Here is a 56,640-nt window from a genome sequence, read left to right as displayed (position 1 = left end):
AGGACTGGCCAGCAACGCCGGGCCGGAGTCGCTGGCGCTGCTGTCGCAGGGGGATGGCCCCCCGGCGCTGTTGATGGCCGCTGAGAAACCGCTGCTGCAGGATCCGCCCCGTGAGGTGCGGCTGCTGCGCTGGAGCTGGGAGCCTGGCCAGGATCCGCGCCGCGACACGCCCCAGGCCCAGCCCCAGGGATCGCTGCTGCTGCCGGAGGAAGCGGGCTGGGGGCTCACCGAGCTGCTGGCGCTCGATTCCGGGCGGGTGCTGGCCCTGCTGCGCCGCTTTGAGCCTCCGCTGCGCTGGCACATCCGCCTGGCCGTCTATCCCCTGGCGAGCTCCGCCGACGACCCGCCGGCGGAGCCAGTGGCGGCGTGGGACCTGATCGCCGCCGGCCTCACTCCCGACAACTGGGAGGGCCTGACGCCCGGCCCGCCACTGGCCGACGGCCGTCCCAGCCTGCTGCTGGTGAGCGACGACAACCTCAACCCCCTGCAGGCCAGCCGGGTGGCCCAGCTGGTGGCGCTGCAGGGGGAAGGTTGCCGGCCGGCGCCCTGAACCCGGCCACCACCACCACCGGTTTTCCGCCCCTCCTGCCGGCAGCACCGGCGGCGGTCCAGTCCCACAATGAAAATCGTGTTGGGTGATCTCGCCATGGCCTCGATCGAGCGGTTGCGCAACGGGGCGTTGCGCAATGGGCCACCGTCGGCGCTGGTGGCGCCGATCCTGGGGCTGGCGGCCGTGGGCGCGATGGTGGTGGTGCCCCTGGTGGCCCTGGCGGCGATCCCGGTGCTGCTGGCGGTGTTGATGGCCGCCGGTGGGGTGCTGGCCTTTGGGCTCAGCGTGTGGGCACTGATCGAGGGGCTGGCGGCGTTCGAGCGCTGGCTGGAGAACGACCCCCGCTTCCAGCGCTGAGCGGTGCTGAGGTGGTGAAGGGCCTCTGGGTGCTGGGCGACCAGCTCTCGGCCAGCCAGGCGGCACTCGCTGCACAGCCGCCCGGCTCGGCCCGGGTGCTGCTGCTGGAGAGCGCTTCGGTGCTGCGCCGGCGGCGCTGCCACCGCCAGAAGCTGGTGCTCGTGTGGAGCGCCATGCGCCACTTCGCCGCCGAGCTTGCGGCGGCCGGCTGGACGGTGGACCACCGGCAGGCGGAGAGCTTTCGCGCCGGGCTGGCGGCCTGGACCGCCGAGCACGGCATCACGGAACTGCGCCTGATGGAGCCGGCGGAGCGGCCCTTCCGCGCGGCGATCGTGGCGGCGGTGGAGGCGATGGGCGCCGGGGCCCCGCGGTTGGTGTGGCACCCCTCCAATGCCTTTCTCTGGAGCCGGGACGACTTCGCCGCTTGGGCGCGCCCCTACAAACAGCTGCGTATGGAGCTGTTCTACCGGGAGGGCCGCCGGCGCTTCGGGGTGCTGATGGACCCCGATGGCCAGCCCCTGGGCGGGAAGTGGAACTACGACCAGGCCAACCGCAAGCCACCGCCCAAGGGGCTCAAGGGGCCTGAGCCGCTGTGGTTCGAGCCCGACGCCATCACCGCGGACGTGATCGCCAAGGTGGAGGACTTGGCGGCGCAGCTGGAGGCTGGTGGCGGCCCGCGGCTGCCCGGCGATGGCCGCCGCTTCCGCTGGGGCGTGACCCGCGCTCAGGCCCTGGCGGTGCTGGAGCATTTCATCGCCACCCGCCTGGATGGCTTCGGGCCCTATCAGGACGCCATGGTGGGCGGCGAGCCCACCCTCTGGCATGCGCTGCTCTCGCCCTACCTGAACCTGGGGCTGCTGCACCCGCTGGAGGTGATCCGGCGGCTCGAGGCGGCGGGGCGGGAGCGCGGCAGTCCGCTGGCGGGGCTGGAGGGGGTGATCCGCCAGATCCTCGGCTGGCGGGAGTACACCCACGGCCTCTACTGGTGGTTCGGGCCCGACTACCCGGCCCGCAACCACTTCGGCGCCGCTCAGCCGCTGCCGGACTGGCTGGAGCGGCTGGGGGGCAGCGGCATGGCCTGCATGGACACAGTGCTGGGGGAGCTGGAGGCCAGCGGCTATTCCCACCACATCCAGCGGCTGATGGTGCTGGCCAACTACGGCCTGATCGCCGGCCTGGATCCCCAGGCCTTCACCGCCTGGTTTTCGCGCCTGTTCATCGATGGCTACGACTGGGTGATGCAGACCAACGTGATCGGCATGGGCCTCTTCGCCGATGGTGGCCTGCTGGCCAGCAAGCCCTACGCCGCCAGCGGCAACTACATCAACCGCATGAGCAGCTACTGCAAGGGCTGCCGCTACAACGTGAAACAGCGCAGCGGCCCTGACGCCTGCCCCTTCAACGCCCTCTACTGGGACTTCCTGGCCCGGCACCGTGAGCAGCTGGGGCGCAATCCGCGCATGGCCCTGGTGATGAAGCAACTGGAGAAAATTCCGCCTGAGGAGCTGGCGGCCATCCGGTCCACGGCCGCTGCACACCGCGCGTCACACCACGATCTCTAGGGCGAGGGGCGGTCAGTCGCACCGCCGTTGCGGTTCAGGCCACTGCCTGAATCTGGGATGCATCGTCCTGGCCATCCCCACCCGGCCATTCCTCATCCCGAGGCGCTCGATACAACCCCACATCCACGCCGATGTGCTGGTCGGGGCGGCCGGTGATCAGCAGGGCGGTGCGCTGGCGCGTGGCGATCTGCCACATCCACTTGCTGAACAGGGCGATGCGGTTCTCGGTGTCGGGAATGAAGGCCAGGTGGGCCAGGGCCCAGAAGATCCAGCCCGGCAACCCCGTCACATGCCAGCCACGCAGATCGGCCACGGCATACCAGGGGCCGATCACCGCCATGCTGCCCAGATCCAGCCAGCGGAAGGGCGTGCTCGTGTTGCCCTGCAGGCGGGCGAGGATGTCGCGCGCCACCCAGCCGCCCATCTGCACCGCGGGGCCGGCCATGCCAGGCAGGGGCCGCGCATCGGGCGTATGGGCGTAGGCGCAGAGATCGCCCACGGCGCGGATTTCCGGATGGCCGGGAATCGAGAAATCCGGCTCCACCACCAGCCGGCCGCCGCGGTCCACCGGACAGCCGCTGCGCTCGGCCAGCAGCCGGCCGAGGCGGGAGGCGCGCACCCCCGCGGTCCAGCAGATCGTGGCGGCCTCCAGCTCCTGCTCGCCGGTTGCTCCGCCCAGCCGCACCCGGCCTGGGGCGATCGCCTCCACCTTCGCCCCCAGGCGCAGCTCCACGCCGGCGGCCTCCAGGTAGCGCGCGGCGGCGGCCCCCAGCGGTTCGGCCATGGTGGGCAGCACCCGATCCACCACATCCACCAGGATCACCGAGCAGTCGTGCTGGCTCAGCTGCTTGAACTCGTGCTGCACCGCCCGGTGCATCAGCTCGATCAGCGACCCCGCCAGCTCGCAGCCGGCCGGCCCGGCACCCACCACCACCACGGTCTGCAGGAAGCGGCGGCGCTGGGGATCGGGGGTCTGCTCGGCCTCCTCCAGGGCCATCAGCAGCCGCCGGCGGATCTCATCGGCGTGCTCGAGGATCTTCATCGGCGGCGCCAACGGCCGCCACTCCTCCCGCCCGAAGTAGGTGCTGCCTGAACCGCTGGCCAGGATCAGCTGGTCATAGCCGTAGCGCTGGTTGTTGAACACCACCTCCCGGGCCTCGGGGTCGATGTCCGTCACCTCTCCCAGCAATATCTGCACGTTGGGGGCATGGCCCACCATCTGGCGCAGGGGGGAGGCCACGTCGGCCTCCGACACCAGCCCCGAGGCCACCTGATACAGCAGCGGCTGGAACAGGTTGAAGTTGCGCTTGTCGATCAGGGTCACCCGCACCGACTGGCGGGCAAAGGCATGGCAGGCCTTGAGGCCTGCGAAACCACCACCCACGATCACCACATGGGGCCACTGCCGCATCGCTTCGGCGGGCGGTTCGAGCTCCAGGAAGAACCGTTCCATGGGCCTTCACCGGCCTGGGGTCTCCCAGACCCTATGGAGGACCAGCGGAGGCTGCCTGTCGCTGTTGGCACCGGCTCACCTGACAGACCTGGGCCCCCCAGGCCTCAGCCCAGGGGCCGGCCCTTCCAGGTCCACCCCCGGCCGGTGAGCGTGCGCCACACCGAGGTGGGGCCGATGCCCGCCACCACCAGGCCGCCGGCTCCCATCAGCCACCAGTGACGCAGGGGCAGGGCGAACTGCCATCGCATCCACAGCCGCAGGGCCAGTTGCAGGCCGATGCACAGCACCGTCAGCGCCAGGGCCGCCAGCAGCAGCATCCGCTCAGCGGGCAGCGCCAGCGCCGCGATCGCCGCTGCCGGAGCCAGCAGCCAGGGGCCGCTGAACATCAGCGGCACCACGGCGGCGGCGCCCAGGGCAGCGGGCACATTGCCGCCCAGGCCCAGCAGCCAGTTCTTGGTCCAGCCCTCCCACAGGGCGGGGAAGTTGGCGTACATGCGCAGCTCGGCCGCATCCAGGCCCAGCAGGTAGCGCAGGCGGTGGCCCGTGTCCTTGATCCGCCGCGCCAGGGCCAGATCCTCCACCACCTCCCCCGCCAGGGCGCGGTGGCCGCCGATGGCCTCGTAGGCCGAACGCCTGAACAGCATGAACGGCCCGGCCGCGAAGGCCACCGCACTGGCCGGATCGTTGGCCGCCTCGATTGGAAAGCCCAGCCCCAGAAGGCTCACCATGATCGGCTGCACCATCCACTCGGCCAGGCAGCCGCAGCTCAGCCTTGGCGCCAGGCTGAGCAGATCGGCCTGCTCGGCCACCGCCTGGCCGAGGGCGCGGCGCAGGGCCGTGGGCTGCAGGCGCACATCGGCATCCACGAACAGCACCCAGTCACTGTCCACCTCCTCCATCACCCGCGTGCAGGGCCAGGTCTTGCCCACCCAGCGCTCCCCCGCCGGCCGCGGGCCGGCATCCAGCACCGCGAAGCGCTCCGCCGAAGCGTCCGCCTCGTTCAGCGCTTGTGCCGACGCCTGGCGCCCGATCGTCACCGTGTCGTCACTGGAGCCGTCGTCCACCAGCAGCACCCGCCAGTGGGAGCAGGGCGCCGCGCTCGCCAGCAGGCTGCTGAGGCAGGGGCCGATGTTGGCGGCCTCGTTGTAGGCGGGCACCACGACCGTGAGTGAGCCCTCCGGTGGCTGGGCCTGCTCATCCGGCTCGGGCAGCGCCGCCAGCCTTGGCGCCCGCGCAAACACCCAGGCCAGGCCCCCCAGCAGGATCGACAGCCCCAGGGCCGCCGCGGCGCTCAGCAGCAGCAGGGACCAGACCAGGACCGTACCGGTCAGGGCTGTGCCGGCCATCACGCGGGCTCCAGGCGGTAGAGATCGCGGCGGCGCTGGGAGCCGGTGGGGATCGCCTGGCGGGCCAGGGCCACCTGCTCAAGATCCAGCTCGGCATGCAGCACCTGCTCGCCGATGCCGGCTTCGGCGATCACCGTGCCCCAGGGGTCCACCACCAGCGAATGGCCGTAGCTCGGATAGCCCTCGCCACCGAGCGGGCGGGCGCTGGAGCAGGCCAGCAGGAAGCACTGGCTATCCACCGCACGGGCACGCATCAGCAGGTGCCAGTGGCGCGGGCCGGTGGTGGTGTTGAAGGCCGCGGGACAGGCCAGCAGCGCGCAGCCGTGGCGTTGTCGCATCAGCAGGGCCAGCTCCGGGAAGCGGATGTCGTAGCAGATCAGCAGGCCCAGGCTCGGCGGTTCGGCGAGACCCGTGGCCAGCGGGTCGCCCTCCCCCGGCAGCACCGTGAGCCGCTGGCCGGGGCTGAGGCTGTCGGATTCGCGGAAGCGGATGCCGCCTGGTACGTCCACATCGAAGAGGTGCAGCTTGCGGTGCTTCGCCAGCAGCCGCCCCTGCGCGTCGATCACGGTGCCGGTGTTGTAGAGCCGTCCATCGGCGCCGCGCTCGGGGATCGAACCGGCGATCACCGCCACGCCGTGGCGCCGCGCCAGCCGCGCCACCATCGAAAGCGATGCTGAGGGCCCATCGAGCAGGGAGCTGCCGGGTTCGGGAATGGGCTCGGCGAAGTCCGTGAACCGCTCTGCCGCGTAGGGGGCGTTCCAGATCTCCGGCAGCATCAGCAGCCGCGGCGCCGGGAGGCCCGGGCGGGGCTGCAGGGCCCGCTCCAGCCAGGCTTCGGCGTGGCGGCGGTTGGCGGCGGCGTCCTCGCCGGCCTGCAGCTGCACCAGGGCCACGGGCAGGCGCCCGCCCTCTCGGCCCACTGAGCTGGCAGCGCCGGATGCCGCGGCGGCCTCTGGCTCCGCCGCGCCGGTCAGCCGGTTGGCGATGGCGGCGATGGCCTCCTCCACCGTGGCGCACACCAACACGCCCGCATCGAGGTAGGAGAACAGCTCGATCCAGGGCTGCGCGGTCGCCAGCAGCAGCAGCGGCCGACCGGCCTTGAGCGCGTGGGCCGCCTCCGACGCGGTGCCGGCACCGCCCGCGCCGCACACCACCACCACGTCGCTGCTGAGCACGTTGATCACGTTGCGGGCCTGGCCCATGCCGGTGAACAGGGCCACGTCGAGCTCCGCCGCGGTCTCCTCCCGTCGGCCGCCGGCGCCGTCATCCGGCAGCAGGCCCACCACCAGGTGGCCGTCCACGGCCATGGCGCCGCGGCTGGCCGCCGCCATCACCCCGCAGGGCCGCCCGCCGCTGAGCAGGCCCCAGCCCTGCCGGGCGATGGCCCGGCCCAGCTCCTCCGCCAGCGACAGATCCCTGGGGCTGGCCCCCTCGCCGGCCCCCATCACCCCGATCAGCGGTCGCCGTCGTTTGCCCATAGCCCGCTTCAACCCTGCTGCTCCATAGCCTGGCCGCCATGGAGGCCGGAACGTCCCCGCACCAGCCGGTGCAACCCATCCCTTGCCGCTGCCCCTGCTGCCGTCCCAGGCGCGGCGGCAGCGATGCGCTCTCCCGGCGGCAGCTGCTTGGCCGGCTCGCCGGCGTCGCCCTGGCCGGTGGCGCCGGCCTGCTGCTGCCCCGGCGGGCGGGGGCCGAGGATCCGGCGCCCCCTGTTGAGCAGGCCAGAGCCCTGGTGCTCAGCTGCATCGACTTCCGCTTCGTGGAGCAGGAGCACGCCTTCCTGGCCCGGCAGCAGCTCAGCGGCGCCGTCGACTGGGTGGCCCTGGCGGGGGCTTCCCTGGCCCTCACAGGCTTCCCCCACCGCGCCGACGCCCGCGCCTTCTGGGATCAGCTGCAGCTCTCGCGCTCTCTCCATCACATCCCTGAGGTGATCCTGGTGGATCACCAGGACTGCGGCGCCTACGCCGCCATCCACCCGGAACCCTTCTTCGACCTGCAGGCCGAGCAGGAGTTCCATGCCCGCACCCTGCGGCGCGCACGGGACCAGATCCTGGCCCGGGAGCCGCAGCTCTCGGTGCAGCTCTACTTCGCCCGCCTGGATGGGGACGTCGTGCCGATACCGGCCTGACGCCAGGCTCCGCCCTGCCAGCACAGCTGGCTGGCATAGGGCCCCAGGCCATCAAGGCAGGCGCTGCCGCAGTGACAGCCCAGGCTGATCGCCTGCTCCGGGCTCCAGCCGGCAGCCAGGCCTGCAGTCACGCCTGCCGCGAAGCTGTCGCCGGCGCCGTAGCTGTCCACCACCGGTTGCTGCCGCGGCGGCGCGGCGAACGGACCCAGCGGCTCCGCCTGGCCTCCCGCGGCCCCGGCGGTGGCGATGCGCAGGGTCGGTGGGGGCTGCAGGGCGCCGGCAGGCACCTGCTCGGCCGGATCCAGCGCGCTGCCGATCAGGGCATCGACTGCCACCCCCGCCTCCTGCAGCACCTGCAGCCGCAGCCGTGGTGTGGCCGTAAGCACGCGGGCGGCCCGGGCCAGGTGCAGGGCCCCGGCATCGGCGGCGCTGGCGAAGAGGCCATCGCAGTGGGCCAGCTCGTGCCAGGGCAGGGGATCGTCGGCCTGCGGCCCCAGCCGCTCTCCGATCACCACGATGCTGCGCTCACCGGAGCGATCGCAGAGGCTGATGCCACGGCGGGTGGGGGCATCACGCCAGGCCACCTGCAGGTCGAGGCCCAGTTCGCTCAGGGTCAGGGCCGCCGCCTCGCCCAGCGCGTCACGGCCCAGGGCCGTGAAGAAACGCACCGGCGCACCGGTGAGCCGTGCCAGCTGCACCGCCGCCACGGCACCGGCGCCGCCCGGCAGCTCCAGGCACTGGCAGGCCGTCTGCACCAGGCCGGCCTGCGGCAACCGCTCCACCATCACAAAGCTCACCACCTCCACGTGCCCCACCACGGCCAGGCGCAGGGGAGGCAGGCTCGGCAGCTGCTCCAGGGGAATGGGCTTCAGGGGAATCGGGGCGGCCATGGCTGGGCGGTGCTGGGGGCTGGGCGGTCGGGGCCGTGGAGGCGGGGCGCTTTTGTGAGGCCTTGCACACCGCTGCAGCGATTGGTGTCCGACGGCACGCCAACACCGCAAACCCGTTGTGATTCTTCAAGAACTACACACCAGTCGTCATGGCCCTGTCACGACGCATCGAGGTGGCCTCGGTGGCGCACAACCGCGCCGGCGCCACTCTGTTCTCCGATCCCCTCAGCAGTGATGAAACCCTGATCGCCGAGATCAGCACCGACACCAGCTGCACCCTCTTCTGCCACCGCCGCCAGACCGATCAGCTGCGCGTGCTGCGCGGCTCGCTGGAGCTGGTGGTGCTCGAGAACCGTCAGCTGCGGCGCATCACCCTGCGCGAAGATGAACCCACCTGGGTGCGCATCCCCCCCGGTGTGCCCCACGGCGCCATCAACCGCAGCAGCAGCGCCGCGGTGCTGGTGAACGCCGTGATTCGCCACGGCCCCAGCGACCCGCGCGATTATCAGCCGCGCCCGCTGCCCGGCGGACTCCTGCGCCAGTGGGAGGCTTTGCTGGCCTGAGCGCCGGTTGCGCTAGGCATGGGACACCGCGCCCCTGCCTTCTGTGCCCATGCCCGCTGAGCCGATGGACCCCACCCCCCAGTTTCCCAGCCGCCAGCAGCTGCTCTCGGCCTCCAGCACCTGGGTGGCGGTGCTGCTCAACGTGGTGCCCGGGCTCGGCACGGGCTACATCTATCAACGTCGCTGGCGGGCCTACTGGATCACCTCCGCCGCGGCGGCGGGCTGGTTCGCCCTCGGGGCGGCGCAGGCCGCCGACATCGACCCGGAGCTGATGGCCGATGTGGTGGCCCGCAACCAGCTGGTGGGGCTGGCGGGCTTCCTCGTGCTGGCCCTGGTCACCGCCATCGAGGCCGGGGTGGCCGTGCGCCGCAGCCGCGCCTGAACCCTTGCGCCTGCTGCACACCTCCGACTGGCACCTCGGCCGCCAGTTCCACGGCCTCTCGTTGCTCGATGAGCAGGCCCGGGCCATGGACCGGCTGGTGGAGCTGGCCGGCGAGGCGGCGGTGGATCTGGTGGTGATCGCCGGCGATCTCTACGACCGTGCCATCCCCCCGGCCGACGCGGTGCGCCTGTTCACAGACACCCTGGCGCGCTTGCGCGCCGGGGGCGCGGCGGTGGTGGCGATCGCCGGCAACCACGATTCCCACGTGCGCGTGTCGGTGTACGACGAGCTGCTGGCCGCCCAGGGGGTGACCATCCGCGGCCGTTGGCAGCGGGCCGCCGAGCCGGTGCTGGTGACCCCCCGTGGCGGCGGAGCGCCGGTGGCGGTGTACCCCCTGCCCTATCTCGAGCCCCTGCTGGAGGGGCCTGCCCTGCAGCTGCTCGCCGCCGCCACGGCTGCTGGGCAGCTGGAGCCCCAGCGCCCCGCCCGAGTCGACCACCAGCTGGCGATGGAGCTGGCCCTGCTGCCGGTCCGCGCCGATCTGGCCCGTCGCCCAGGGGTGCGCTCGGTGCTGGTGGCCCACGCCTTCGTGGCCGGTGGCCGCAGCAGCGAATCGGAACGCGACCTCTCCGTGGGCAACGCGGAGGCCGTGGCGGTGCCCACCTTCGCCGGCTTCAACTACGTGGCCCTGGGCCATCTGCACGGCGCCCAGCAGCTCGATGGCCCGCGGCTCGCCTACAGCGGCACACCCCTCCCCTACTCCTTCTCCGAGCAGGATCAGGTGAAGAGCGTGCGGGTGGTGGAGCTCGATCCCCAGGGCAGTCCCACGCTGGAGGTGGTGCCGCTGGGGGTGGGCCGCCCCCTGCGCACCCTCACGGGGCCGCTGGAGCAGCTGCTCAGCGATCCCCGGCTGGAGGAGGCCCGCGGCGCCTGGGTGCGGGCCCTGCTCAGCGACGAACAGCTGCCCCGCCAGGCCATGGCGCGCCTGCGGCAGCGCTTCCCCCACGCCGTGGAGCTGCGCCACCAGCCACCCGAGCAGCCCCGGGCCGGCGCCAGCGAACGCAGGCAGCGCATCCTTCAGGCCGCCGATCCGCTGCAGCGCACCCTGGCCTTCTTCGCCGACCAGCAGGGCCGGCCTGCGGACGGCGAGGAGGAGCGTTTGCTGCGTCAGGCCCTGGCCCAGGCGGCCGCCCGCCGCCCGTGAGACCCCACCGCCTGGAGCTGGAGGCCTTCGGGCCCTATGCCGCGCCGGTGCTGATCGACTTCGATCCCCTCGCCCGCGAGGGCCTGTTCCTGATCCATGGCACCACCGGCGCCGGCAAGACCTACCTGCTGGATGCCCTCTGCTTTGCGCTCTACGGCGTGGTGTCGGGCGAGCGCAGTGTGCGCGGCCTGCGCTCCCAGCACGCCCCGCCCACAGCGGTGCCGCGGGTGCTGCTGGAGTTCTCCACCCCCGCTGGCCGCTGGCGGGTGGAACGCCAGCCGGCCTGCGAGGTGGCCAAGGTGCGCGGCAGCGGCACCACCACCCGCGCCGCCCGCGCCGCGCTGTTCCGCCTCGGGAGCGATGGTGAGGAGGCGGTGGCCGGTGGGGTGGCGGAGGTGCTGCGCGAGGTGGTGGATCTGGTGGGGCTCGACGCCGACCAGTTTCGCCAGGTGATCCTGCTGCCCCAGGGGCGCTTCGCGGAGGTGCTGCGCGCCCGGCCGGAGGATCGCGAGGCCCTCCTTCAGACCCTGTTCGACACCGGGCTGTACGAGCGGGCCGCGGCCTGGCTGGAGGAGCAGGCGCGCGCAGCCGTGGGCGAGGTGCTCAATGGCCTCCGCCAGCTGGAGGCCTGGCGGCAGGAGGCCTGGCGCCTGGCTGAACCCTGGGTTCCAGCCGCTGAGCCCGAGGCTGGGGCCATCGATGAGCCCACCGCAGTGCCGGCCGATCAGGGCAAGATTGAGACCCTGCTCGCCGCCGTGGATCTCCAGCGCCAGCAGGCCGAGGGCCTGCGGCAGCGGCTAGATGCCGCCTGGGAGCAGGCGCGACGCCAGCAGCTGGAGCTGCTGGCCGCTGCCGAACGCTGGGATCGCCGCGCCGAGGCCCGGCGGCGTCTGCAGGATCTCGATCTGCAGGCGGACGCCATTGCCGCCAGCCGGCGGCAATTCGACCGCGCCCAGCAGGCCGAGGCGCTGCGGGCCAGCCTGCTGGGCTGGCGGCAGGCCCGCAGCCAGCAGCAGCAGCTGGAGCAGCGCGGCTCCGATCTGCTCCAGCGCGCGCGCCGCTGCCGGGATCAGGGGGCGGGCCTGCCCGATGTGCTGGTGGCCCTCGAACTCCTGCAACTGCCCCCCCCCAGCGCCCTCACCGCCGCCCTCACCGCCCTGGCCGCCCATCGCGGCGCCCTTGACGTGCTGCTGGCCCTGCAGGCGGATGTGCATCAGGCCAGCCAGTCCCTGGCTGCGGCTGAGGCGGAATTGGCCGACCGCAGCGACCGCGTGCTGCGCGGCCAGCAGCATGTGGCCGATTGCCGCAGCCAACTGCCGCAGCTGGAGCAGCAACTGCTTCAGGCCCGCAGCGCCCGCGACGGCCTGGAGGGCCTGGAGCAGCGCCAGGTCCGGGCGCAGACGCTGGTGGAGGCCTTTGCGGCCCTGCAGGCGGCCGTGCGCCACGAGCAACAGGCCCAGGAGCACCACCAGAACGCCGAACGGGAGCTGCTCAGCTGCCGGCAGCGGGAGCTGCAGCTCCGCGAACAGCAGATCGCCGGTATGGCCGCCCAGCTGGCGGGTGGCTTGCAGGCCGGGGATCCCTGCCCCGTGTGCGGCTCCCTCGACCATCCCCGACCGGCCACTGGCGGTGCCGCCCCGGTGGCGACAGCGACGATCGATGCCGCCCGCGCCCGCGTTGCGCAGGCGGAGCAGCAGCAGGCCCGGGAGCAGGCGGCATTCGCCCGGGTTCAGGGGCAGCGCGCCGCCCTTGAGGCCCAGGTGGCTGACGCCGATGCCCTGGCTGCCACCAGCGCCCTGGCCGCCGCCAGGGCGGCCTCCGAGCAGGCGCGCCTGCTGGCACGGGCGCTGCCCGCCCGCGAGGCGGCCCTGGAGGCGGCGCAGCGGCAGCTGGCCAGCTTTGAAACCCGCCTCCAGGAGGTGTGCCAGGAGCAGGCAGCGGCCGGCGAACGGGTGCGCGCGGAGCAGCAGCGCCGCGCCAGCCTCGAGGCGCGGCTGGCCGCCCGGCTGCCGGATGGCCTCGATCCGCCCGCCGCCCTGGCGACCGTGGATGCCCTGCAGCCCCTGCTGGAGGGGCTCGCTGGCCAGCTCGAACCCCTCACCGCCGCCCGCAGCCGCAGCGCTGAGGCGCTGCGGCGCCTCACGGGCGACCTTGCCGCAACCGGGTTCGAGAGCAGCGAGGCCCTGGAGGCCGCCCTGGTGGACCCCGCCCAGCGCCAGCGCTGGGAGCAGACGCTTCAGGGTCACGATCAGGAGCGGCAGCGCTGGCAGGGGGTGCTGGCCGCCGCGGAGCTGCAGGACCTGCCCATCGAGCGCCCCGACACGGCCGCCGCCGCCGCCGCCCTGGAGCAGGCCGACGCCCAGCGCACTGCCGCCGTGGAGCGCCGCGCCCAGGCCGCTGCCGCCGCTGCGGCCCTGGCCGATCTGGCCCAGCGCCACCGGGCCGGCGCTGAGGCGCTGGCGGCCGCCCAGGCCCGCGCCGACCGCCTGGCGGCCGTGGCCGACCGCTGCCGGGGCCGCAGCGCCCCCCACATCTCCCTGCAGCGCTGGGTGCTCTCGGCCTACCTGGAGGAGATCTGCACCCATGCCAACCAGCGCCTCGAGCAGATGACCAGCGGCCGCTACCAGCTGCTGCTCAGCGACGACAGCGGCCAGCGCAAGGGCAGCAAGGCGGGCCTGGGGCTGCGGGTGCTCGATGCCTTCACCGGCGAGGAGCGGGAGGTGGCCAGCCTCTCGGGCGGTGAGACCTTCCAGGCCTCCCTGGCCCTGGCCCTGGGGGTGGCCGACACGGTGCAGGCCCACAGCGGCGGGGTGGGGCTCGATGCCCTGTTCATCGATGAGGGTTTCGGCAGCCTCGATCCCGACAACCTGCAGCTGGCGATGGACGAGCTCGACCGCCTGCGGGAGGGGGGACGGATGATCGGCCTGATCAGCCATGTCTCGGCCCTGCGCGAGCGCATCCGCAGCGGCATCGAGGTGGTGGCCGGTGAGCGCGGCTCGCGCCTGCGGGTGGGCCCCACCGGGGACGGCGCCTAGGGTCCGCCCAGCAGCCCCGCTCGGCTCCGTGCTCCCCTTCCCCCGCAGGCTCTCGGCTCCCCTGGCCCGGCGCCTGTCGGCCCTGTTCCCCGCCCTGCTGGCAGCCCTGCTGGTGGCGGCGGTGCTGCTGCCCGCCCTGGCCCCCCGGCCCGGCCACGCCGCCGCCGGTACCCCCCGCGAGCCCCTGCCCGAGAGCAGCGAGGAGCTCGCCAGCCGCTCCCCCTGGACCCGTCCCGCGTCGTACCCCCTCGACAAGCGCCCCGACCCCGGTCTCTATCGCCCCAGCGCCGAGTGGATCGGCCGGCTGATCCTGCCCTCAGCCGAGGAGGCCGCTGCCGATGGCGACTGGGTGTGGATCGAGCTGGAGCAGGCGCCGGCCGAGCGCCAGGAGCTGCTCGGGGAGCGCCTGCGCCTGCGCTGGGCGGATCAGCCCGAGTTGCAGCGGCTGGTGCGCCTGGTGACCACCGACATCAGCCTGGGTGAGCCGGCCCGCCAGGCCGCCGCCGCCGCCAATGTGGTGCCCACCCGCCTCGACGGCCGCCGGAAGGTGGGGCCGCTGCAGTCGCTGGCCGGCGCCCGGCCGCGGGACGACGTGATCGTGCGTCTCGACGGCGTCAGCGTGGGGGACGGCGAGCTGCGCATCGCCCGCCCGCCGGTGCAGACCAGCGGCCGCTGGACAGCGCTGGTGACTGTTCTGGGCCATGCCTCTCCCCCAGGCGCTCCCCCAGATGCCGCTCCAGAGGCCGCCTCAGATCTCACGGCGGGTTCCGGTGCCGATCCCGACCTGGTGCGTGTGCGCCACTTCAATGCCGCCAGCGGCGCATTCGACGGCCCTGAAGAGCGCGTCCGCATCCCCCTGCTGCCGCCCGATCGCTTCGGCCGCCGTCTGTTCGATCCCCGCGGCCTGGCGGCTTCGGCGCTCAATCCGGGCGGCTGGCTGATCCATGGCGCTCCGGCGGCCGATGGGGTGTTCACGGTGCAGTCCATCGAGCCCCGCGCCCTGCTGAGCCTCACGCCCCAGCGCCGGATCAGCGGCACGGCGGCGGGCCTGGAGCACATCAGCCGCCGCAACTGGGGTCCAGGACAGCTGCAGCGCGGCAGCCTGCACACCACGCTGCTGGTTCCCGACCGCCGCAGGCTCGATGAGCGCGGGGCCGCCGACTGGGCGGTGGGTGACCGGGCCCTGCTGATCCACCTGTTCGGCGGCATCGGTGGTGCCGATGGTGAAGCCAGCCCGGTCCCCTGGACCGTGCCCGGTCATTTCTCCTTCGGCGAGGCCGAGGTGGTGCGCGATCCGATCAGTGCTGAGCCGCGCCTTGATCTGCGCTACTTCCAGATCTACACGAACAACCCCAACGGCATTGTCTCTGGCTCCCTGCACGCCAGTGCCTACGCCGGCAGCCTCCAACGCGGCTGGATCGGCACCCGACCGATCTCCGATGTGCTGGTGCGGGTGGATGGCCCGGCCCTCGATGCCATTGCCCTGCAGGCGGAGATCCTGGCCGCCCGCTACCGCAGCGGCGATGGGGACGGCCTGGCGCTGGGGACCCCGTCGACGTCCTGCGTGCAGGACTCCATGCAGGCGCTCTGGATCGCGCTTCAGCAGCTGCGGCAGGACAGCGACCTGGACGACCTGCCCGCGGCCGGGAGGGAACGCCGGCTGCAGCTGGCCGATGCGCTGGATCGGCTGCTCACCCCCTTCGGCCGGGTGCGCGGCGACTGGCGTGGGAATGCCGAGGTGACCTTCAGCGCCGGCACCGGCCGGCTCAGTGCCGGCGACCCCGGCGAGGGCGCTCGCAGCCCCTTCGAGGCCAGTCAGCGCCTTGTTGATGTGCTGCTCAGCTGGCGCTCGATGCTGCCCCGCCGTGCCCACGACGCCATGGCCCGCGAGTTTCTGACGGCCGGCCTGCCCCTGTGGGTGCTGCGCAGCAACCAGATCCCCGGTGCCGATCCCCGCCTGGAGCCCCTGGCCCCCACCACGGTGCTGGGCCAGCTGCCGGTGCTGGGCACCCTGCTGCAACGCCTGCTGGACAGCCTGTTCCCGCCCCTGCTGCCCAGCGCCCAGGGCTTCAGCCTGCTGGTGCTGGGGGTCTACAGCGCCTTGGCGCTCGGCCATGGCTTGCGCAGCGGCTTTCTTTCCGGTCCCGCAACCTGGCCTCCCCTGCAGCAACTGCTGCCCAGGGCCGCCGGCCTGCTGCTGCTGCCGGCCCTGGTGGAGGAGCTGATCTTCCGCGTCGCCCTGCTGCCCCATCCCCTCGAGGGCGTGCACGGCGGCGCTCTGCTGGCCTGGATCGCCCTCAGCGTGGGCCTGTTCGTGCTTTATCACCCCCTGGCGGCGCGGCTCTGGTATCAGCAGGCACGGCCGCTGTTCCACGATCCCCGCTTTCTGGTGCAGTGCACCCTGCTGGGGCTGGCCTGCGCATTGGTTTTTGTGGTCACCGGTTCCCTCTGGCCTCCGGTGCTGATCCACTGGCTGGCGGTGCTGGTGTGGCTGGAGCCGCTGCAGGGGCGCCTGCACCTGCAGCCAGTGCCGGTCGCCGCGCCCCAGTCCGGCGGCGCCAGCGCGGTGTGAGGCCATGGCCGACGGGCTGCGCGTGGCCGTCTACGGCACCCTCAAGCGGGGGGAATGCAACCACCACTGGCTGGCGGGGGCGCCGTTCCTGGGACGTACCCGGGTGCCAGGGCTCGAGCTCTACAACCTGGGCGACTACCCGATGGCCGTGCCCAGCCCGGATCCCCGGGCCCGCATTCACGCCGAGCTCTACCGGGTGGATGCGGCGGGCCTGGCCCGGCTGGATGTGCTCGAGGACTACCCCCACCTCTACGACCGCCGCCGACTGCGGAGCGCCGATGGCCGGCTCGCCTGGATCTACCTGGGGCGGGCCGATCAGGTGCGTGGCTGCCGGCGGGTGCCCTTCAACGACTGGGGGGCCACACCGGTGTTCAGCTACGGCTCCAATCTCGACCCCAGCCAGCTGCGGCAGCGCTGCGCCGGCTGGGACGGCTCCGGCCTGGTGGCCCGCCTGGAGCACTGGCGCTGGGGGATCAACAAGCGTGCCCTGCACGATCCCCTCGAGGGCTATGCCGGCATCTGTCCCCACCCCGGTGCCAGCTGCTGGGGGCTGGTGCACCACCTCAGTCACCGCGACCGGGCCGTGCTTGACCTGATCGAGGGTGTGGCGATCGGCCAGTACCGGCACCACAGCGTTGAGGTGGTGTGCGGCGTGGAGCGGCTGCCTGTGCTCACCTATGTGCCCCAGCCGGGGGTGGTGGCCGCCGGCCTGCGGCCCAGCCCCGGCTATGCCGGCCGCATCCTGCGGGGAGCCGAACACCACGGCCTGCCGGAAGGCTGGCGGTTCTGGCTGCGCCGCCAGCTGCGCCAGCGGCGGGAGCAGGCTGGAAGCGGGGGCGGCATCCTGGGCCGAAGTGGCGACGATCCCCATGGAGCCGGCGATTCTGGACGTTGACCTGCTCGCCTTCGAGCAGGGAACCGACCGCCAGCGGCAGGCGGTGGTGGACGGGGTGATGCGCAGCCTGGCCACTGGCTTTGTGGTCACCAGAAGCGATCTTCCGGCCGATCTGCTCGATGAGGCCTACGGCCTGCTGGAGCGCTTCTTCGTCCAGCCGGCGCTGCTCAAGGCGACCTTCTCGGCCCCTGGATCCTGCGGTCAGACCGGCTACACGGGCGTGCTGGTGGAGACCGCCGCCGGCGAGCAGCGGGCCGACTGGAAGGAGATGCTCAACTGGGCGCAGCCGCTGCCGCCCCAGCACCCCCTGCGCCGCCGCTTCCCCCTCCTCTATCCGGAGCAGGTGCTGCCGGAGCCCCTGGTGCCGGGCATCACGGCGGTGCTGGGTCGCTTCCATCGCGCCATCGCCGAGCTGCAGCGCCGCTTCCTGCGGGTGATCGCCACTGGCCTGGGGGCCCATCCCCAGTTCTTCGATGCCGTGGTGGCGGAGGGCCCCACCCTCACCCGGGCCGTGCGCTATCCGCCCATGGATCAGGCGCCCGAGCCCGGCCATGTCTGGGCTGCGGCCCACGGCGACATCAACCTGATCACCGCGTTGCCGCGGGCCACTGCCCCCGGCCTGCAGGTGCGCGTGGGCGAGCGCTGGGTGGAGGCGGTGGCCCCCGAGGGCCAGGTGATCCTCAACAGCGGCCTGATGCTGGAGTGGCTGAGCAACGGCCGCATCCCCACCGGTTGGCACCGGGTGGTGGCCCCACCGGGGTGGAGCGCTGAGCGCCTGAGTGTGGTGCAGTTCTGTCACCCGCGGCCCTCCACGGTGCTGGCTCCGCTGGTCAGCTGCATCGATGCCGGCCACCCCCAGCACCACGCTGCCGTGATGGCTGCCGATGCCCTGGAGGCCGTGCTCTATGACATCAATCTGCTCACGTCATCGCGCAGTTGAGTAGATCCACTCAACTGCCGGTTTCGGTGTGATTCGGCACTGACGTGCAGGTGGCTCGCTGTCTGGAGTGGAACTGCTCAAGTTTCATCACCGGCTTTCATCACCGGCAGCGACAGCATGACGATTTCCCCGCCCCGGCCAGCCCAGTCCGCCGACCTGGCCCCGGAGTCTCTGCCGGGCGACCCGATGCCCGTTGCGGATGCCTTTCTGGCCGTGGCCCTGGCGGCCGTGTCCTGGGACGGCACTCTGACCGCCCCCGGCACCAGGGCCCTGCGCCACGCCATCGATTACCGCACGCCCTACCGCGAGCTGGGCGACGCACAAGTGGCGCTGCTGATCAACAGCCTGCTTGAGCGTCTGCGCCTGCGTGGCGCCCAGCATCTGATGCTGGAGTCAGCTCAGTCTCTCAGTCCTGATCTGCGCCGCTCCGCCTATGCCGTCGCCGCCGAGATCATGCGCTCCGATGGCGTGCTCCAGCCCGATGAGTGCAACATCCTCAGCACCCTGGCCGCCACGCTTCAGCTTGACGATGACGCCACCGCCCCCGTGCTGGAGGTGATGGAGGTGCTGCACGCGCCGGTGCAGTAAACCGCCTGCCTCGGCCCCGGAACGGCGATAGGGTCAACCCAGCGCAGGTTCAGCGGCTTGAGCGACCCCCTGCCCCAACCATCCCTGCCCCAGCGGCTCGATCGCAGCCTGGCCCGGCTGGGCGTCAAGGCGATGGTGCCGATCTTGATCCTGGCGATCGCCTGGGGTCAGGAGTTGCTGGATCAGCTGGTGTTCGGCGGCCGTTGGAACCTGCCGATGCTTCCCAGAGGCTCGTTTCTGGGGGTGCTCACGGCTCCCTTCAGCCACAGCGGCTTCGGCCATCTGCTGGCCAACTCGATGCTGTTCCTGCCGCTCTCCTGGCTGGTGCTGCTGCGCGGCCGGTGCGACTACCTGGCCGTGTGGATCGGGGTCTACGTCTGCGCCATCCCGGTGTGGTTGTTCTGGCCTGTCGGCAGCCACGGGCTCTCCGGGGTGGTCTACGGACTGCTGGGCTACCTGCTCTTGATCGGCTGGCTGGAGAAGCGGCCCTTCTCCCTGCTGCTGTCGCTGGTCTGTCTGGTCAGCTACGGCGCGGTGCTGCCCAGCCTCATCCCGCTGTTTTCGCCGGCGGGGGTGAGCTGGATCGGCCACCTCAGCGGCTTTCTCGGCGGCGTGTTGGCGGCCTTTGCGGTGTATCGCGAGTGAGCGGCCCCTCGCCCACGTTGATCCTGGGGGGCTTTCTGATCACCCCTGAGGCCTACGCCCCGATGGCTGCCGCCATCGCTGCCCACAGCCACCAGCCGGTGCAGGTGGTGCCCGCGAGCCGTGGCGACTGGCTGCTCACCAGTTGGAGCCTCGGCTGGCGGCGCCTGCTGGATCGCAGCCAGGCGCTGCTGGAGGGCCTGGCTGCAGGCTCCCCCAGCGGCAAGGTGAATCTCGTGGGCCACAGCTCCGGTGGGGTGATGCTGCGCCTGCTGCTCGGCGATGAGCCCTTCGCGGGCCGCGTCTATGGCCTCCGTCATCGGGTGGACACCCTGCTCAGCCTGGGGAGCCCCCACAGCGCCATCCGCGGCACGGCCCTGCGCCGCCTGGTGGATCAGCGCTACCCGGGGGCCTTCTTCGCCGGCAGTGTGCGCTACTTGTCGGTGGCCGGCGCCATCGCGCCGGAGCAGCTACGCCCCCGCGCCCGCCGGCTCATGGCCCGCTCCTTCGGCGCCATCAACAACGACCCCGGCAGTCGGGGCGACGGCCTCGTGCCCATCAGCTCCGCATTGCTCGCCGGCTCCGAGCAGCGGCTGCTGGAGGGCGTGGGTCACGGCGGCTGGTTCGCCGAGCGCTGGTATGGCAGCGCCACTGTGCTGCCGCAGTGGGTGCCGTGGCTGGCGGCCTGATGCTCACTGCGCTGCCACACTCCTGCCAGGCGGAGCCGACGACGAGGGCGGCACAACCTGTTTTGTCCAGCTGTTGCGGCTGCCCAATCCACCCCTGAACAGGCGCCCTGCCCCCAGGCTTTGCCGACCGGTGGCTTTTCGCGGACCTTGGACCCACGGCAGAATCGCCAGGACTTGATCGATCGGGCCCACTCCCTCCCCCTTTGTCATGCCCCGCCTGTTCGCCCTGTCCGCCCCTGCCCAGGCCAGGCCTCCAACGTGCAGATGGGGTCGCAGGCGGAACTGCTCTCTCCCGCATCGGCTCCGGGCTCTTGCACAGCCTCGCTCCTGGCGTCACCCAGCCGTTGGCCCTGCACCACCACGGCCCCACCCTGATCTTTCGTTGGGGCGGAAGCACCAAGCTGGTGGTGACCCGCGAGGGTGGCGGTCCTGGCGGCGGTGATGAGCTCACGATCCTCGACAGATTCATCGGCCCCTGATCCCCCAGCCAATTGTTCACTGTGTTTGCTCTCACCTGGCCCCCGGAGGCCTACCTCTGGTTCAAGACCCTGCACATCGTGGGGGTGGTGGTGTGGTTCGCGGGGCTCTTTTATCTGGTGCGGCTGTTCATCTACCACCGCGAGGCGGCCGAGCTGGAGCCCCCCCTGCGCCAGGCTTTCGAAGACCAGTACGCCCTGATGGAGCGCCGGCTGGCCAACATCATCACCACCCCTGGGATGGTGGTGGCGGTGGTCTGCGCCGCCGGCCTGCTGAGCGTGAACCCCGCCTGGCTGAAACAGGGCTGGATGCACGCCAAGCTCGCCCTGGTGGCGGCCCTGCTGCTCTATCACTGGTTCTGCTACCGCCTGATGGGGCAGCTGCAGCGGGGCGCCTGCAGCTGGAGCGGCCGGCAGCTGCGCGCCCTCAACGAATTGCCCACCCTGCTGCTGGTGCTGGTGGTGATGCTGGTGGTGTTCAAGAACCAGTTCCCCACCGGGGCCGCCACCTGGGTGATCGTGGCTCTGGTGGTGTTCATGGCGGCCTCGATTCAGTTCTATGCGCGCTGGCGGCGGCTGCGGGCCGAGCGGCTCACGGCGGAGGCGGCCGGTGGTTGAGGCCGCGTCCCTGCACCAGTGGGTCAGCCCGCAGCACCGGCGCCATCCCCTGGCGCCGGTGCTGGCGTCGATCACCCCGCAATGCTGCCCCGGCCGGGTGAATCTCCACTGCCACACCACCTGCAGTGACGGCAGCCTGCAGCCCGCCCAGCTGGCGGCCCAGGCCATGGCCCTGGGTCTCGAGCATCTGGCGGTCACCGACCACCACGCCCTCGGTGCCCACGGCGCGGTGGCCGACTGCTTCGCGGCGGCGGCCGCCCGGGGCCAGGCCGTGCCCGTGCTCTGGCGGGGCGTGGAGATCAGCTGCCTGCTGGAGGGCTGCCTGGTGCATGTGCTGGCCCTGGGCTTCGAGGCCGAGCACGATCCCCTGCATCCCTACCTGCAGGGCTGCAGCGTGGTGGGACCGGCGCTGCGTGCCGAGGCGGTGCTGGAGGCGATCCGGGCCGCCAATGGTCTGGCTGTGCTTGCCCACCCGGCCCGCTACCGGCTGCCCTTCCAGCGCTTGATCGCCGCGGCGGCCGAGCTCGGCTTCGATGGTGCTGAGGCCTGGTACGACTACGGCATGCAACCCAGCTGGCAGCCCACGCCGGTGGTGTGCGAGGCGATCGCCCGGGACCTGGAGCGGCGGGGACTGCTGAGCAGTTGCGGTACGGATACCCATGGGCTGGAGCTGCACGGCCGCTAGGGTTTGCTGACATGTTCCCCCGCCACACCGATGGGTCTGTTCGATCGTCTGCTCTCCTTTGGTTCCGGCAGCGGCAGCGCCCAGTCCGGAACCCCCGCATCCAAGCCCAAGCCCAAAAAAGCCGCCGAGGCGGTGTACCTCGACCCCGACGAGTCCTCCAGCATGGGCAACGTCAATTTCATGCGTCGCTCCAACACCATCCGACGCACCTTCCCCGGCAGTGCCAGCAGCCCCGGCCAGAAGGAGATGGTGGCTGAGGTGGACTCGATGCAGGCCCGGATCGAGAAGGCCTCCGAGGGCCTGGGCGACGCCCAGAGCGCTGCCAAGGCAAGAGGCCTCAATGACGGCGTCCCCAAGCCCGTGAAGAAGACCTTCGCCCAGCAGATGTCCCAGGCCGAGCTGATGCAGCGCCAGAAGGGCACCGCCGTGAACCCGGTGAACCAGCCCGCCGCCGCCAAGCCAGCGCCAGCCACCCCGGCTGCCCAGCCCCAGAGCCAGCCCTCCTCCCTGGACAGCGCCAAGCCCGGCACCATCGATCCCTTCCGCCAGATGGTGAAGGACGTAACCAGCTGAGGCCTGACCTGCAGAGGGCCGCGGTCAGCGGCTTTCGATCAGACCCTCGCTGTGTAGCACCAGCTGGCGCAACCACTCCAGCTGTCCTGACTGCGCACCCGTCCACAGCACCCGGTGGTGGGCCTCCAGGAGTCGTTCGGCCATGTCCCGCAGGGCCCAGGGGTTGCTGCGCTCCAGAAAGGCCCGCACCGCACCATCCCCCAGCCAGCGCTCGCAGACAGCGCCATAGCCCCAGTCGGGCACCCGTCCGGTGCTGGCGTCGTAGGCAAAGAGGTAGTCGAGGCTGGCGGCCATTTCGAAGCCACCCTTGTAGCCGTGGCGCTGCATGGCCTCGATCCAGCGGGGATTGAGCAGGCGTGAGCGCAGCACCTTGTCGAACTCCTTTTCCACCCGGTGCAGCCGCGGGCGGGCATGGCGGGAGTGGTCGCCGAACCACAGCGCCGGTGCCTTTCCCTGGAGGGTTTCGGCAGCGGCGCTGAGGCCGCCCTGGAACTGGTAGTAGTCGTCGGAGTCGAGCAGGTCGTGCTCGCGGTTGTCCTGGTTGTGCAGCACCACCTGCACCGCCGCCAGGCGCTGCTCCAGGCCGCTGCGGTCGGCGCTGGCCTCGATCGCTCCGGCTCCGGCAGCACTCCCGCCAGCTCCACCGGCCTGGCCCTGCGGCCGGCTTTCGCCATAGCGCCAACTGCTCCAGTTCAGAAACGCCTCCCCCAGGTCGGCGCGCCGCTCCCACTGGCCGCTGTCGATCAGTCCCTGCAGGCCGGCGCCGTAGGCGCCTGGAGCTGAGCCGTACACACGGGCGCAGTGGCCCTCCCGCCGGGCCGCCGCCGCCAGGGGGTTGTCGGGCTCCGCCTCATCCAGGGCCGCCACCAGCGCCGTGGCCCGGTCCATCCAGCCCACCAGCTGGGGGAAGGCGTCGCGGAACAGGCCGGAGATGCGCAGGGTCACATCCACCCGCGGCCGCCCCAGCAGGCTGAGGGGAATCACCTCCAGGTCCACCAGGCGCCGGGTGGGGCCATCCCACACCGGCCGCACCCCCAACAGCGCCAGGGCCTGGCCGATGTCCTCGCCGCCGTTGCGCATCGTGCTCGTGCCCCACACCGAGAGGGCCAGGGTGCGCAGGTGTTCCCCCTGCTCCTGCAGGTGCAGCTCCAGCAGCAGCTCGGCGCTGCGCCGGCCCAGGTCCCAGGCCGCCTCGCTGGGCAGGCCGCGCAGATCCACCGAATAGAAATTGCGCCCGGTGGGCAGCAGATCGGGTCGCCCGCGGGTGGGCGCCCCTGAGGGCCCGGCGGCGATGCGGCGCCCCGCCAGCCCGGCCAGGAAGGCCTCCTTCTCCGCCTCGGCGCAGGCCAGCAGGCGGGGCACCAGCACCCGCCGGGCATGGTCCAGCACCGGCCCGGTGCAAGGACCCGCTTCAGCCACCGACGCGGGCTGCTCCAGCAGCGCCCGGCAGTGGACCAGGGCCTGCTCCTCCAGCAGCGCCACGCCATCGCCCACCTTGCGCGCCGGCGCCAGCTGCCGCCGGTCGCTTTCGGCCAGCGGCGCCTCCTCCGGGTCGGCCCAGGGGTCCAGTGTCAGGCCCCGGTCACGGGCGAGAGCCTGGGTGAGGCCGGCCAGACCGGCCTGGGGCGCTCGCGCCAGGCAGAGCAGCAGTTCGGCCAGCTGCTGGGGCTCCGGCAGGTGGCCGTAGGTGTGCAGCCCCAGCCGGATCTGGGCCTCCTTGAGCTCGCAGAGGTAGCCGTCGGCGGCATCGAGGCGGGCCTCCAGGCGGGCGGCTCCATCCGCTGCCGTCAAGCCATCGACGTCGCCGGTGGCCTCTGCGCCGCTGGCGGTGAGTGGCAGCTCCAGCTCGGCCAGCCGCCGGTCCAGGGTGCGGCGCAGCACGGCGGCCCGCTCGCCGCCGCCCAGCTGGGTGGCTTCCCAGTATTCATCCAGCAGGGATTCGAGCTGCTGGAGCTCCCCGTGCAGGCCGGCGCGGCCCAGGGGCGGGGTGAGGTGATCGAGGATCACCGCCTGGCTGCGGCGTTTGGCCTGGGAGCCCTCTCCGGGGTCGTTGACGATGAACGGGTAGAGGTGGGGCAGCGGGCCCAGGGCCCACTCCGGATAGCAGTGGTCGGAGAGGCCGAGCCCCTTCCCCGGCAGCCACTCCAGGTTGCCGTGCTTGCCCACATGCACCACCACCTGGGCCCCGAACTGCTGCCGCAGCCAGAGGTAGACGGCCAGATAGGCATGGGTGGGGGGCAGATCCGGCGCGTGGTAACTGAGGCTGGGATCGCGGTCGTAGCCCCGGGCTGGCTGAATCAGCAGCGCCACGTTGCCGAAGCGCAGACCGGGGATCGGGAAGCCGGGTTCACTCCGCCCGCCGAGGTTCCAGCTCTCGAGGCCGGCATCGGCCTCCGGCGCACCCCACACCGCCTCCAGCCGCTGCCGGCCCGCCAGCGGCAGCTGCAGGTACCAGCGCTGGTAGTCCTCCAGGGACAGATGGTCGAGTGCCGGCCGGTGGGTGCTCTCCGGATCGTTGCTGCGGCCCGCCAGCAGGGCCTGAATCAGGGCCTCACCGTCCCCCGGCAGGTCCACGCCAGCCCCCCCGGCCCCGTGGTCCAGGCCATAGCCCGCCTCCCGCAGCCAGCGCAGCATGGCGGCGGCCGAGGCCGGGGTGTCGAGGCCCACGCCGTTGGCCAGTCGGCTGTTGCGGGTGGGGTAGTTGGCCAGCACCAGGCCGATCCGGCGCTGCTCGGCCGGCGTGCGGGCCAGGGCGATCCAGTTGGCTGTGAGCGCGCTGATCCAGGCCAGGCGCTCCAGGTCTGGCTCCAGCCGCTGCAGCCCCGACGCCAGCCTGGCGCTGGCCCCCCGGCACTCCTTGAAGGCTCCGATGCGGGTGGTGATCCGCCCGTCCAGTTCCGGCAGGGCCACCTGCAGGGTGAGGTCGGTGGGCGACAGGCCGATGCTGCTGGTCTGCCAGCGCTGGCGCGGCTGGCTGCTGCAGAGCAGCTGCAGCACCGGCACGGCCAGCCGCTCCCACAGCGGCGCCCCCAGGCCTGCCTCCTCGAACTGCACCGAGGCGAAGGCGGTGCTGCACACCACCGCCTCCACCCGCTCGCGCTCCAGCAGGTCGGCCACCCCGTGCTGCACGGCACCATCGCGCAGGCCGCTCACCCACAGCGTCCGCGGACACAGGCCTCGGGCGCGCAGGGCCTCCAGGGTGGCCTCCAGCCAGCCCACGTTTCCCGCCTGCAACAGGGCCCGGTAGGCCACCACACCCACTCGCGGGCCGCTCTCCTGGCGCCAGTCATGGGGGCAGGGATCGGCCAGGGGCAGGGGCTGCGGCGGTTGCGGAGTCTCCCCCCGCAGCAGGGCGGCCAGGCACTGCAGCAGCAGCCGTCCGTTCTCCGGTCCGCCCACCCGCAGGCAGCGGGCCAGGGCGATCGCCAGCTCCGGCTCGCCATTGCCCAGCGCGGCCAGGCTCTCCTCCTCCTCGGCGGTGCCGGCCAGCACCAGCAGCTGGCGGTCCGTCCTCTCGGCCGCCCAGAGCCGCAGCCGCTCCAGTCCGTAACTCCAGTGGCCCCGGCCCCCCAGCAGCCGCACCACCACCAGCTGGGCAGCCGCCACGGTGCTGCTGAGGTAGTGGTCGATCACGGCCGGGTGGGCCAGGGCCGCCAGGTTGAGCCCACGCAGCTCTCCCCCGAGCAGCGCCGGTTCGGCCTCCAGCAGCGCTTCCAGCGTCAGCAGGTCGGTGTCGGCGCTGGTGAGCAGCAGCACCGGTGCGGGCGGCTGCTCGACGAAGGCGCAGCTGTCTGCCGCCGCTGTGTCGCCCGGGATCGCCGCCAGCCTGTGCATGGCCCCATCCTGCTGGGTGCGGTGAGAAGATCGAGTCCCTTGCCATCCTGGTCGCAGCGCTCACCCATGCACCAGTTCCTGCCCCAAGCCTGGTTCCGTGGCCGCTGTGTGCCGTTCGCTGAAGCCACCCTGTCGGTGGCCACCCACGCCCTGCACTACGGCACCGGCGCCTTCGGGGGCATGCGTGCCCTGCCCAATCCCGCCGACCCTGGCGAGATCCTGCTGTTCCGGGCCGAGCGTCACGCCCGCCGCCTGAGCCAGAGCGCCAGGCTGCTGCTCACGGAGCTGAGCGAGGCCACGATCCACCAGGCCATCGCTGCGGTTCTGCGGGCCAACCGGCCCACCTGCCCGGTGTACCTGCGGCCTTTTGTTTACACCTCCGATCTGGGGATCGCGCCTCGGCTGCACAACATCGAAACTGACTTCCTGATCTATGGGATCGAGCTGGGCGACTATCTCTCCCCCGACGGTGTGAGCTGCCGGATCAGCTCCTGGGTCCGCCAGGAAGACCGCTCCCTGCCCCTGCGCGGCAAGATCAGCGGCGCCTACATCACCAGTTCCCTGGCCAAGACCGAAGCGGTGAAGAGCGGCTTCGACGAGGCGATCCTGATGAACAGTCGCGGCAAGGTGAGCGAGGCCAGCGGCATGAATCTGTTCATCGTGCGCGACGGGGTGCTGATCACACCGGGGGTGGATCAGGACATCCTTGAGGGCATCACCAGAGCCAGTGTGATCGAGCTGGCCCGGGCCATGGGCATCACGGTGCTGGAGCGAGCGGTGGACAAGAGTGAACTGTTCATCGCCGATGAGGTGTTCCTCAGCGGCACCGCCGCCAAGGTCACGCCGGTGCGCCGGGTGGAGGCCACCGACCTGGGTGGCGACCGGCCGGTGATGGCCCGCCTGCGGGAGCGCCTGACGGCGATCACAGAAGGGCGCGATCCGGACTATGACCATTGGGTCACCCGCGTGCGTCTCGACGGCTGATGGCCAGCAGCACGGCTTCCGCTCCCCCTGGATCCCCAGCCGCCGGCCATGGGGGGTTTCTGGAGCGTTTGCATGCTCCCCAGCGGCCGGTGATCGTGTTCGACGGTGCCACCGGCACCTCCCTGCAGCAGATGGATCTCACGGCCGCCGATTTCGGCGGACCGGCCCTGGAGGGCTGCAATGAGGTGCTGGTGTTCAGCAAACCCGAGGCCGTGCTGGAGGTGCACCGCCAGTTCCTGGAGGCCGGCGCCGATGTGATCGAAACCGACACCTTCGGCGCCACCTCCCTGGTGCTGGCCGAATACGACATCGCCGATCAGGCCTTTGCCCTCAACCGTCGGGCGGCCGAGCTGGCGCGGGAGATGGCCGCTGCCTTCTCCACACCCGAGAAACCGCGCTTCGTGGCCGGCTCCATGGGCCCCACCACCAAGCTGCCCACGCTCGGCCATGTCGACTTCGACACGATGAAGGCCTCCTTTGCCGAGCAGGCGGAGGGGTTGCTGGCCGGCGATGTGGATCTGTTCATCGTGGAAACCTGCCAGGACGTGCTGCAGATCAAGGCCGCCCTGCATGGCATCGAGGCGGCCTTCGCCAAAACCGGTCTGCGTCGACCGCTGATGGTGAGCGTGACCATGGAGACCACCGGCACGATGCTGGTGGGGTCCGACATCGCCGCGGTGGTGGCGATCCTCGAGCCCTTTCCGATCGATGTGCTGGGCCTCAACTGCGCCACCGGTCCGGAGCAGATGAAGGAGCACATCCGCTACCTGAGTGAGCACAGCCCCTTTGTGGTGAGCTGTATCCCCAACGCCGGGCTGCCGGAGAACGTGGGCGGGGTGGCCCACTACCGGCTCACCCCGATCGAGATGAAGATGCAGCTGATGCACTTCGTGGAGGATCTCGGGGTGCAGGTGATCGGAGGCTGCTGCGGCACCACTCCCGCCCACATCCGCGCCCTGGCCGAGCTGGCTGCCGACCTCAGACCGGCGGAGCGCCCGGTGCGAGGCGGCAGCTGTGATCCCGATGGCAGGGAGCTGAGCGCTGGCGAACCGCGCCCTGCGCTGCACTACGAGCCTGCCGCCGCCTCGCTCTATGGCACCACGCCCTACCACCAGGACAACTCCTTTCTGATCATCGGCGAGCGCCTCAACGCCAGCGGCTCCAGGAAGGTGAGGGAGCTGCTGGCCGAGGAGGACTGGGACGGCCTCGTGGCGGTGGCCCGCGGCCAGGTGAAGGAAAACGCCCATGTGCTTGATGTCAATGTCGACTACGTGGGCCGCGACGGCGAGCGCGACATGCACGAGCTGGTGAGCCGGCTGGTGACGAATGTGAATCTGCCGCTGATGCTCGATTCCACCGAGTGGCAGAAGATGGAGGCCGGCCTGAAGGTGGCCGGTGGCAAGTGCATCCTCAACTCCACCAACTATGAAGATGGCCCTGAGCGCTTCTTCAAGGTGCTGGAGCTGGCCCGCGCCTATGGCGCCGCTGTGGTGATCGGCACCATCGATGAGGAGGGCATGGCGCGCACGGCCGAGAAGAAGTTCGCCATTGCCCAACGGGCCTACCGCGACGCTTTGGAGTTCGGCATCCCGGCCCGGGAACTCTTCTACGACCCCCTGGCCCTGCCGATCTCCACCGGAATCGAGGAAGACCGCAGGAATGCCCAGGCCACGGTGGAGGCGATCCGCCGGATCCGTGAACGCCTGCCGGGTGTGCATGTGGTTCTGGGGGTCAGCAATGTCAGCTTTGGACTGTCGCCGGCGGCGCGCATCGTGCTGAATTCGGTGTTTCTGCATGCCTGCTGCGAGGCAGGCATGGATGCGGCGATCGTGAGCCCCGCCAAGATCCTGCCCCTGGCCAAGATCAGCGAGCAGCAGCTGCAGGTGTGCCGTGATCTGATTAACGATCGGAGGCGCTTCGAGAGTGATGCGCCCGGTGCCATCTGCAGCTACGACCCCCTCACCGAGCTCACCACGCTGTTCGAGGGGGTGAGTGCCAGGGAGGCGCGGGCCTCCGGTCCGTCCCTGGCCGATCTGCCGGTGGAGAAACGGCTCACGCAGCACATCATCGATGGCGAGCGTATCGGTCTCGAGCCGGCCCTCGATGAGGCGATGCACAGCTATCCGCCACTGCAGATCATCAATTCCTTCTTGCTTGATGGCATGAAGGTTGTGGGTGAACTATTTGGCTCCGGGCAGATGCAGCTGCCCTTCGTACTGCAGAGCGCTGAAACCATGAAGAGCGCTGTGGCCTATCTTGAACCCCACATGGAGAAGGTGGAGGGGAAAAGCAGCAGCAAGGGCAAGTTCCTGATCGCCACGGTGAAGGGCGATGTTCATGATATTGGCAAGAATCTAGTTGACATCATCCTCACCAATAATGGCTATGAGGTCATCAATCTCGGCATCAAACAGAGCTGCGAGGCGATCATCGAGGCCCAACAGCAGCATCAGGCCGATTGCGTCGCCATGAGCGGGCTTCTGGTGAAGTCCACCGCCTTCATGAAGGACAACCTGGAGGCGTTCAACCAGGCCGGCATCGCTGTGCCGGTGATCCTCGGTGGTGCCGCCCTCACGCCCCGCTTTGTGCACGGCGACTGCCGTGCGGCCTACCGCGGCCAGGTGATCTATGGCCGCGACGCCTTTGCCGACCTGCGCTTCATGGACGCCCTGATGGAAGCCAAGGCCGCCGAGGCCTGGGATGACCGAAACGGTTTCCTGCAGGGGCCCCCAGAAGGGCTGGGCCTCGCTGACGCCGTGGACAGCAGCTCCCCGGCCACGGACGCGGCCCCCGCAGAGGACGCCGATGCCGGCCCGCTCCCCGCTGCTGCCGACATTGGCACTGGCGATGGCGCCGCCGTTGCCGCCAGCCCCAACGACCAGCGCTCCGAGAGCGTGGCCGAGGAGGCGGCCCTCACGCCCCCGTTCTGGGGCAGCAGGGTGCTCGACGAGAGTGAGATCCCGCTGGCGGAGGTGTTCGCCTACCTCGATCGCAACGCCCTGTTCGCCGGCCAGTGGCAGCTGCGCAAGAGCCAGCAGCAGTCGCGCCACGACTACGAGGCGATGCTGGCGAGCAAGGCCGAACCGGTGCTGCAGCAGTGGATCGAGCGTTGCGGCTCCGAGCAGCTGCTCAGGCCCCGGGTGGCCTATGGCTACTTCCCCTGCGGCCGTCGCGGCAACGCGGTGGTGGTGTTCGACCCCGCCGGCCTGCCCGATGGATCCGACCCCTGCGGCGCCGGCCGGGAGCTGGGGCGCTTCAATCTGCCGCGCCAGCGCGCCGGTAACCGCTACTGCATCGCCGATTTCTCCCGCGATCTCAGCGTCGGGTCCGCTGGTGAACCACAGGCCGCCGATGGGTTGCCGATGCAGGCGGTGACCATGGGCGAGCGGGCCACGGCCTTTGCCCAGGAGCTCTTCGCCGCTGATCGTTACAGCGACTATCTCTATTTCCACGGCCTGGCCGTGCAGATGGCCGAGGCCCTGGCGGAGTGGGTGCATGCCCGTATCCGCCGCGAACTCGGCCATGGCGATCCCCAGGACATGCCCCTGCGCGACGTGCTCGCCCAGCGCTACCGCGGCAGTCGCTACTCCTTCGGCTACCCCGCCTGCCCCAATGTGGCCGACTCCCGCCAGCAGCTGCTCTGGCTCGGGGCCGAGCGCATCGGCCTGTCGATGGATGAGAGCGATCAACTCCATCCCGAGCAGAGCACCACCGCTCTGGTGGCCCTGCACAGCAGGGCGCGCTACTTCTCAGCCTGACCCCTTACCCCCCGATCTCACCATGGCCATTGCCGGACCCGACGGTGTGGATGCCGCCATCCAGGCGGGCATCGATCTCGATGGCACCCCGATCCCCCCAGAGATGCTTGCCCTCTACAGCGAGGTGATGGAGCTGGAAAGCCGCCGGGCCCGCAGTGGTGTGAAGAAATCGATGCGCAACCGGGTGGTGAAGACCGGCTCCAAGCACTTCGATCAGGCCAGCCTCGATGCCCGCCTCAAGGCTGCGGGCTGGGAGGGGCTGAAGGACAGGGAGATTGGCTTCTTCTACGGCTGAGGCCCCGGCCCGCCCCTCAGCTGCACATCTCCTCGAGGGCGTCGATCACCTCCTGCTGGAACTCCTCCAGGTTGGTGGAATCGCTCAGATCGAGGCCTTCTCCGGCCGCGTTCTGGGTGAGTTCCTGAAAGTGAAAGGCGCCTTCGCCGTGGGCCAGAAATTCCACGGCAGAGGGTTCACCGCTTTCCTTGTAGGCGTCGCACAGGGCCAGAAAGGCCGCATCTTCGGTGAATTCCCAGCTCATGAAACGGGCGCGCTGAAAGACGGTGTGAAACGCGTCATCGACCTTTAACGCCTCACCCCCGCAGTCCGTCAACCTTCTGGGCCAGGTTGGTGCCCGGTCCCGATTCCGCGACGCCCTCACCAGACTGATCCTTCCCGTTGCCGTGACCCATGGTCGAGTCCACCCTCACCCAGGCTCTCAATGTGCTCGGTGAGCCCCTGGAGCTGTGCAGCTGCGAGCCGATGACGGGCTGGTTCCGCGATGGCAGCTGCCGCACCAACGGCGCCGACATGGGCCGCCACACCGTGTGTTGTGTGCTCAACGAGGCCTTTCTCAGCTACAGCCGGGCCCAGGGCAACGACCTCTCCACACCGGCTCCCCAGTACGGCTTCCCCGGCCTGAAACCAGGCGATCACTGGTGCGTCTGCGCCCCCCGCTGGCTGGAGGCCCACCAGGACGGCATGGCCCCACCCGTGCGCCTGGTCGCCACCGAGCAGAGCACCCTGGAGGTGATTCCCCTGGAGCTGCTGCGACAGCACGCCGCCTGAGCTCCTGTTTCCATCTCCGGCGTTCACGGCTGGCGGTCACCAGGGGATCGGCTGGCCGTCCCAGGCCCAGAACCCACCGCTGTCCTCGGCCCGGCGCTGCCCGAGCACATCCAGCAGATGGCCCGCGGCCCGCTCGGTGCTGAACAGCTGGCGCTCGGGCACGTTGGCCCGGAACGGAGCGGACAGGGCAGTGGCGGTGGTGCCGGGATGGAGCAGGCTCACGCAGCCCAGCGGCAGGCGCCTGCCCCACTCCAGCGCCAGGGTGTGCAGCAGCTGGTTCTGGGCAGCCTTGGCGGCCCTGTAGGCGTACCAGCCGCCCAGCCGGTTGTCGCCGATACTCCCCACCCGGGCCGAGAGGCTGGCGAAGTGAAACGGCTGGTCCCGCGGCAGCAGCGGTTCGATCGCCTGGGCCAGCAGCAGCGGCGCGAAGGCATTCACCGCGAAGCTGCGCTCCAGATGGCAGCGCCGCACCTGGGCCAGGCGCTTCTCCGGTTTCAGCTCCCCGTCCTGCAGCACGCCGGCGGTGTGAATCACCAGGCGCAACGGCGCACCACCGGCCAACTGCACTGCCAGTGCGGCCAGGCTGGCGTCCCGCTCCAGATCGAGCGGCAGCACGGGCACAGCCCCCAGCTCTGGCCCGCTTAGGGGCAGCGGCTGGCGGCTGGCGCCCACCAGCTCCAGCTGGGGAGCGCGGCGGGCCAGGGCCGCCAGCAGGGCCCGGCCGATTCCGCCGCAGCCCACCACCAGGGCCCGGCCCCGCCAGCGGGGCAGATGCCAGTCAGGCGGTGTGCTCACAGCGGCGTTCGGGTTGAGGGTGAACAGGGCTCAGGACGCATGATGGCAATCCCCCTCCGCTGCCATGTCCCCCGATGCCCGCGCGCACTCCCCTGCGCATCTCCGTGCTGGGCCGTGGGGCCTGGGGCGGCACCCTGGCGCAGCTCTGGCAGGACCAGGGCCATGGGCTGCGCTCCTGGTCGCGGCGCGATGGCGGTGATCCGGCAGACCTGCTGCAGGGCGCTGATCTGGGGGTGGTGGCCGTGTCGATGGCCGGTGTCGCCCCCCTGGCCGCAGCCCTCGCTCCCCGTTGGCCTGCCACCCTGCCGTTGCTGAGCTGCAGCAAGGGCATCGACCTGGAATGCCTCACCACCGCCAGCCGCATCTGGCTCGAGCACGGTCTGCAGGCTCCCCTGCTGGTGCTGAGCGGTCCCAACCTGGCCGCCGAACTGGCCCAGGGCCTGCCGGCCGCCAGCGTGCTTGCCTGCACCCAGCTGGCGGTGGCGTCCCATCTGCAGGGCCGCCTGAGCGGCGGCAATCTGCGCCTCTACATCAACGACGACCCCTTGGGCACCGAGGTGGCCGGCGCGCTCAAGAATGTGATGGCCCTGGCGGCCGGTCTCTGCGATGGCCTGCAGCTGGGCGCCAACGCCCGCGCCTCCCTGCTCACCCGTGGCCTGGCGGAGATGGGGGTGGTGCTGGAGGGGCTGGGGGGCTCGCCCGCCAGCCTCTACGGCCTGGCCGGCCTCGGCGATCTGCTGGCCACCGCCACCAGCACCCTGAGCCGCAACTATCGCTGCGGCCTGCTGCTGGCCGAAGGCTTGGGGCTGGAGGCCGCCGGCGTGCGCATCGGCGCCACTGTGGAGGGCCCCCGCACCGCCCGGGCCGCGCTGACCCTGGCCGGCCCCCGCGGTTGGAGCCTGCCGATCTGCGAGCAGGTGGTGGCCGTGATCGACGGCCGCAGCACACCGCAGGAGGCCGCCCGGGCGCTGATGGAGCGGCAGCTGCGAGCCGAGGCCCTGCTCAGCCAGCCATGACTGTGCCCGCCGTGCTGGTGGAGGCTTTTGCGGAGCGTCCCTGCAGCGGCAACGGGGCCGCCGTGGTGCTGCTGCGCCAGCCCCTGGACGCCGCCGTGCTGCAGGCCCTGGCCGCCAGCCTCAAGCAGTCGGAAACGGCATTTCTGCTGCGTGATGGCGAGCACTGGTTGCTGCGCTGGTTCACCCCCAGCTGCGAAGTGAACCTCTGCGGCCACGCCACCCTCGCCGCCACCCTGGCCCTGGGGCACTGGCGGATGCTGCGACCGGGGACGAGCCTGGCCCTGCACAGCCGCAGTGGGCCCCTGGTGGTGGAACTCGAGGCTGGGCGCCAGGGCGCCGCCCACATCGAGCTGCCCGCCGGCGTGCTGCAGCCCGTAGCCGCCGAGCCTGAATTGCGGGCTTACCTCCATCGCCACCTGGGCGTGGCCGCCCTTGAGGCCTGCTGGCACTCCTCACTCAACTACCGAGTGCTGCTGCTGCCCTCCACGGCGCCGCTGGCGGGCGCCCAGCTGCCGGCCGCAGAGCTGCCCGAGGAGGTGCGGCCGGGACTGGTGCTCATGCAGGCCCTGCCGGAGGGCGCAACCCACACGGTGCTGGGCAGGCCCTGCCATTACCAGCTGCGTTTTCTGGCCCCGGGCCTGGGCATCCCGGAGGATCCCGTGACCGGATCGGCCCACGCCCTGGTGGCTCCCTGGTGGTTGCAGCGGCTGGGCCTGAACGAGGTGGTGGGCTGGCAGTGTTCCCACCGGCCAGGGGGGATGGTGTGCGAAGCGGCATCTTCAGGCATGATCCGCCTGTGCGGAGCGGGTCACCTGCTGTGGGATGGAAGCTTGCGACTGGATCCCTGGCCCGGGGGCGAGCCGTCTTCGGCCGCCTGCGGTCTGGAGCCGCCGGCTTCCGTGGCCGGCTGGCGCTCCCTGCTGCCCTGAGGCTGCGGTCGCCCTTCGCGCTGCAGATGCTGGTGCTGACGCCCCTGGCGCTGTTCGCCGTGAGCGTGGGCTATGTGGCCCAGAGCCTGGCCCCCAGGCCCCACGCCGTGAGCCAGGGAGACCTGCTCGACACCCTGCTGGAGATGCCGGCGCCGACCAGCCAGATCGACACCTTCAGCGCCGCCCAGCAGCTGCGCGACCTGGAGGCCCAGCGGGCCGGCGTCGAGGCCACGGCGGTGGAGGCGACAGCGGCCTCCGGCTCCGGTGTACCCAGCCTCGTGGAGCCGGCCGCCGCCGCCGCGGTGGACCTGGAGATCCGGGTGGCCCTGCTGGGGGCGGGAGCCTCCCCCAGCCTCTCGGCCCAGGGACCCTGGCAGCTGCTCAGCCGGGATGGCGCCGTGCTTCAGCAGGGTGCTGCCGGCGACACCGTGCAGCTCGGTGGCCTCTGGGTCGCCGGGCCTGAGGCCTGGCTGCAGACCAGTGGGCCGGCACTGCTGGTGAACGGCCAGCCCTACGCCGGCCGCCTGCGACTGCTGCAGCAAGGTGGGCGCCTGCGGGTTGTGAACCACCTGGGCCTGGAGCGCTACATCAGCTCGGTGGTGGGTGCCGAGATGCCGAGCAGCTGGTCGATGGAGGCCCTGCGCGCCCAGGCTGTGGCCGCCCGCTCCTATGCCCTGGCCCACATGGCTCGCCCCGCCGACCCCCACTGGCACCTGGGCGACACCACCCGCTGGCAGGCCTACCGGGGCCAGAGCAGCGTCAACGACCGCACCCGCCAGGCGGCCGACAGCACCGCCGGGCTGATCCTCAGCTACCAGGGGGCGATCGTGGAGAGCCTCTACGCCGCCACCTACCAGCTCACCCAGGAGGCCCACGGTCGTTATGGGGCCAGCATGAGCCAGCACGGCGCCCAGGATCTGGCCCTTAAGGGCCACACTTACAACCAGATCCTCGGGCACTATTACCAGGGCGCCTCCCTGGCCCGCCTCCAGGCCGGTGGTGGCGCGAGCTGAGCGGATCTGGCAGGAGGCTCTGGAGCGGTCCCGGCAGGCCCGGGGCGATGGGGCTTTGGTGCCCCTGCGCACCGAAACCCTGACCTATGCCGAGCTGGAGCCCTTCAGCCTGCGGCGTCTGCTCAGCCGTGCCCCCAAGCATCTGCGCGGCGGCGGGCCCAAACCCAATCCCTTCCTGCCCTGGGAGCCGGAGCTGGAGGTGCGCCGCCTGGCGGATCAGCATGTGGTGCTGCTCAACAAGTACCCGGTTCAGCCTGGCCATGTGTTGGTGATTACCCAGCAGTGGCAGCCTCAGTCGGGCTGGCTGCGGCCCCTTGACTGGGCGGCGGTGGCGCATGTGGCGACGGATACCGGCGGACTGTGGTTCTTCAACAGCTGCGCAGCCGCCGGCGCCAGCCAGCCCCATCGCCATCTGCAGCTGCTGCCACGCCATGGCGGGGAGCCCAGCTGTCCCCTGGCCCCCCTGTTTCTCAAGCAGATCAACGGCTCAGCGGCAGCCATCGGCACTGGCCCCTGGCCCTGGCGCTACGCCCTCAGCGCCCGTGAACAGGGCCACCGATCCGCCAGCGAGGAGGTCAGGGCGGAGGAGCTGCTGCGGCTCTACCGGGCCCATGCCGTGGCGTTGGAGCTGGGTGATCTGCACCACGATCCCCAGCCCCGCCATCCCTACAACCTGCTGTTCGACGACCACTGGTTCCTCTCGGTGCGCCGCACGCGGGAGCACTGCGCCGGGTTCAGCCTCAATGCCCTCGGCTTCGCCGGCTATCTGCTGCTCAGCGAGGGCTCCAACCTGCCCTGGCTGTTGCAGCACGGACCCTGGGAACTGCTGCGCCAGGTGTCCCCCCCGGCCCGTCTGAGAGACCGAGGCTCAGCTCAGATTCCGTGATTTCACGGTTGCGGATTGCCCGTCATCTGCAGCTCTGTGGAAAGAGACGACCCCAACCGGGACCGTCACCACGTCTTTCCATCTGCTGTTATGTCCACCCTCTCCACCACCCCGGCACTGCCCCGATGCATCCAGCGGCGCAACCGCCGCATCGAGCAGTATCGCGATCTGGTGCGGCCGATCGCTCTCCACTATCAGCAGCGCTGCGCCGAACCGCTCGACGACCTCATCCAGGTGGGCCTGCTGGGCCTGCTGAGGGCTGCGGAGCTCTATCGCCCGGCCAGCAGCACACCCTTCAGTGCCTTTGCCAGACCCCATGTTCGCGGTGCCATCCTCCACTACCTGCGGGATCTGGCCGCTCCGGTGCGCTTGCCCCGGCGAGTGGAGGAGCGTCGTCAGCAACTGAGCCGCCTGCGCCGCGAGTGGCCCTGCCGTGCTGCCGGGGAACCCAGCGCCGAGCAGCTGCGGCAGGCGATGGGCCTGAACCTGAGCCAGTGGCAGATCCTGGAGGGCTCCCTGCCGCTGCAGCGTCCCCTCAGCCTCGACGAGGCCCTCCCAGAAGACTGGCAGGGGATTGAAGGCTGCACGGCAGCAGCGGAGGAGATGGAGTCCACGGGGCCGGAAGCCACGGCCCTGCTCAGGCAGCTGGAGGAGCCGCTGCGCACGGTGGTGGAGCGGGTGGTACTGGCCGGTTGGAGCTATCGCCGCACCGCTGAGCTGTTGCAGGTGAGTCCGATGACCGTGCAGCGGCGGCTGCGCAGGGGGTTGGAGCAACTGCGCCGGCTGCTCAGCCCTGGGGCTGCTGGCCCTCGTCTCGCTGCATCTGGCGCTCCAGGGTGCTGATTGCGGCCTCCAAGGCGGCCAGCTGACGCTCGGCCCCATCCCGCCAGAAGCGCAGCATCCTCAGCTTGCGCTCCTGGTGGCGACGCAGACCACTGCCCGCCGGTCCTTCATCGCGGCAGCAACCCAGTGGGGGAAACATGGCACACTTGCTCAGGTCCCATGGTTCTAGCCGGTGCCGTGGGTCGGGCGGGGGGTCCGGAACTGGAGGGTAGGGCCCTGAGGCCCCCGGTTCCTGGCCCCGAACGGATTCACCCTCCCCCCATCTGCCACTGCTCCCCGATCACTGCCGCGCTTGATTTCCATCGCACCATTCCCCCTGCGCCCCTTGGCGTCCACACTCCTCGCGGTGGCCGTGCTGGCACCGGCGAGTCCCGCCCAGGCCTACGTGGCCCTGATGGCCGGCCAGCGGGCTCGCCCCCTGGCTGGCACCTTCAACTCGGTGCCGGTGCTCCACTCCAACCAGCCGGAGGAGGTGGCCGGGCCGGGGATCCTGATCACCACCGAGTCGGGGGTCTCCTACGCCGCGGAGACCGGCCGGGCCATGCAGAACGCCGAATACACCTTCAACGGAGACTTCGGGGTCCATCTGCACCACAAGTATTTTCCCGACTACCGCGCCCAGATCCGGCCGCAGGACCGTCGCACCGAACTCACCCTGGGACTGATCCTGATCAATCCCGGCACCCGCCCGGTGACGGTGCGGTTCGAACGGGGTGCCGTTCGCAACAGTTTCCAGGCCCCCTACCTCGGCACCCACAAGATGGGAGTCAGGCCCCTGGGACCCCGGCCCTGGAACACCGGCCCCGGCGATGCCACTGCGGTGCAGATGTTGCGCGGCAGCCTGGATCGTGATCTGATCCAGGCTGTGCGGGTTCCCCCCCGCAGCCGCATCGTGCTGCTGCGCACCCAGCTTCCGGCACTCGGCATCGCCAATGCCCTGCTGCGCGGCAGCAGCGATGGTCCCTTCCAGATGGCCGTGGTGGCGGCCTCAAACCCCCGCAGCGATGCCGAGCTGGTGGCGGTGCTGGACCGCCGACAGCTGGCGCCCGGCCGGGTCTACCTGAACATGCTGAGCGACATCCAGAGCGGGCGGGTGTTCTCCCGCGTCGGTGGGGTGGCCATCGGCGATACCTACCAGGCCAGTTTGCGCCACGACCTGCGCAGCCAGGGCCCCCTGCACGTGCCCTTCACCAGCACCAACCGCACCCACTTCGGTACCCGTGACATCCAGGTCAACCCCCTGGCGGTGCGGATGATTGATTCCTCCCTCGATAACGTGGGTACCTACGGGGTGCGGTTCGACATCGACCTGGATCTCTACGGCAACGGCCCCTACGAACTGGTGATGAGCCATCCCACCAGTCGTGCGGGCACCTCCCGTTTCACGGCCTTCCGGGGGTCACTCCAGGTCCGCACCCGCGATGGGCTCGAGGAGATGCACCTGGGCATGCAGTCAGGTGACAGTCACGCCCTCACCACCCTCAACCTGCAGCCGAATGTGAGCAATCCGGTGCGCATCAGCATGGTCTACCCGGCCGATGCCACCCCGGGCCACCTACTCAGTGTGGTGCCCTCCAGCCAGCTGGCCATGGTGCAGGCCCGCCAGGCCGCTGAGCAGTCCGTGATCACGCCCGCGGCGGCTCCGGCTGCGCTGGCTCCCCGTCCCCAACCCCAGCCCGAGCGCCGTCCAGCGCCCCCTGTTCTGCCTGCGGCTCCCCGGCAGCAGGCCCCCATTCCCCACCAGGGCCAGCTCCAGCGTCCGCCCGCCAACCTCCCCCAGGCCGCCCCGGTGCGCATGCAGGGCGTCAATCCCGGGTTGCTTGAGCGCTACCAGGAGGCGGTGGAGGCCCAGCAGGAGGTGATGCGCGGTCTGTTGAGGAACTGACCCGTCGCGACTCCAGGCCCGTGCGTGATGACGACTTGCGGGGCGATCCGCCCCAGCGCAGTATCCAGCTCAAGCTCAGTGCCGAGCTGGTGGCCCGCCTCGATGCCCTGAAGGGGGAATACGGCCTGCGCAGCCGCGGCGCGATCGTGGAGCGACTGCTGCGCAACATCCTCGAACCCGACGATGGCGGCCTTGACGAGATGGCGGCAGCGGCTGTGCCGGCCGGGGACGACGGTATTGGCGCTGCTGCAGCCACCGGCGCTGAGGAGTCCCCGGCTGACGGCGACACCCCCGACTCGGGAAGGAGCACTGAGGCCGCTGTGGAGCAGCCGGGACTGTTCGATGAACGGGGCAGCCTGGTGCTCGTGGCCCGCGAGGGCAGTGGTGAGCTGGCGCTGGATCTGGAGTTCGACGCCGGCCCCGCCAGGGCCGATCGTGTTGCCCCCGCCAGCTGGGGCGAAGCGGAGCACTCCCAGCGGGACACACGCTCAGGTGGTGGCCGGGGGATTGATCTGCCCGGATTCGTGCGCCGCCGCTCCGAGCAGGTGCGACGCAGCCTGCAGCCCCCGGCGGAAGGCCCGGCGGAGTCGTCCGAACCGCTGCCCCAACTGGGATCCGAGGTGATTGATCGCGCCCTGGAGCGGGCCGCAACCCACTGGCAGGAGCTCTACGGCAAGCCGGCCCACCCGGCGGTGCTGGAGGCGGCGATGGTGTGGCTGGCCCAGGACATTTGGCCCCAGTGCGACCAGAGCGAGGGCAGGCCGTTCAGCTGGACGCTGATCGGCCTGGTGATGAGCGGCCTCTCCCCGGCCTGGCCGCCGGGCCCCGCCAGCTTCGAGCGGGTGATGGTGGTGGCCGGGATCCTGGAGGATCCCTTCAGCGCTTCCACGCTGGATCTGCGTCTGCCCACGCTGATCCGCCGCTTTGTGCACCGATTCCGCCGCCGCCGCCGGGGCACCTCCTTCCAGACCCTGGAGCACACGATGACGCTCCAGGGTGCCCTCAAGCAGTTGCAGCTGCCCACGGCCCCAGGGCATCGGCTCACCCTCGGCGCGATTCGCGAGGCCTACCGGGAGATGGCACTGGCCCACCATCCCGACTCCGGGGGCTCAGAGGAGACGATGCGCCGCCTGAACGAGGCCTACCAGATGCTGAAGGAGCTCTACCGAAATCCCTGAGCAGTTCCCGGCTGTCGCACCTAAGCAGCGCATCAAGACCCAGAGCGCGTCTCAGACGGGATAGTCAACACCCACACTGGCGCGCCGCGAAACGTGGATTTGTGGTGATTTTGATTGTTGGCCACGGGTCCCACACACCCGCCACCTTGGGGCCTGTTCTCCGCCCTGTCGCCGCTGGGCAGGGTTGACGGTGGATGGCCCAGGGTCGGTGCCTGTCCAGATACGCAGGTAGACCCTGTCCAAGCCCCTGGACAGGCCGCAAGAAGCACTGCCGGCACTGCGTTGCTGGGTCCTGCGTACCTGTTTCAAACACAGGTACGCACGTCGTTCCGGCGTGAGATGTGCAAGCGGCACGCCTCCCGGCGGCGGTCGTCTTACGGTCGCGCCACCGGGCCTGGCCCATAGGATCAGCCGTATCATTGGAGACTCTGCTCCAGTCCTGCTGCGTGTCTCCGTCGAGACTAGCGTGACGAGCCAGTTGTGCTGGTCGTGGGCTGTAGGTGCCCCCATCCCCTTCGCCGTTGAGCCCCAGGAGGTCTGTCGCAGAAGTCGCGTATGCATCTCTTGGCAAGTCCAGTGATAGGACCTATCTGCGCGACCTGAGCAGGCTCGAGTCAGGCCTGCCCGCGTTCCAACTCCGGCCTCCAGCGGCCATGCGAGCCCGCACTCAGACCCAACATGCTCAGCGTCTCCTGTGTCGCGGATGCGTCTCGAGCCTGGTCTAAAAGAAAGACCCAGTCGAGAGGATCTCGACTGGGTCTGGGGTGTGGGAGCGTCGTCGCCCGTTGTGATGGACGGGCTCAGGTGGAGGTCTGCATGCCCTGGATCAGGTAGTCGAAGTAGGGACCGGCCAGGGCACCGTCTTCGCTGCTGAGCAGAGCAAGGGCGGCATCCCTCATCGTGCGCATCGCCTCCACCATCCCAGGCATCGGCACGCCCAGACTGTTGTACATCTCGCGGGCGCCTTCCAGACCGATTTTCTGGATCAGCTCGGTGCTGGCAGCCAGGACCCCATAGGTGACCAGGCGCAGATACCAGCTGTAGTCACGCAGGCACTGAGCGCGCTGCTTCTGGCCGTAGGCGTTGCCGCCCGGGGCCACGTAGTCGGGCTGGCGGGTGAACAGTTGCTTGGCAGCCTCATCAACGATCTTCTTCTCGTTCTCGGTGAGCACCCGCACCACTGCCAGCCGCCGTTCGCCGCCGCTGAGGAACTCCACCATCGAGCGGAGCTCACCCGTGCTCGGGTAGCGCAATTGATCATCCGCCTGGAGGAGTAGATCCCGAACGACGCTCATCGCAGCGACCACACGCCTGCTCACTCTATCCAGCCCAATCGGGTCTCCGGTATGGGACGGGGAAGGTGTAACGGCCCTTTGCACGCCGTAGGTTCGCCCCGGCGGCACGGCGGATCGGATGGACACACACAACCCCGGGCAATCCCAGCAGCTGCAGCCCCTGGCGGAGGGCCAGCAGCTGCAGGGGATCGTCTCCGGCCTCTCTCACGACGGCCAGGCCGTGGTGCGCCATGACAGCCAGGTGCTGTTCGTTCCCGGGGGGCTGCCCGGTGAAACGCTGAGGCTGCGGCTGGGCCACCGCTCTCGCAGCCACTGGTCTGCCGACCTGCTGGCCGTGCTGGAGCCCGCGCCCGAGCGGCGCCGACCGCCCTGCATTCTCGCCGAACGCTGTGGCGGCTGCAGCGTCCAGCACCTCGAGCAACCGGCCCAGCAGCGCTGGAAGCGCCAGAAGCTGATCGACGCCCTGCAGCGCATCGCCCGCCTGGGTCACGACTGCGCAGCGCTGGTGGCCCCCACCCTGGGGGCCGGCGATGGCCTCGGCTACCGCAACCGGGCTGTGCTGCCCCTCGAGCGGCGGGCGGACGGGACGATCAAGGCCGGCTACTACCGCCCGGGCAGCCACCAGATCGTGAATCTCAACCACTGTCCGGTGCTCGATCCCCGCCTCGATGCCTTGATCGAGCCCCTCAAGGCCGATCTGGAGGCCAGCGACTGGCCGGTGGACCGCCACCTGCGCTCCGGCGGCGGCCTGCGCCACCTGGCTCTGCGGTTGGGATTCCACAGCGGCGAGCTGCTGATCACCCTGGTGAGCAGCCACCGCCAGCTGCCCGGCATCGAGGAGCTGGCCGGCCGCTGGCTGCAGCGCTGGCCCCAGGTGGTGGGCGTGTGCCTCAACATTCAGAATCAGCCCAGCAACACGCTCCTGGGTCCCACCACCGTCGTGGTTGCCGGGCGTGACTGGCTGCAGGAACGCTTTGCGGGCCTGGAGCTGCAGGTGGGCGCCGACTGTTTCTTCCAGGTGAACACCGCCCAGGCGGAGGCCGTGGTGCCGCTGCTGTGCTCTGCCCTCGCCGCTGAGCCCCCCGCCACCCTGATCGATGCCTATTGCGGCATCGGCACCTACGGGCTGCCCATGGCTGCCGCAGGCTGGACCGTGCTGGGTATCGAGCGCAGTGGGGCTGCTGTCGACCTGGCACGCCGCAACGCGGTGCTCAACGGTCTGGCCGAACGCTGCCGCTTTCGCGAAGGTGCCGTGGATGCCCTGCTGGCTGAGCTCATCCACGACTGCCAGGCCCTGTTCCTGGATCCACCCCGCAAGGGCCTCGAGCCCGCGGTGCTGGCCACGATCCTGGCGGCACCGCCGCCGGCCCTGCTCTACCTGAGCTGCGATCCCGCCACCCTGGCCCGGGATCTGGGTGCCCTGGTGGCTCCCCAGGGCCCCTACCGCCTGGAGAGCGTGCAGCCGATCGACTTCTTTCCCCAGACCAGCCACGTGGAGGCCCTGGCCGTGCTGCGCCTCAGCGCAACTGGGCTCCCAGCTGCCTCTCCAAAGCCGCCTGAATGAGGCCGTGGGCGCTCTCCACCTCCGCTTCGGTGAGGGTGCGCTGGGGATCCCGGTAGCGCAGCCGGAAGGCCTGGCTGCACTGGCCGCTGGCGAGCTGGTCGCCCTCGTAGCGATCGATCAGTTCGGCCTGCTCCAGCAGGGGCCGGCCGGCCTTGCGGATCACCTGCAGCAACTGGGCTGAACGGGTGCTGGCGGGTACCACGACGGCCAGGTCGCGTTCGGCCGCCGGTACGGTGGCGAAGGGGCTGAAGGCGGCCTGCCAGCGGTTGCGGCGGGTGGCGGCGTTGAGCAGGGCGTCCAGGTCAAGCTCGAACACGTAGGTGGCCTCGGGCAGGTCGTGGATCTCGGCCTGGCCGGGATGGAGCTGACCGAACCAGCCGGCCGGCCGGCCCTCCACCACCAGCTCTGCCGCCCGGCCGGGGTGAAGCAGGGAATGGCTGCTCAGCAGGCTGTCTTCCAGTGGCAGCCTGAGGGTGTCCAGGGCCTGCTGCAGCACACCGCGCGCCTGGAAATAGTCGGGCGGGGCCGGCTTGCCACTGGTGCGCCAGAGCTCAGATCGACGCTCGCCGCAGATCACCCCCGTCAGCAGCGTGCGTGTCTTGCTGCCGCCCTGCTGAAACACCTGGCCGATTTCGAACGCCCAGAACCCCACCCGGCCACTCTGCAGGTTGCGCCGGGCCGCCTCCAGCAGCTCCCCCTGCAACTGATCGCGCAGATGGCCGTAGTCGGCCAGCAGGGGATTGGCCAGGGGGATACGCCCCTCGCCCGCCGCCACCAGCGAGAAGCTGCACGTCTCCTGCAGCCCGGCGGCGCAGAGGGCCCGGCGCAGGCGCCGCTCGGCCTGCTGGGCGGGATCGAGACCACCGGGCTCGATGGGATCGGGCAGGTGGCAGGCGAACTGGTCGTAGCCCACAAGCCGGGCCACCTCCTCGATCAGATCCACCTCCCGGCACAGATCAAGGGCCCGGGAGGGCGGCACCCGCACCAGCCAGCCCTGGTCGCAGGCTTCCGGCTCGCAGCCGATCGCCTCCAGGGTGCCGCTGATGCGCCCGTCGTCCAGGTCTGTCGGTGCGCCGTCCACCAGCACCGGGCCCAGCAGGTTGTGCAGGGCGTCGCGGCGCAGCAGCAGGGGCACCTGGGGCTGCTGCAGCCGGCGGTGCAGCCAGCGGCCCTGCACCGTGGCGCCGGCCAGCTCCACCAGCAAGGCGCAGGCCCGGTCGGCCGCGCTCAGGGTGGCCTCAGGGGGCAGGCCCTTCTCGAAGCGGCTGCTGGCTTCGGTGCGCAGCCCCACGCTGCGGGCCGACTGGCGCACCCGACGGGCCGGGAACACGGCCGCCTCCAGCCAGATGGTGCCCGTGCCCTCGTGCACGGCCTCGCCGGCACCACCGATCACCCCTGCCAGGGCGATGGGCTGGTCGGCGTAGGTCACCACCAGGGCGGCCTCGCTCAACCGTCGCTGCTCGCCATCGAGGCTGGTGAAACTCTCTCCGGGCCGGGCCTGGCGCAGGCCGATGTGCTGCGGATCGGCTTCACCGCCACGGAGTGCCGCCACAGCATCGCGGTCGAAGGCGTGTAGGGGCTGGCCCGTTTCCAGCATCACCAGATTGGTGATGTCCACCACGTTGTTGATCGGGCGGATGCCGGCTTTCTCCAGCCGGCGCTGGAGCCACAGCGGCGAAGGGGCCACGTGGATGCCGCTGAGGGCCGTGAGGCTGAACAGACCTCCCTCCTCCATGGCCATCTGGGCGGCCCGGTCGACTCGCAGCGGCTCACTGGCACAGGCCGGCTCACTGCCGCTGAAACGGGTCTGCCCGCCGCACAGGGCCGCCACTTCCCGGGCGATGCCCCGCATCGAGAGGCCATCGGGCCGGTTGGCCGTGATCGCCAGCTCCAGCACCTGATCGTCGAGGCCCAGGCTTGGGCCCACGGCTGTTCCCAGCGCCGGCAGCACATCGAGCAGTTCGTCGAGCACGGCGATGCCGCCGGAGCCGTCACTGAAGCCCAGTTCCGCCAGGGAGCAGATCATGCCGCTGCTGGCCACCCCGCGCAGCTCCGCCGGCTTGATGGTGAGATTCACCGCCGGCAGGGTGGACCCCACCAGCGCCACCGGGACGTGAATGCCGGCGCGCACGTTGGCGGCGCCGCACACGATCTGCAGCGGCTGTTCCCCTCCCACGTCCACGCTGCACACGCTCAGCTTGGTGGCATCGGGATGGGGCTCGCGGCTGATCACCCGGCCCACCACCACGCCCTCCGCTCGGGCGGCCAGGTCCTCCACCGCCTCCACCTCAAAGCCGGCGATCGACAATCGCTCCGCCAGGGTGTCGATCGCCAGATCCAGCTCGGCCAGCCCGCCCGGACCGCTCACCAGTTCCCGCAGCCACTGGTGGGAAACCCGCATGAATCGCTTCCTGGTTGGCAGAGCCCCGAATCCTAGGCAGGGGCCTCAGACAGCCTCCCTGAGCCCGTCACCTCACGAGGTAGGGTGTCCCCTTGTCCACATGCTTCGCTGACGCGGCGCAACGTCCTTCATGGCTAAGAACAAGGGCGTCCGGATCGTGATCACTCTCGAGTGCACGGAATGCCGGTCCAACCCCGCCAAGCGGTCTCCGGGAGTGTCCCGCTACACCTCCGAGAAGAACCGCCGCAACACCACCGAACGGCTGGAGCTGAAGAAGTTCTGCCCGCACTGCAACAAGTCGACCGTTCACAAGGAAATCAAGTGATCGGCGGCCTCTGAATCGGCCCGTCGCCGGAGTGATCCGGTACCGACCCATCTGCACTGCGGACGTTCTCCCTTCTCCATTCCACTCCCATGGCCGGAAACTTTTTCAAGAAGCGCCTCTCGCCCATCAAGCCGGGCGACCCGATCGACTACAAAGACGTCGATCTGCTCAAGAAGTTCATCACCGAGCGCGGCAAGATCCTGCCCCGCCGGCTCACCGGGCTCACGGCCAAGCAGCAGCGTGACCTGACGTACGCGGTGAAGCGCGCCCGCATCGTGGCCCTGCTCTCCTTCGTCAACCCCGAAGGCTGAGCAGCGTCTGGCTTCCGACCCTCTCCACCCGGGTGACCTGGCCGGGGTTCTGCTCGACCGCAGCGGTGAGCGCAGCCCCACCCTGGCTGTGGTGCTCAGTGCCCAGGGCACCAAGCTGCAGCTGGCGGTGGGCTGGTCGGCCAAGCCGCTGATCCTGCCGCGGCGGGACGTTCAGCCCATCTGCGCTCTGCCTCCAGCCGCATCGCCCCCGCCACGGCTGGGACTCGCCCCCTGGACGTTCAGTCAGGAGGATCTGACCGGAGTGGTGCCTGGCCCTCGCGACCTGGGCTCCGCCTGGTGGCTGCTGGTGGAGGCGTGTGGGGACGAACTCGGCCTGGCGTCCTGGTGCGATCTGGTGCTGGGTGGCCAGGACCCCCTGCAGCTTGCCGCCGGCTGGCTCTGGCTGCAGGGGCCCCAGTTCCTGTTCCGCCTGCGCCCCTCAGGCATCACTCCCCGCACCGCTTCCGAACTGCGCCAGTTGCGCCGCCAGCGCCGCCAGCAGGCCCTGCAGCGCCACCAGCAGCAGCTCTGGCATCGGGCCTTGCAGGCGCGGCAGCCGATCGTCGCCGAGGCCCTGACCACAGACCAACGCCGGGACCTTGAGCTGCTGCGGCGCTGGGCCGGCGAAGACACGGCCACCCCCCTGCCCGTCGAACTGCGCAAGGCGCTGCAGGCCGCCCACTGCCATGCCGACAGCGGCGGCATCCGTCACCTGCTGGTGGACCTCGGCCAGTGGCAGCGCCACCACCTGCCATCCCTGAGCCAGACCCCCTGGCAGCTCGGGTTCTCGCCCGCTCAGGAGGCGGAGGCCGAGCGCCTCCTGGCGCTCGCCGGCCAGGATCTGCCGGGGGATGCCGAGCGGGTGGATCTCAGTGGCCAGCACGTCGTGACCATCGACGACGAGGACACCCTGGATCTCGATGACGGGCTGGCACTGGAACCGGGCGCGGCGGGTCGCCCGCTGCTGTGGGTTCACGTGGCCGATCCCGGCCGGCTGGTGGCACCCGGCTCGCCGTTGGATCTGGAGGCACGGAGGCGGGGAACGAGTCTCTATCTGGCCCGGGGCACCCTGCCGATGTTCCCTCCCCAGCTCAGCAACGGACCCTTCAGCCTGCGGGCCGGCCAGCGCTGTGCCGCCTGGAGCCTCTGGGTGGACCTCGACGACGACGGTGCCGTGGCCGCCAGCGGCCTCTGCCGCAGCTGGGTTGCACCCAGCTACCGGCTCTCCTACAGCGACGCCGACGACCTGATCGAGCTGGCCCCGCCCCAGGAGCGGCAGCTGGCCGAGCTGCAGGCGCTGCTGCAGCGCCGCCGGGCCTGGCGCCAGGCCCGGGGGGCCCTGCTGCTGGACCAGCCGGAGGGCCGCATCCGCGAACAGGACGGCGCTCCGGAACTGGAGATCAGCGAGCCGGGCCCCGCCCGACAACTCGTTGCCGAGGCGATGATCCTGGCCGGTGCGGTGGTGGCCGAGCACGGCCGCCGGCACGGGCTGGCCCTGCCGTACCGCAGCCAGCCCACCGCGGAGCTGCCTCCGGCCCACGTGCTGGAGGCCCTGCCCCCGGGGCCGGTGCGCCACGCGGCGATCAAGGCCTGCCTCAGCCGCGGGCACACCGGCTGCGCCCCCGCTCCCCACTTCAGCCTGGGACTACCGGCCTACGTGCAGGCCACCTCCCCGATCCGCCGCTACGGCGATCTGCTGGTGCAGCGCCAGCTCCTGGCCCTGGAGCGGGGGGAGGAGCCGCTCGACGCGGCGGCCATGCTTGCCCTGCTGGACGAGCTGGACGGCCCCGCCCGCCAGGCGGTGCAGATCAGCCGCGAGGATCAGCGCCATTGGCAGCAGGTGTGGTTCGAGGCCCACCGCGGCCAGCAGTGGGCCTGCTGCTTCCTGCGCTGGTTGCGGGCCCAGGACCGGCTCGCCTTGGTGCATGTGGAGGATCTGGCGATGGATCTGCCCGCCCTTGCCCCGGAGGGAGCCGAGCCGGCCACGCCCCTGCTGCTGCGGGTGCAGCAGGTGGATCCGCTACGCGATCAGCTGCGGCTCGTGGCCGGCGCCTGAAGCCGCGTCACCCGCAACCAGGGCCCCCAGGGGTTGGCCACAGCCAACAGCCGCACAGGGCCTTCTGCAGCAGCGTCCGCTTCCTGCCCGAGCCAGTGATGCACGGCCGGCTCCAGGGTGATCAGGGGCCAGCTCCGGGATGCTCCGGCAGGGGAGTCGGCCCCGGTTTCGAGGCGGAACCCACCCTGGCCGTCGCCCACCAGGGCACCGCTCCAGAGCTGCTCGTGGACTGTGGCCGGGGCCTGGGTCGGGTCCAGGTCGGCCTCCAGAGCCCCGGGGCGCTTCTGACTTCCGGCCAACTCCCCCCTGACATCCAGCAGGCCGGGATCGTCGAGCACCGCCTGCTGGCGCCGCCGCCAGGCGGGGTGGTGCCAGGGGGTGTCCCAGAGGGGCAGGGGAGCGGCCGGTGCCAAAGCATCGGCGATCAGGGCCTGCTGCAGGTCCCGCACCGGCAGCTCGGCCGGCGAGCAACCGCGCTGAAGGCAGAGGGCCGCCGCCAGCCCGGCCGCCTGGCCGATGTTGAGGATCAGCGGCTGCAGCCGGGTGGCGCCGTTGGCCATGTGGCTTACGCTGAAGCACTTGTCGGCCGCCAGCAGGTTGCTGGTGTCGCGGCTCACCAGGGCGCCATAGGGAATCGTGAAGGGCGTGCCGCTCCAGCGCCCGCCCCAGCGGCAGCTCTTGGGGGCCAGGGGCCAGTCGGCTCCGGGGTAGTGGTGGTCGTTGGCGTAGTTGCCCACGGCGATGGCGTCCAGCGCCCCCCCATCGCCGCCGAGGGGCGCGATGCAGGCCCCGGACCCGGCGGGGAGCAGGTGCTGCTCGGTCACGGTCACCAGCCCCTCGAGCCGGCGCCCCTCGCGCCAGTAGGGCATCAACGCCAGGGGTGAGGGGCCCTCCAGGGCAGCTGCCCCAGCGGCCTGGGGGAAGACCGGCGCCGGCTCCAGCCAGCCGGCGCTGGCCTGCTCCAGGGCCGCCGCGAAGGCCAGGCTGTGCTCCTGCATGGCGGCGAACAGCTGGGCTTCGGCGTCAGCGGCGGCGGCAGCGGTGCAGCCAGCGCTGCTGAAGGCCCGCTCCAGGCCGCTGTGCCAGTCGTTGCCGTGCAGGGGCCAGTTGAGCATCACCAGATCCCCCGGCAGGCGGCCGTAGGTGATCGTGCGCTCCAGGCCGAAGGCCTCCGTGGCCGCCGCGAAGGGCGCCGCCGGATGTGGGGCCGGATCGGGGCAACGGCGGTCGTGCCGCAGCCGGCCCATCGCCACCCAGGTGGGTGACTGCACCGGCTGCTGGGTGAAGAACGGCTCGGCGGCCAGGCGTGAGGCCGGCGGCGCGCTGGGCTCCTGCCAGAGCTCACGGCTCTCCCAACCGAAGCGGTGGGCGCTGCCGGCCAGGGCCATCAGCTCGCCCCGGTCGCTGCCGTCGATGGCCAGCTGGGGCGCCACGGTGATCGCCTTGCCCCACCGTTCCAGCTCCAGCAGGGCGATGCGATCGCCGCGCCGGCACACCGCCCGCAGCCGACAGTGGGGCCACCACTCCACCCCCGCGGCCTGCAGCCAGCGGCGCAGGATGGCCTCGGCCCTGGCCGGCCGGTAGCCGAAGCAGCTCACCCAGTTGTGGTCGAGCCCTTCGGGCTCTTCCGCCGCCAACTGGCGCAGCAGTGCTCCCCAGAGGCCGGTCTGCCAGGGGCTGAGTTCGTTGCCGTCGGGACAGCAGACACCGGCGGCACTCACCATGCCTCCCAGCCAGGGGCCCGGGGTGAGCAGCAGGGTGCGAGCGCCGGCGCGACCGGCCTGGATCGCCGCTGCCGCCCCTCCCGTGCCACCTCCCCACACCACCACGGGCAGCTGTTGGTCAGACATGGCACATCGGCGGGGTGGAGGCAGGTGATGGGTAGGATCCAGCTCAGGCGCCGGATTCCCGGGATCGGCTTGCGAGCGGCAGGGCCGGAACTCGTTACACCCCAGGGCGCCGTGATGGCGGCCGGGCGCGCCTGCTGGCCATCGACCGCCGCATGTCCTACACCCTCACCACCCCCCTCTACTACGCCAACGACCGGGCGCACCTGGGCAGCACCTACACCACCCTGGCCTGCGATGCGATCGCCCGCCACCGGCGCCTGCGGGGGGAGCGGGTGACCTTCATCACCGGCTGCGATGAGCACGGTCAGAAGATTCAGCGCACCGCCGAGGCCGCCGGTTTCAGCCCCCAGGCCCACTGCGACGCGGTGAGCGAGGGCTATCGCGCTCTCTGGAGCCGCTGGCAGATCAGCCACGACCGCTTCATCCGCACCAGCGATCCCCGCCACCGCCTGCTGGTGGAGCAGTTCTTTGCACGGGTGGAGGCCTCCGGTGATGTGCTGGAGGGCCGCCAGCAGGGCTGGTATTGCGTGGCCTGTGAGGAATTCAAGGACGACCCCCACGAGTCCGAGGATCCGGAGTGTCCGATTCACCGCCGGCCCCTGGAGTGGCGCGACGAGCTGAACCTGTTCTTCCGTCTGTCCCGTTACCAGCAAGCGATCGAGGAGCTGATCCGCCGGCCGGGCTTCATCACCCCGGCCAGTCGCCGCCGGGAGGTGGAGAACTTCGTGGCCCAGGGCCTGCGCGACTTCTCCATCTCCAGGGTGGATCTGCCCTGGGGCATTCCCGTGCCGGGCCATGCCGGCCACACCTTCTATGTGTGGTTCGACGCCTTGCTCGGCTACCTCACCGCCCTGCTCGAGCCGGACGAACCGGTGCTGCTGGACACGATCCTGCAGCGCGGCTGGCCCGCCCAGTTGCACGTGATCGGCAAGGACATCCTCCGCTTCCATGCCGTCTACTGGCCGGCGATGCTGCTCTCCGCCGGCCTGCCGCTCCCCGAACGGGTGTTCGGCCATGGCTTCCTCACCCGTGAGGGCCAGAAGATGGGGAAATCCCTGGGCAACGTGCTCGATCCGGAGCTGCTGCTGGAGCGCTGCGGCCGCGATGCCGTGCGCTGGTACCTGCTGCGCGACATCCCCTTCGGCGATGACGGCGATTTCCAGCAGCAGCGCTTCACCGACCTGGTGAACAGTGATCTGGCCAACACGATCGGCAACCTGCTCAACCGCACCAGCTCCATGGCGCGTAAGTGGTTCGCCGCCGCCGTGCCGCCCGCCGGTGCCGGAGGCGACGATCGCCACCCGCTGGCGCAGGCGGCCAACCAGGCGGCTGAGGCGGTGAATGGAGGCCTGGAGGGGCTCGACTTCCGTGCCGCCGCCGAGGCGATCCTGCAGCTGGCCAACACCGCCAACGGCTACCTCAACGACCAGGCCCCCTGGAAGGCGATGAAGCAGCCCGCACAGGAAGCTGCGGTCGCCGCCGATCTCTATGCCGTGCTCGAAGCCAGCCGCTGGCTGGCGGTGCTGCTGGCGCCCCTGCTGCCGGAGCTGTCCGCGCGCATGCTGGCTCAGCTGGGCCAGGAGCCCTTCAACTCCAGCGGCCATGGCGAGCAGCAACCCAGTGACTGGGTGGTCGCCCTGCGTTGGGGTGTGCTCGCCAGTGGCGCGCCCCTGCCCGATCCGGAGCCGGTGATGCAGCGCCTCGAACTCGACGCCCCGCTGTGAGCCGCCCGCGGGCCGGAAGCCCCGCCAGCGTGCTGCTGGCGTTCACCCTGCTGGGCTGTGCAGCCCCACCACAGAGCGAGGAGCCGGCTCAGCCGTTCGTGTTCCGGGCCCTCAATCTGCGCCGCCAGGATCAGCAGGGCCGCCCACTCTGGGAGCTGAGCAGCCCGGAAACCCGCTACGACCTCAGCCGCAAGCTGGCCCAGTCGCGCGACCTCACCGGCGTGCTCTATGAACAGGGCAAGCCGCTCTATCGCTTTTCAGCCGCCAACGGGGTGGTTCTCAACGACGGTGAACTGGTGCAGCTGGAGGGTCCGATCCAGCTGGAACGCCTCGATAAGGAGCTTCCGCTGGTGCTCACGGGCCTGCGACTGCGCTGGTATCCGGCCCAGGAGCGCATGGAGATCGATCGCGATCCCAAGGCCACCAGCGCCGACCTGGAGCTCAGCGCCGGGCTGGCCCGCTTTCTGATCGACAAAGACCGGCTGGAACTGCGCCGGAGCCCCCTGCTGCGCCAGGGCGGTGAGCAACCGCTGCGCCTGAGCCTCGAGGAGCTCGACTGGTCGCCGGGCAGCGGCCTGCTGCAGGGCCGGGGCCCGATCCTGGGCCAGCGCCAGCTGGGGGACGGCCTGGTGCAGCGGCTCACCTCCCCCGGTTTCAGCGGCAACACCAACGAGCAGACCATCGACCTGCAGGCCCCGGTGCGGTTGGACGATCCCCAGCGCCAGGCTGTGATCGACGCCCGGGCGACCCGCCTTGATCTCGGCCGTCGCCAGGCCACCAGCAGCGCGCCCTTCCAGGGCCACTACGGCCCGATCCGCTTCAGCGGTGGCGGCTTCCGTCTTGATGCCCTCAGCGAGATCCTGCAGGTGCAGAACGGCTGCAGGCTGCAGCAGCCGGGCGAGCAGCTGCAGGCGGCCCGCTGCCGCTGGAACTGGGGCGCTGGCACGGTGGAGGCCAGCGGCTCGGTGGTGCTGCGCCGGGAGGCCAACGGACTGGAAACCACGGCCGAGCGACTGGTTGGCCGCATCGGCGACGACGGCTTCGCGGAGTTCAGCAGCCCCGGCGGCGGCCGCGTGCGCAGCGAGCTGAGGCTGCCCGGCACCGCCGAGGGAAGCGACGCCGGCCCCCTCAGGCCGGATCGGGATCACCGCCAGCAGCGTCCGCCAGCATTTCAGCTGTGAGCCGCCGGGCCCAGCCCTCCGTCCAGGTGAGATCGCTGCGACTGAAGCAGCGGGCCGACCACCCGCCCAGCAGCACCACGCCCTGGTCCGCCAGGGGCTGCACCAGCACCGCCGGCAGTCCCGGCAGCAGGGCCTCGAATTCATCCCGGCCGGGGTAGATCTCCAGGTTCACCAGCGAAATCGCCTGCTGGCGCTCCAGGGCGCGGCGGCAGATCGGCCCGGGGCTGAACGTCGCCTCCGCCAGCAGGCCGCGGCGCAGCAGCACCCGGCCCCGCCACCACACCAGCACCACCGCCGCCGGACTGGCGGTGAGCAGCATCTGGCTGCCCCAGCCCAGTTCCTGCCGCAGCGGCTCCCGCAGATCGGCGACCAGTTCCAGCCCCTCTCGGCCCTGCAGGCTGGCCCGGCCGGCCGCCTCCGGCACGGCCCGGGTCCAGAGCACCGCCACCAGCATCAGGCCCACCGCCAGCAGGGCCGCCAGCACACCGGCGCGGGTGAGGGCGGGATCCTGGGCACCAGCGGTGAGCTGGTTGGTCACCACCAGCATCAAACCGGCCACCCCCACTCCGAGGCTCAGCCTGGCTGGCGGCGGCAGGGCCATGGCGGCGACGGGACAGAGCGGACTGCAGGCGGCAAACTAGGGCCAGCTGCGCCCCAGGCCGTTGTTCCGCTCTTCGCTGCTGGCCGCCCTGGCGGCTTTGCTGTTGCTCCTCGCCCCGTGCGGCTCCGCCATGGCGCTGTCGGTGGTCGACTTTCCCTCCACCGCCCCGGAGGACCGCGTGACCGATACGGCCGGCGTGCTCAGCCGCGCCGCCAGCTCCGAAGTGGCACGCGAGCTGGAGAGTTTCCAGGCCGAGCGCGTGGATGCCCGGCTGGTGACGGTGAATCAGCTCGACTACGGCCTGGCCCTGCCGGAGCTGGGCCGCCAGCTGCTGGCGCGCTGGCGCGATCCGGCCGCCGCCGCTGGCCAGCTGTTGTTCCTGCTCGACAGCCAGACCAATAGTGCCGCTGTGGTGAGTTCCGAGGATCTGAGTACCCAGCTCAGCCCCGCCCTGCTGCGCAGCACGGGCCGCAGCACCATGGCGGTGCCGATTCGCGACGGGGCGCGTTACCGACAGGCCAGCCTCGATGGCATCAGCCGGGTGCTCACCGTGTTGCAGGGTGGTGAGGATCCTGGTGAGCCGGTGATGGCCACTGTGGTCGCGGTCCAGAGCAACATTCCCAGCCGGGAGGAGACAGAGGCCAGCAGTGCCTTCACCTGGGTGGTGGTGCTGTTGGTGGTGGGCACGATTGTGCCCATGCTCACCTGGTGGGTGTTCTCCCGTTGATGCCAATCCTGTTATCCCATCCATGGGTCTGAACGATTGGCTGGGCACCTTCAGCAGGGCCCAGAACAGTCAGATCAGTCGTGATCTGCAGCGGGCCATACAGGCCGCCCGCACGATCGAGGCGATCGAGCGCGACCACTTCAACGCCCGATCGGTGCAGCTCGATCAGCAGCTGCCCCTGCCGCGCGCCGCCCAGGTGCAGCTGCACCGCCGTTTTCAGGCGGCTCTGGAGGTGTGCCGCGCCTCCCTCGCTGCCCTGGAGGATCACCGCCAGGTCCTCGGCCCCGATGCCCAGCGCCAGCTGCTGGTCGTGGAAGCGGTGCTGGAGCGCTACGACCCCGCCCGCCAGCGCTCCCCCACGGCCCTCTCCCGATCACCGGAGCTGCTGCCGCGCAGCCTGATCGGCGTGCTGGATCGCTTCCGCCGTCAGCTCGATCCCGCTGCCGAGGTGAACCTGCTGGAAGGCTTCCGGCGGCGGCGGGACGCCACGCTGGTGTCGCTGCGCATCCTGCTGTTGCTGGTGCTGGTGCCGCTGCTGGTGCAACAGCTCAGCCGCGCCCTGGTGGTGTCGCCGCTGGTAGACCGATTCGCCCCCGACACCCCCTTTCTCACCTATCCCAAACCAGCACTGGAGGAGGAGGCCGTGGAGAAACTGCGGGTGTTCAAGGAAGAAGTGGAATTCGATGCCCTGCTGCGTGGCAAGCCGGTGCCTGAAGCGCAGCAGATGCAGGGCTTGCTGGCCGAACGGGCCCAGCTGCTGAAGGAGGAGGCCGACCAGCGCAGTTCCGAAGCGGTGAAGAACGTGCTGGCCGATGTGGGAGGCCTGCTTGGCTTTGTGTTGATGTGCCTGCTTGGTCGCCGTGAAATCAAGGTACTGCGAGCATTTCTCGATGAGCTCGTCTATGGCCTCAGCGACAGTGCCAAGGCCTTTGCCATCATTCTGTTCACCGATGTATTCGTGGGTTTCCATAGCCCGGAAGGCTGGACAGTGCTGCTCAATGGCGTGGCGCATCACCTGGGATTGCCGGCCCGCGAAAACTTCATTATGCTCTTTATTGCCACCTTCCCAGTTGTGCTGGCAACGGTCTTCAAATATTGGATCTTCCGCTATCTCAACCGAGTCTCGCCCTCCTCGGTGGCCACGTTGCGCACCATGAACGGCGGTGGCTGAGGCCCTGCCCATCAGTGAGGCCCTGCCCATGAATGAGGCCTGGCACCTGGAGCTGATCACCGGTCCGGCCCGCAGCGGCAAGAGCCGTTGGGCCGAACACCGGGCCAGCGGCAGTGACCGAACGGTGCACTACCTGGCCACCGGCCCCGAGCTGCCCGACGACCCCCAGTGGCAGGTGCGCCTGGCCCGGCACCGCCGCCGCCGACCTGCCAGCTGGCACTGCCAAGAGGTGGGTGCGGGGCTGGCGGCGGCCCTGTTGGCCCTGCCGCCCGCTGATCTGGCCCTGGTGGATTCCCTCGGCACCTGGGTGAGCTGGGGGCTGGAGCTCGATGACCTGCCCTGGAGCACGGAGGTCGACGCCCTGCTGGCCAGCCTCGCGGCCCGCTGCGCACCGGTGCTGCTGGTGAGCGAGCAGACAGGCTGGGGAGTGGTTCCGCCCACCGCCATCGGCGGCCGCTTCCGGGATCGCCTCGGCGCCCTGGAGGAGCTGCTCAGTGGCCATTGCCGCCATCTCTGGCTGGTGGTGGCAGGCCGTGCCATCGATCTGCTGGCCCTCAGCCAGCCGGTGCCCCGCAGCTGACCTCCCGTCGCCACGTCCATGCCCCAGGTGGTGCTTTACCAGCCCCAGATTCCGCCCAACACCGGCAACGTGGCGCGCACCTGTGCCGCCACGGGCCAGGAGCTGCACCTAGTGGAGCCGCTGGGCTTTGAGATCAGCGACCGCACCCTGCGACGCGCCGGTCTCGACTACTGGCCCTGGGTGCCCCTGCACCGTCACCCCAACTGGCAGCAGTTTCAAGACGAACGGCAGCGGCGGGGCGGTCGCCTGGTGGCTCTCAGCGCCCACGGGCGCAGCAGCTATGCCAGCTTCGCCTTCGCTGCCGATGACTGGCTGCTGTTCGGCCGCGAAACCGAGGGCCTGCCGCCGGCGCTGCTGGCGGAGGCCGACAGTTGCCTGACGATTCCCATGGCCCGCTCCCGGCATCATTCGGGCGGCGGTGTGCGCAGCCTCAACCTGGCCACGGCCACTGCGGTGGTGCTGTTTGAGGCCCTGCGCCAGTTGGGGGAGCTGGCGCAGTCCTGAGCCCCCCCCCCCCCC

51 protein-coding genes (1 of these 51 cut by a window edge) are annotated in these 56,640 nt (G+C 70.8%); 39 read left to right on the top strand and 12 right to left on the bottom strand.

Going from position 1 to position 56,640, the window contains the following annotated elements:
* The 3 genes from KBY96_RS04740 to KBY96_RS04730 form a co-directional block, all read left to right on the top strand.
* Positions 1-550, top strand: partial view of an esterase-like activity of phytase family protein gene (locus tag KBY96_RS04740; protein ID WP_254978068.1) — the 3' portion only. It extends 509 nt beyond the left edge of the window; only the last 550 of its 1,059 coding nucleotides appear in the window; the start codon falls outside the window, past its left edge; its stop codon occupies positions 548-550.
* A gap of 81 nt (positions 551-631) precedes the next feature.
* Positions 632-907, top strand: a complete 276-nt coding sequence (locus KBY96_RS04735; protein ID WP_254978067.1) for a glypican — start codon at positions 632-634, stop codon at positions 905-907.
* 11 nt (positions 908-918) lie between these two features.
* The gene (locus tag KBY96_RS04730) at positions 919-2,469 is read left to right on the top strand and encodes a cryptochrome/photolyase family protein (protein WP_254978066.1); all 1,551 of its coding nucleotides are present in this window, start codon (positions 919-921) and stop codon (positions 2,467-2,469) included.
* Positions 2,470-2,503: 34 nt separating this feature from the next.
* Here KBY96_RS04730 and KBY96_RS04725 read toward each other — a convergent pair whose 3' ends face one another.
* The 3 genes from KBY96_RS04725 to KBY96_RS04715 form a co-directional block, all read right to left on the bottom strand.
* On the bottom strand, positions 2,504-3,922 hold the full coding sequence (locus tag KBY96_RS04725; protein ID WP_254978065.1) for an NAD(P)/FAD-dependent oxidoreductase: 1,419 nt from the start codon (positions 3,920-3,922) through the stop codon (positions 2,504-2,506).
* A 104-nt stretch (positions 3,923-4,026) separates the two neighbouring features.
* Positions 4,027-5,268 (bottom strand): glycosyltransferase family 2 protein, encoded by a 1,242-nt coding sequence (locus KBY96_RS04720; RefSeq protein ID WP_254978064.1) that lies wholly within the window; start codon positions 5,266-5,268, stop codon positions 4,027-4,029.
* Positions 5,268-6,746, bottom strand: coding sequence for a nitrilase-related carbon-nitrogen hydrolase (locus KBY96_RS04715; protein ID WP_254978063.1), 1,479 nt, complete (start codon positions 6,744-6,746; stop codon positions 5,268-5,270). Before KBY96_RS04715 ends, KBY96_RS04720 begins: the two co-directional genes overlap by 1 nt.
* A 68-nt stretch (positions 6,747-6,814) precedes the next feature.
* Here KBY96_RS04715 and KBY96_RS04710 point away from each other — a divergent pair, with 68 nt between their 5' ends.
* Positions 6,815-7,396, top strand: a complete 582-nt coding sequence (locus tag KBY96_RS04710) for a carbonic anhydrase (protein WP_254978062.1) — start codon at positions 6,815-6,817, stop codon at positions 7,394-7,396.
* Here KBY96_RS04710 and KBY96_RS04705 read toward each other — a convergent pair.
* Positions 7,351-8,286 (bottom strand): PfkB family carbohydrate kinase, encoded by a 936-nt coding sequence (locus KBY96_RS04705; protein ID WP_254978061.1) that lies wholly within the window; start codon positions 8,284-8,286, stop codon positions 7,351-7,353. The genes KBY96_RS04710 and KBY96_RS04705 overlap by 46 nt on opposite strands.
* A 149-nt stretch (positions 8,287-8,435) precedes the next feature.
* Between KBY96_RS04705 and KBY96_RS04700 the strand changes: the two genes are divergently transcribed.
* From KBY96_RS04700 to KBY96_RS04635, 14 genes are all read left to right on the top strand, one after another.
* A complete protein-coding gene (locus KBY96_RS04700; RefSeq protein WP_254978060.1) occupies positions 8,436-8,849 on the top strand; it encodes a cupin domain-containing protein in 414 nt (137 codons plus the stop codon).
* Positions 8,850-8,913: 64 nt separating this feature from the next.
* Positions 8,914-9,231 (top strand): hypothetical protein, encoded by a 318-nt coding sequence (locus KBY96_RS04695; protein WP_254978059.1) that lies wholly within the window; start codon positions 8,914-8,916, stop codon positions 9,229-9,231.
* A 4-nt stretch (positions 9,232-9,235) separates the two neighbouring features.
* The gene (locus KBY96_RS04690) at positions 9,236-10,435 is read left to right on the top strand and encodes an exonuclease SbcCD subunit D (protein ID WP_254978058.1); all 1,200 of its coding nucleotides are present in this window, start codon (positions 9,236-9,238) and stop codon (positions 10,433-10,435) included.
* The gene (locus KBY96_RS04685; RefSeq protein ID WP_254978057.1) at positions 10,432-13,470 is read left to right on the top strand and encodes an AAA family ATPase; all 3,039 of its coding nucleotides are present in this window, start codon (positions 10,432-10,434) and stop codon (positions 13,468-13,470) included. Before KBY96_RS04690 ends, KBY96_RS04685 begins: the two co-directional genes overlap by 4 nt.
* A 28-nt stretch (positions 13,471-13,498) precedes the next feature.
* Complete coding sequence (locus tag KBY96_RS04680; RefSeq protein WP_254978056.1) at positions 13,499-16,042, top strand: type II CAAX prenyl endopeptidase Rce1 family protein; 2,544 nt, start codon at positions 13,499-13,501, stop codon at positions 16,040-16,042.
* A gap of 4 nt (positions 16,043-16,046) precedes the next feature.
* A complete protein-coding gene (locus KBY96_RS04675) occupies positions 16,047-16,937 on the top strand; it encodes a gamma-glutamylcyclotransferase (protein WP_254978055.1) in 891 nt (296 codons plus the stop codon).
* Entirely contained in the window at positions 16,912-17,877 is a 966-nt protein-coding gene (locus tag KBY96_RS04670) for an isopenicillin N synthase family oxygenase (RefSeq protein ID WP_254978054.1), read from the top strand. The genes KBY96_RS04675 and KBY96_RS04670 overlap by 26 nt, the downstream gene beginning before the upstream one ends.
* Before the next feature lie 117 nt (positions 17,878-17,994).
* A complete protein-coding gene (locus tag KBY96_RS04665) occupies positions 17,995-18,465 on the top strand; it encodes a tellurite resistance TerB family protein (RefSeq protein ID WP_254978053.1) in 471 nt (156 codons plus the stop codon).
* Between the two features lie 132 nt (positions 18,466-18,597).
* A complete protein-coding gene (locus tag KBY96_RS04660) occupies positions 18,598-19,110 on the top strand; it encodes a rhomboid family intramembrane serine protease (RefSeq protein WP_254978157.1) in 513 nt (170 codons plus the stop codon).
* Positions 19,107-19,796, top strand: a complete 690-nt coding sequence (locus KBY96_RS04655) for a triacylglycerol lipase (protein ID WP_254978052.1) — start codon at positions 19,107-19,109, stop codon at positions 19,794-19,796. The genes KBY96_RS04660 and KBY96_RS04655 overlap by 4 nt, the downstream gene beginning before the upstream one ends.
* A gap of 311 nt (positions 19,797-20,107) precedes the next feature.
* Positions 20,108-20,275 carry a hypothetical protein gene (locus KBY96_RS04650; RefSeq protein WP_254978051.1) on the top strand — a complete coding sequence of 56 codons (168 nt, stop codon included), beginning with the start codon at positions 20,108-20,110 and terminating at the stop codon, positions 20,273-20,275.
* A gap of 12 nt (positions 20,276-20,287) precedes the next feature.
* On the top strand, positions 20,288-20,890 hold the full coding sequence (hemJ, locus tag KBY96_RS04645) for a protoporphyrinogen oxidase HemJ (RefSeq protein ID WP_254978050.1): 603 nt from the start codon (positions 20,288-20,290) through the stop codon (positions 20,888-20,890).
* Positions 20,883-21,575, top strand: coding sequence for a PHP domain-containing protein (locus KBY96_RS04640; RefSeq protein ID WP_254978049.1), 693 nt, complete (start codon positions 20,883-20,885; stop codon positions 21,573-21,575). The genes hemJ and KBY96_RS04640 overlap by 8 nt, the downstream gene beginning before the upstream one ends.
* A gap of 30 nt (positions 21,576-21,605) precedes the next feature.
* Positions 21,606-22,148, top strand: a complete 543-nt coding sequence (locus KBY96_RS04635) for a hypothetical protein (protein WP_254978048.1) — start codon at positions 21,606-21,608, stop codon at positions 22,146-22,148.
* Positions 22,149-22,172: 24 nt separating this feature from the next.
* On the opposite strand, the gene cobN is transcribed toward KBY96_RS04635, so the two are convergent.
* Complete coding sequence (cobN, locus tag KBY96_RS04630; protein WP_254978047.1) at positions 22,173-25,982, bottom strand: cobaltochelatase subunit CobN; 3,810 nt, start codon at positions 25,980-25,982, stop codon at positions 22,173-22,175.
* A gap of 66 nt (positions 25,983-26,048) precedes the next feature.
* On the opposite strand from cobN, the gene KBY96_RS04625 reads away from it, so the two are divergent.
* The 3 genes from KBY96_RS04625 to KBY96_RS04615 are packed head-to-tail and all read left to right on the top strand — an operon-like array spanning position 26,049 to position 31,019.
* Positions 26,049-26,966 carry a branched-chain amino acid transaminase gene (locus tag KBY96_RS04625; protein WP_254978046.1) on the top strand — a complete coding sequence of 306 codons (918 nt, stop codon included), beginning with the start codon at positions 26,049-26,051 and terminating at the stop codon, positions 26,964-26,966.
* Positions 26,966-30,724 carry a methionine synthase gene (metH, locus tag KBY96_RS04620; protein ID WP_254978045.1) on the top strand — a complete coding sequence of 1,253 codons (3,759 nt, stop codon included), beginning with the start codon at positions 26,966-26,968 and terminating at the stop codon, positions 30,722-30,724. Before KBY96_RS04625 ends, metH begins: the two co-directional genes overlap by 1 nt.
* A 22-nt stretch (positions 30,725-30,746) precedes the next feature.
* Complete coding sequence (locus KBY96_RS04615; protein ID WP_254978044.1) at positions 30,747-31,019, top strand: DUF4090 family protein; 273 nt, start codon at positions 30,747-30,749, stop codon at positions 31,017-31,019.
* Positions 31,020-31,035: 16 nt separating this feature from the next.
* Here the strand turns inward: KBY96_RS04615 and KBY96_RS04610 are convergent, their stop codons facing one another.
* On the bottom strand, positions 31,036-31,263 hold the full coding sequence (locus KBY96_RS04610) for a hypothetical protein (RefSeq protein WP_254978043.1): 228 nt from the start codon (positions 31,261-31,263) through the stop codon (positions 31,036-31,038).
* 149 nt (positions 31,264-31,412) lie between these two features.
* Here KBY96_RS04610 and KBY96_RS04605 point away from each other — a divergent pair, with 149 nt between their 5' ends.
* Positions 31,413-31,790: a DUF2237 family protein gene (locus tag KBY96_RS04605; RefSeq protein WP_254978042.1), complete on the top strand. Its 378-nt coding sequence runs from the start codon at positions 31,413-31,415 to the stop codon at positions 31,788-31,790.
* A gap of 36 nt (positions 31,791-31,826) precedes the next feature.
* On the opposite strand, the gene KBY96_RS04600 is transcribed toward KBY96_RS04605, so the two are convergent.
* The gene (locus KBY96_RS04600) at positions 31,827-32,585 is read right to left on the bottom strand and encodes an SDR family NAD(P)-dependent oxidoreductase (RefSeq protein ID WP_254978041.1); all 759 of its coding nucleotides are present in this window, start codon (positions 32,583-32,585) and stop codon (positions 31,827-31,829) included.
* 74 nt (positions 32,586-32,659) lie between these two features.
* Here KBY96_RS04600 and KBY96_RS04595 point away from each other — a divergent pair, with 74 nt between their 5' ends.
* The 5 genes from KBY96_RS04595 (at position 32,660) to KBY96_RS04575 (ending at position 37,272) form a co-directional block, all read left to right on the top strand.
* Entirely contained in the window at positions 32,660-33,601 is a 942-nt protein-coding gene (locus KBY96_RS04595; RefSeq protein WP_254978040.1) for an NAD(P)H-dependent glycerol-3-phosphate dehydrogenase, read from the top strand.
* On the top strand, positions 33,598-34,530 hold the full coding sequence (locus KBY96_RS04590; protein WP_254978039.1) for a PhzF family phenazine biosynthesis protein: 933 nt from the start codon (positions 33,598-33,600) through the stop codon (positions 34,528-34,530). The genes KBY96_RS04595 and KBY96_RS04590 overlap by 4 nt, the downstream gene beginning before the upstream one ends.
* Positions 34,531-34,556: 26 nt before the next feature.
* Positions 34,557-35,543, top strand: coding sequence for a SpoIID/LytB domain-containing protein (locus tag KBY96_RS04585; RefSeq protein WP_254978038.1), 987 nt, complete (start codon positions 34,557-34,559; stop codon positions 35,541-35,543).
* Positions 35,530-36,429: an ATP adenylyltransferase gene (locus KBY96_RS04580; protein WP_254978037.1), complete on the top strand. Its 900-nt coding sequence runs from the start codon at positions 35,530-35,532 to the stop codon at positions 36,427-36,429. Before KBY96_RS04585 ends, KBY96_RS04580 begins: the two co-directional genes overlap by 14 nt.
* A 90-nt stretch (positions 36,430-36,519) precedes the next feature.
* On the top strand, positions 36,520-37,272 hold the full coding sequence (locus KBY96_RS04575; protein WP_254978036.1) for a sigma-70 family RNA polymerase sigma factor: 753 nt from the start codon (positions 36,520-36,522) through the stop codon (positions 37,270-37,272).
* Here the strand turns inward: KBY96_RS04575 and KBY96_RS04570 are convergent.
* Positions 37,217-37,411, bottom strand: coding sequence for a sigma factor SigF (locus KBY96_RS04570; protein ID WP_254978035.1), 195 nt, complete (start codon positions 37,409-37,411; stop codon positions 37,217-37,219). The two genes, KBY96_RS04575 and KBY96_RS04570, sit on opposite strands and share 56 nt — an antisense overlap.
* A 177-nt stretch (positions 37,412-37,588) precedes the next feature.
* On the opposite strand from KBY96_RS04570, the gene KBY96_RS04565 reads away from it, so the two are divergent.
* Positions 37,589-39,157, top strand: a complete 1,569-nt coding sequence (locus KBY96_RS04565) for a DUF3370 family protein (protein ID WP_396122260.1) — start codon at positions 37,589-37,591, stop codon at positions 39,155-39,157.
* A gap of 20 nt (positions 39,158-39,177) precedes the next feature.
* Entirely contained in the window at positions 39,178-40,335 is a 1,158-nt protein-coding gene (locus KBY96_RS04560) for a ribbon-helix-helix protein, CopG family (RefSeq protein WP_254978034.1), read from the top strand.
* Between the two features lie 800 nt (positions 40,336-41,135).
* On the opposite strand, the gene KBY96_RS04555 is transcribed toward KBY96_RS04560, so the two are convergent.
* The gene (locus KBY96_RS04555) at positions 41,136-41,630 is read right to left on the bottom strand and encodes an allophycocyanin subunit alpha-B (RefSeq protein ID WP_254978033.1); all 495 of its coding nucleotides are present in this window, start codon (positions 41,628-41,630) and stop codon (positions 41,136-41,138) included.
* A gap of 118 nt (positions 41,631-41,748) precedes the next feature.
* Here KBY96_RS04555 and rlmD point away from each other — a divergent pair, with 118 nt between their 5' ends.
* The gene (gene rlmD, locus KBY96_RS04550) at positions 41,749-43,194 is read left to right on the top strand and encodes a 23S rRNA (uracil(1939)-C(5))-methyltransferase RlmD (RefSeq protein ID WP_254978032.1); all 1,446 of its coding nucleotides are present in this window, start codon (positions 41,749-41,751) and stop codon (positions 43,192-43,194) included.
* On the opposite strand, the gene pheT is transcribed toward rlmD, so the two are convergent.
* The gene (gene pheT / locus KBY96_RS04545) at positions 43,148-45,595 is read right to left on the bottom strand and encodes a phenylalanine--tRNA ligase subunit beta (protein ID WP_254978031.1); all 2,448 of its coding nucleotides are present in this window, start codon (positions 45,593-45,595) and stop codon (positions 43,148-43,150) included. The two genes, rlmD and pheT, sit on opposite strands and share 47 nt — an antisense overlap.
* A gap of 130 nt (positions 45,596-45,725) precedes the next feature.
* Between pheT and rpmG the strand changes: the two genes are divergently transcribed.
* From rpmG to KBY96_RS04530, 3 genes are all read left to right on the top strand, one after another.
* Positions 45,726-45,920 carry a 50S ribosomal protein L33 gene (gene rpmG / locus KBY96_RS04540; RefSeq protein ID WP_185464558.1) on the top strand — a complete coding sequence of 65 codons (195 nt, stop codon included), beginning with the start codon at positions 45,726-45,728 and terminating at the stop codon, positions 45,918-45,920.
* Positions 45,921-46,009: 89 nt separating this feature from the next.
* The gene (rpsR, locus tag KBY96_RS04535; RefSeq protein WP_254978030.1) at positions 46,010-46,231 is read left to right on the top strand and encodes a 30S ribosomal protein S18; all 222 of its coding nucleotides are present in this window, start codon (positions 46,010-46,012) and stop codon (positions 46,229-46,231) included.
* Positions 46,232-46,322: 91 nt separating this feature from the next.
* Positions 46,323-48,287 (top strand): ribonuclease catalytic domain-containing protein, encoded by a 1,965-nt coding sequence (locus KBY96_RS04530; protein WP_315859466.1) that lies wholly within the window; start codon positions 46,323-46,325, stop codon positions 48,285-48,287.
* Here KBY96_RS04530 and KBY96_RS04525 read toward each other — a convergent pair.
* Positions 48,260-50,137 (bottom strand): FAD-dependent oxidoreductase, encoded by a 1,878-nt coding sequence (locus KBY96_RS04525; protein ID WP_254978028.1) that lies wholly within the window; start codon positions 50,135-50,137, stop codon positions 48,260-48,262. The two genes, KBY96_RS04530 and KBY96_RS04525, sit on opposite strands and share 28 nt — an antisense overlap.
* Positions 50,138-50,289: 152 nt before the next feature.
* Between KBY96_RS04525 and metG the strand changes: the two genes are divergently transcribed.
* Both metG and KBY96_RS04515 read left to right on the top strand, forming a co-directional pair.
* Positions 50,290-51,861, top strand: a complete 1,572-nt coding sequence (gene metG / locus KBY96_RS04520) for a methionine--tRNA ligase (RefSeq protein WP_254978027.1) — start codon at positions 50,290-50,292, stop codon at positions 51,859-51,861.
* Positions 51,858-53,042, top strand: a complete 1,185-nt coding sequence (locus tag KBY96_RS04515) for an LPS export ABC transporter periplasmic protein LptC (RefSeq protein WP_254978026.1) — start codon at positions 51,858-51,860, stop codon at positions 53,040-53,042. Before metG ends, KBY96_RS04515 begins: the two co-directional genes overlap by 4 nt.
* Here the strand turns inward: KBY96_RS04515 and KBY96_RS04510 are convergent.
* A complete protein-coding gene (locus KBY96_RS04510) occupies positions 52,990-53,643 on the bottom strand; it encodes a cofactor assembly of complex C subunit B (RefSeq protein WP_254978025.1) in 654 nt (217 codons plus the stop codon). The two genes, KBY96_RS04515 and KBY96_RS04510, sit on opposite strands and share 53 nt — an antisense overlap.
* Positions 53,644-53,704: 61 nt before the next feature.
* Here KBY96_RS04510 and psb32 point away from each other — a divergent pair, with 61 nt between their 5' ends.
* Genes psb32 through KBY96_RS04490 form a run of 4 tightly spaced genes read left to right on the top strand, consistent with a single transcriptional unit; the run spans position 53,705 to position 56,625 of the window.
* Positions 53,705-54,370, top strand: coding sequence for a photosystem II repair protein Psb32 (gene psb32 / locus KBY96_RS04505; protein WP_254978024.1), 666 nt, complete (start codon positions 53,705-53,707; stop codon positions 54,368-54,370).
* A gap of 22 nt (positions 54,371-54,392) precedes the next feature.
* Positions 54,393-55,541: a proton extrusion protein PcxA gene (locus tag KBY96_RS04500; RefSeq protein ID WP_254978023.1), complete on the top strand. Its 1,149-nt coding sequence runs from the start codon at positions 54,393-54,395 to the stop codon at positions 55,539-55,541.
* Positions 55,534-56,121 (top strand): bifunctional adenosylcobinamide kinase/adenosylcobinamide-phosphate guanylyltransferase, encoded by a 588-nt coding sequence (locus KBY96_RS04495; protein ID WP_254978022.1) that lies wholly within the window; start codon positions 55,534-55,536, stop codon positions 56,119-56,121. The genes KBY96_RS04500 and KBY96_RS04495 overlap by 8 nt, the downstream gene beginning before the upstream one ends.
* A gap of 18 nt (positions 56,122-56,139) precedes the next feature.
* On the top strand, positions 56,140-56,625 hold the full coding sequence (locus KBY96_RS04490; protein ID WP_254978021.1) for a tRNA (cytidine(34)-2'-O)-methyltransferase: 486 nt from the start codon (positions 56,140-56,142) through the stop codon (positions 56,623-56,625).
* The last annotated feature ends 15 nt before the right edge of the window (positions 56,626-56,640 follow it).

Source organism: Cyanobium sp. ATX 6A2 (genome assembly GCF_024346355.1).
In the GTDB taxonomy this organism is placed as follows: Bacteria; Cyanobacteriota; Cyanobacteriia; order PCC-6307; family Cyanobiaceae; genus NIES-981.
This window is presented reverse-complemented; position numbering and strand designations above follow the sequence as displayed.

Coding starts and splice junctions, on each gene's coding strand:
- KBY96_RS04725 (WP_254978065.1), bottom strand. CDS start 3,922: ATGGAACGGTTCTTCCTGGAGCTCGAACCGCCCGCCGAAGCGATGCGG.
- KBY96_RS04720 (WP_254978064.1), bottom strand. CDS start 5,268: ATGGCCGGCACAGCCCTGACCGGTACGGTCCTGGTCTGGTCCCTGCTG.
- KBY96_RS04715 (WP_254978063.1), bottom strand. CDS start 6,746: ATGGGCAAACGACGGCGACCGCTGATCGGGGTGATGGGGGCCGGCGAG.
- KBY96_RS04705 (WP_254978061.1), bottom strand. CDS start 8,286: ATGGCCGCCCCGATTCCCCTGAAGCCCATTCCCCTGGAGCAGCTGCCG.
- KBY96_RS04700 (WP_254978060.1), top strand. CDS start 8,436: ATGGCCCTGTCACGACGCATCGAGGTGGCCTCGGTGGCGCACAACCGC.
- KBY96_RS04695 (WP_254978059.1), top strand. CDS start 8,914: ATGGACCCCACCCCCCAGTTTCCCAGCCGCCAGCAGCTGCTCTCGGCC.
- KBY96_RS04675 (WP_254978055.1), top strand. CDS start 16,047: ATGGCCGACGGGCTGCGCGTGGCCGTCTACGGCACCCTCAAGCGGGGG.
- KBY96_RS04670 (WP_254978054.1), top strand. CDS start 16,912: ATGGAGCCGGCGATTCTGGACGTTGACCTGCTCGCCTTCGAGCAGGGA.
- KBY96_RS04665 (WP_254978053.1), top strand. CDS start 17,995: ATGACGATTTCCCCGCCCCGGCCAGCCCAGTCCGCCGACCTGGCCCCG.
- KBY96_RS04660 (WP_254978157.1), top strand. CDS start 18,598: ATGGTGCCGATCTTGATCCTGGCGATCGCCTGGGGTCAGGAGTTGCTG.
- KBY96_RS04635 (WP_254978048.1), top strand. CDS start 21,606: ATGGGTCTGTTCGATCGTCTGCTCTCCTTTGGTTCCGGCAGCGGCAGC.
- cobN (WP_254978047.1), bottom strand. CDS start 25,982: ATGCACAGGCTGGCGGCGATCCCGGGCGACACAGCGGCGGCAGACAGC.
- KBY96_RS04625 (WP_254978046.1), top strand. CDS start 26,049: ATGCACCAGTTCCTGCCCCAAGCCTGGTTCCGTGGCCGCTGTGTGCCG.
- metH (WP_254978045.1), top strand. CDS start 26,966: ATGGCCAGCAGCACGGCTTCCGCTCCCCCTGGATCCCCAGCCGCCGGC.
- KBY96_RS04615 (WP_254978044.1), top strand. CDS start 30,747: ATGGCCATTGCCGGACCCGACGGTGTGGATGCCGCCATCCAGGCGGGC.
- KBY96_RS04610 (WP_254978043.1), bottom strand. CDS start 31,263: ATGAGCTGGGAATTCACCGAAGATGCGGCCTTTCTGGCCCTGTGCGAC.
- KBY96_RS04605 (WP_254978042.1), top strand. CDS start 31,413: ATGGTCGAGTCCACCCTCACCCAGGCTCTCAATGTGCTCGGTGAGCCC.
- KBY96_RS04595 (WP_254978040.1), top strand. CDS start 32,660: ATGCCCGCGCGCACTCCCCTGCGCATCTCCGTGCTGGGCCGTGGGGCC.
- KBY96_RS04590 (WP_254978039.1), top strand. CDS start 33,598: ATGACTGTGCCCGCCGTGCTGGTGGAGGCTTTTGCGGAGCGTCCCTGC.
- KBY96_RS04585 (WP_254978038.1), top strand. CDS start 34,557: ATGCTGGTGCTGACGCCCCTGGCGCTGTTCGCCGTGAGCGTGGGCTAT.
- KBY96_RS04575 (WP_254978036.1), top strand. CDS start 36,520: ATGTCCACCCTCTCCACCACCCCGGCACTGCCCCGATGCATCCAGCGG.
- KBY96_RS04570 (WP_254978035.1), bottom strand. CDS start 37,411: ATGTTTCCCCCACTGGGTTGCTGCCGCGATGAAGGACCGGCGGGCAGT.
- KBY96_RS04555 (WP_254978033.1), bottom strand. CDS start 41,630: ATGAGCGTCGTTCGGGATCTACTCCTCCAGGCGGATGATCAATTGCGC.
- rlmD (WP_254978032.1), top strand. CDS start 41,749: ATGGACACACACAACCCCGGGCAATCCCAGCAGCTGCAGCCCCTGGCG.
- pheT (WP_254978031.1), bottom strand. CDS start 45,595: ATGCGGGTTTCCCACCAGTGGCTGCGGGAACTGGTGAGCGGTCCGGGC.
- rpmG (WP_185464558.1), top strand. CDS start 45,726: ATGGCTAAGAACAAGGGCGTCCGGATCGTGATCACTCTCGAGTGCACG.
- rpsR (WP_254978030.1), top strand. CDS start 46,010: ATGGCCGGAAACTTTTTCAAGAAGCGCCTCTCGCCCATCAAGCCGGGC.
- KBY96_RS04525 (WP_254978028.1), bottom strand. CDS start 50,137: ATGTCTGACCAACAGCTGCCCGTGGTGGTGTGGGGAGGTGGCACGGGA.
- metG (WP_254978027.1), top strand. CDS start 50,290: ATGTCCTACACCCTCACCACCCCCCTCTACTACGCCAACGACCGGGCG.
- KBY96_RS04510 (WP_254978025.1), bottom strand. CDS start 53,643: ATGGCCCTGCCGCCGCCAGCCAGGCTGAGCCTCGGAGTGGGGGTGGCC.
- KBY96_RS04500 (WP_254978023.1), top strand. CDS start 54,393: ATGGGTCTGAACGATTGGCTGGGCACCTTCAGCAGGGCCCAGAACAGT.
- KBY96_RS04490 (WP_254978021.1), top strand. CDS start 56,140: ATGCCCCAGGTGGTGCTTTACCAGCCCCAGATTCCGCCCAACACCGGC.